At 34.1% G+C, this 56,611-nt stretch carries 64 protein-coding genes, 1 other RNA gene and 1 pseudogene (2 of these 66 cut by a window edge); 50 read left to right on the forward strand and 16 right to left on the reverse strand.

Annotation, left to right across the window (positions count from 1 at the left end):
- The 7 genes from CHHT_RS01855 to CHHT_RS01885 all read left to right on the forward strand — a co-directional run.
- Window positions 1–1,826: the 3' portion of an STT3 domain-containing protein gene (locus CHHT_RS01855; RefSeq protein ID WP_034962296.1), read on the forward strand. 454 nt of this gene lie to the left of the window's left edge; 1,826 of the gene's 2,280 nt are visible here — the last part of the coding sequence; its start codon lies off the left edge, out of view; it ends in the stop codon at window positions 1,824–1,826.
- Between the two features lie 221 nt (window positions 1,827–2,047).
- A complete protein-coding gene (gene pglA, locus CHHT_RS01860) occupies window positions 2,048–3,163 on the forward strand; it encodes a N,N'-diacetylbacillosaminyl-diphospho-undecaprenol alpha-1,3-N-acetylgalactosaminyltransferase (protein ID WP_034962294.1) in 1,116 nt (371 codons plus the stop codon).
- Window positions 3,156–3,761, forward strand: coding sequence for an undecaprenyl phosphate N,N'-diacetylbacillosamine 1-phosphate transferase (gene pglC, locus CHHT_RS01865; RefSeq protein ID WP_034962291.1), 606 nt, complete (start codon window positions 3,156–3,158; stop codon window positions 3,759–3,761). The genes pglA and pglC overlap by 8 nt, the downstream gene beginning before the upstream one ends.
- Window positions 3,761–4,336, forward strand: coding sequence for a UDP-N-acetylbacillosamine N-acetyltransferase (pglD, locus tag CHHT_RS01870; protein ID WP_034962289.1), 576 nt, complete (start codon window positions 3,761–3,763; stop codon window positions 4,334–4,336). Before pglC ends, pglD begins: the two co-directional genes overlap by 1 nt.
- 48 nt (window positions 4,337–4,384) lie before the next feature.
- On the forward strand, window positions 4,385–5,215 hold the full coding sequence (galU, locus tag CHHT_RS01875; protein WP_034962287.1) for a UTP--glucose-1-phosphate uridylyltransferase GalU: 831 nt from the start codon (window positions 4,385–4,387) through the stop codon (window positions 5,213–5,215).
- The gene (locus CHHT_RS01880; protein ID WP_034962285.1) at window positions 5,202–6,404 is read left to right on the forward strand and encodes a glucose-6-phosphate isomerase; all 1,203 of its coding nucleotides are present in this window, start codon (window positions 5,202–5,204) and stop codon (window positions 6,402–6,404) included. Before galU ends, CHHT_RS01880 begins: the two co-directional genes overlap by 14 nt.
- 205 nt (window positions 6,405–6,609) lie before the next feature.
- Complete coding sequence (locus CHHT_RS01885; protein ID WP_034962283.1) at window positions 6,610–7,050, forward strand: Dps family protein; 441 nt, start codon at window positions 6,610–6,612, stop codon at window positions 7,048–7,050.
- 44 nt (window positions 7,051–7,094) lie between these two features.
- Here CHHT_RS01885 and CHHT_RS01890 read toward each other — a convergent pair whose 3' ends face one another.
- The 6 genes from CHHT_RS01890 to CHHT_RS01915 all read right to left on the reverse strand — a co-directional run bounded on the left by CHHT_RS01890 (window position 7,095) and on the right by CHHT_RS01915 (window position 11,090).
- Window positions 7,095–7,661: a YceI family protein gene (locus CHHT_RS01890; RefSeq protein ID WP_034962281.1), complete on the reverse strand. Its 567-nt coding sequence runs from the start codon at window positions 7,659–7,661 to the stop codon at window positions 7,095–7,097.
- Window positions 7,662–7,742: 81 nt separating this feature from the next.
- On the reverse strand, window positions 7,743–8,111 hold the full coding sequence (locus tag CHHT_RS01895; protein WP_034962279.1) for an HIT family protein: 369 nt from the start codon (window positions 8,109–8,111) through the stop codon (window positions 7,743–7,745).
- Window positions 8,108–8,719, reverse strand: coding sequence for an ATP-dependent dethiobiotin synthetase BioD (gene bioD / locus CHHT_RS01900; protein WP_034962276.1), 612 nt, complete (start codon window positions 8,717–8,719; stop codon window positions 8,108–8,110). Before bioD ends, CHHT_RS01895 begins: the two co-directional genes overlap by 4 nt.
- Entirely contained in the window at window positions 8,716–9,405 is a 690-nt protein-coding gene (locus CHHT_RS01905; protein WP_034962275.1) for a methyltransferase domain-containing protein, read from the reverse strand. Before CHHT_RS01905 ends, bioD begins: the two co-directional genes overlap by 4 nt.
- Window positions 9,395–10,009: a pimeloyl-ACP methyl esterase BioG family protein gene (locus tag CHHT_RS01910; RefSeq protein ID WP_034962272.1), complete on the reverse strand. Its 615-nt coding sequence runs from the start codon at window positions 10,007–10,009 to the stop codon at window positions 9,395–9,397. The genes CHHT_RS01905 and CHHT_RS01910 overlap by 11 nt, the downstream gene beginning before the upstream one ends.
- Window positions 9,990–11,090, reverse strand: coding sequence for an aminotransferase class I/II-fold pyridoxal phosphate-dependent enzyme (locus tag CHHT_RS01915; protein ID WP_034962270.1), 1,101 nt, complete (start codon window positions 11,088–11,090; stop codon window positions 9,990–9,992). Before CHHT_RS01915 ends, CHHT_RS01910 begins: the two co-directional genes overlap by 20 nt.
- A 132-nt stretch (window positions 11,091–11,222) precedes the next feature.
- Between CHHT_RS01915 and CHHT_RS01920 the strand changes: the two genes are divergently transcribed.
- The 4 genes from CHHT_RS01920 to rnpB all read left to right on the forward strand — a co-directional run bounded on the left by CHHT_RS01920 (window position 11,223) and on the right by rnpB (window position 13,981).
- Complete coding sequence (locus tag CHHT_RS01920; protein WP_051663732.1) at window positions 11,223–11,702, forward strand: helix-turn-helix domain-containing protein; 480 nt, start codon at window positions 11,223–11,225, stop codon at window positions 11,700–11,702.
- The gene (locus tag CHHT_RS01925; RefSeq protein WP_034962267.1) at window positions 11,695–12,513 is read left to right on the forward strand and encodes a thiamine-phosphate kinase; all 819 of its coding nucleotides are present in this window, start codon (window positions 11,695–11,697) and stop codon (window positions 12,511–12,513) included. The genes CHHT_RS01920 and CHHT_RS01925 overlap by 8 nt, the downstream gene beginning before the upstream one ends.
- On the forward strand, window positions 12,491–13,624 hold the full coding sequence (truD, locus tag CHHT_RS01930) for a tRNA pseudouridine(13) synthase TruD (RefSeq protein ID WP_034962265.1): 1,134 nt from the start codon (window positions 12,491–12,493) through the stop codon (window positions 13,622–13,624). Before CHHT_RS01925 ends, truD begins: the two co-directional genes overlap by 23 nt.
- A gap of 32 nt (window positions 13,625–13,656) precedes the next feature.
- Window positions 13,657–13,981: RNase P RNA component class A (gene rnpB, locus CHHT_RS01935), an RNA gene on the forward strand.
- Here the strand turns inward: rnpB and CHHT_RS01940 are convergent.
- From CHHT_RS01940 to flaG, 4 genes are read right to left on the reverse strand one after another with little or no spacing between them, the layout of a single operon-like run.
- Window positions 13,977–14,192: a hypothetical protein gene (locus tag CHHT_RS01940; RefSeq protein WP_051663740.1), complete on the reverse strand. Its 216-nt coding sequence runs from the start codon at window positions 14,190–14,192 to the stop codon at window positions 13,977–13,979. The genes rnpB and CHHT_RS01940 overlap by 5 nt on opposite strands.
- 2 nt (window positions 14,193–14,194) lie before the next feature.
- A complete protein-coding gene (gene fliS, locus CHHT_RS01945; protein ID WP_034962262.1) occupies window positions 14,195–14,566 on the reverse strand; it encodes a flagellar export chaperone FliS in 372 nt (123 codons plus the stop codon).
- A gap of 8 nt (window positions 14,567–14,574) precedes the next feature.
- Window positions 14,575–16,365, reverse strand: coding sequence for a flagellar filament capping protein FliD (gene fliD / locus CHHT_RS01950; protein WP_034962259.1), 1,791 nt, complete (start codon window positions 16,363–16,365; stop codon window positions 14,575–14,577).
- A 3-nt stretch (window positions 16,366–16,368) separates the two neighbouring features.
- The gene (gene flaG, locus CHHT_RS01955) at window positions 16,369–16,749 is read right to left on the reverse strand and encodes a flagella length regulator FlaG (RefSeq protein WP_034962257.1); all 381 of its coding nucleotides are present in this window, start codon (window positions 16,747–16,749) and stop codon (window positions 16,369–16,371) included.
- A 117-nt stretch (window positions 16,750–16,866) separates the two neighbouring features.
- Between flaG and CHHT_RS01960 the strand changes: the two genes are divergently transcribed.
- From CHHT_RS01960 to CHHT_RS02020, 13 genes are all read left to right on the forward strand, one after another.
- The gene (locus CHHT_RS01960) at window positions 16,867–17,217 is read left to right on the forward strand and encodes a hypothetical protein (RefSeq protein WP_034962255.1); all 351 of its coding nucleotides are present in this window, start codon (window positions 16,867–16,869) and stop codon (window positions 17,215–17,217) included.
- Window positions 17,207–17,779: a 16S rRNA (guanine(966)-N(2))-methyltransferase RsmD gene (gene rsmD, locus CHHT_RS01965; RefSeq protein ID WP_034962252.1), complete on the forward strand. Its 573-nt coding sequence runs from the start codon at window positions 17,207–17,209 to the stop codon at window positions 17,777–17,779. Before CHHT_RS01960 ends, rsmD begins: the two co-directional genes overlap by 11 nt.
- Before the next feature lie 84 nt (window positions 17,780–17,863).
- Window positions 17,864–18,919: a flagellar basal body P-ring protein FlgI gene (locus CHHT_RS01970; RefSeq protein ID WP_034962250.1), complete on the forward strand. Its 1,056-nt coding sequence runs from the start codon at window positions 17,864–17,866 to the stop codon at window positions 18,917–18,919.
- Complete coding sequence (locus CHHT_RS01975) at window positions 18,919–19,215, forward strand: rod-binding protein (RefSeq protein ID WP_034962248.1); 297 nt, start codon at window positions 18,919–18,921, stop codon at window positions 19,213–19,215. The genes CHHT_RS01970 and CHHT_RS01975 overlap by 1 nt, the downstream gene beginning before the upstream one ends.
- Before the next feature lie 51 nt (window positions 19,216–19,266).
- On the forward strand, window positions 19,267–19,470 hold the full coding sequence (locus CHHT_RS01980; protein WP_034962246.1) for a flagellar biosynthesis anti-sigma factor FlgM: 204 nt from the start codon (window positions 19,267–19,269) through the stop codon (window positions 19,468–19,470).
- A 36-nt stretch (window positions 19,471–19,506) separates the two neighbouring features.
- Complete coding sequence (flgN, locus tag CHHT_RS01985; protein WP_034962243.1) at window positions 19,507–19,938, forward strand: flagellar export chaperone FlgN; 432 nt, start codon at window positions 19,507–19,509, stop codon at window positions 19,936–19,938.
- Between the two features lies 1 nt (window position 19,939).
- Window positions 19,940–21,793, forward strand: coding sequence for a flagellar hook-associated protein FlgK (gene flgK, locus CHHT_RS01990; protein WP_074898795.1), 1,854 nt, complete (start codon window positions 19,940–19,942; stop codon window positions 21,791–21,793).
- 3 nt (window positions 21,794–21,796) lie between these two features.
- Window positions 21,797–22,576: a TIGR02757 family protein gene (locus tag CHHT_RS01995; RefSeq protein ID WP_034962241.1), complete on the forward strand. Its 780-nt coding sequence runs from the start codon at window positions 21,797–21,799 to the stop codon at window positions 22,574–22,576.
- A 40-nt stretch (window positions 22,577–22,616) separates the two neighbouring features.
- Window positions 22,617–23,987 carry a phosphomannomutase/phosphoglucomutase gene (locus tag CHHT_RS02000; RefSeq protein ID WP_074898794.1) on the forward strand — a complete coding sequence of 457 codons (1,371 nt, stop codon included), beginning with the start codon at window positions 22,617–22,619 and terminating at the stop codon, window positions 23,985–23,987.
- 13 nt (window positions 23,988–24,000) lie between these two features.
- Window positions 24,001–24,672: a 7-cyano-7-deazaguanine synthase QueC gene (gene queC / locus CHHT_RS02005; RefSeq protein WP_034962239.1), complete on the forward strand. Its 672-nt coding sequence runs from the start codon at window positions 24,001–24,003 to the stop codon at window positions 24,670–24,672.
- Between the two features lie 74 nt (window positions 24,673–24,746).
- A complete protein-coding gene (gene gltX, locus CHHT_RS02010; RefSeq protein ID WP_064019641.1) occupies window positions 24,747–26,033 on the forward strand; it encodes a glutamate--tRNA ligase in 1,287 nt (428 codons plus the stop codon).
- Window positions 26,033–26,329, forward strand: coding sequence for a YggT family protein (locus tag CHHT_RS02015; protein ID WP_034962578.1), 297 nt, complete (start codon window positions 26,033–26,035; stop codon window positions 26,327–26,329). Before gltX ends, CHHT_RS02015 begins: the two co-directional genes overlap by 1 nt.
- A complete protein-coding gene (locus CHHT_RS02020; RefSeq protein ID WP_034962237.1) occupies window positions 26,307–27,968 on the forward strand; it encodes a lytic transglycosylase domain-containing protein in 1,662 nt (553 codons plus the stop codon). The genes CHHT_RS02015 and CHHT_RS02020 overlap by 23 nt, the downstream gene beginning before the upstream one ends.
- Here the strand turns inward: CHHT_RS02020 and CHHT_RS02025 are convergent.
- On the reverse strand, window positions 27,880–28,380 hold the full coding sequence (locus tag CHHT_RS02025) for a hypothetical protein (protein ID WP_034962235.1): 501 nt from the start codon (window positions 28,378–28,380) through the stop codon (window positions 27,880–27,882). The genes CHHT_RS02020 and CHHT_RS02025 overlap by 89 nt on opposite strands.
- A gap of 148 nt (window positions 28,381–28,528) precedes the next feature.
- Here CHHT_RS02025 and CHHT_RS02030 point away from each other — a divergent pair, with 148 nt between their 5' ends.
- The 7 genes from CHHT_RS02030 (at window position 28,529) to CHHT_RS02060 (ending at window position 34,228) form a co-directional block, all read left to right on the forward strand.
- Complete coding sequence (locus CHHT_RS02030; protein ID WP_034962233.1) at window positions 28,529–28,843, forward strand: DUF2325 domain-containing protein; 315 nt, start codon at window positions 28,529–28,531, stop codon at window positions 28,841–28,843.
- A complete protein-coding gene (locus tag CHHT_RS02035) occupies window positions 28,840–29,562 on the forward strand; it encodes a hypothetical protein (RefSeq protein ID WP_034962231.1) in 723 nt (240 codons plus the stop codon). The genes CHHT_RS02030 and CHHT_RS02035 overlap by 4 nt, the downstream gene beginning before the upstream one ends.
- The gene (gene fldA / locus CHHT_RS02040; RefSeq protein ID WP_034962229.1) at window positions 29,559–30,047 is read left to right on the forward strand and encodes a flavodoxin FldA; all 489 of its coding nucleotides are present in this window, start codon (window positions 29,559–29,561) and stop codon (window positions 30,045–30,047) included. Before CHHT_RS02035 ends, fldA begins: the two co-directional genes overlap by 4 nt.
- A gap of 182 nt (window positions 30,048–30,229) precedes the next feature.
- Window positions 30,230–31,426 (forward strand): aromatic amino acid transport family protein, encoded by a 1,197-nt coding sequence (locus CHHT_RS02045; protein ID WP_051663739.1) that lies wholly within the window; start codon window positions 30,230–30,232, stop codon window positions 31,424–31,426.
- Window positions 31,427–31,480: 54 nt separating this feature from the next.
- Entirely contained in the window at window positions 31,481–32,188 is a 708-nt protein-coding gene (locus tag CHHT_RS02050; RefSeq protein ID WP_034962225.1) for a YebC/PmpR family DNA-binding transcriptional regulator, read from the forward strand.
- A 25-nt stretch (window positions 32,189–32,213) separates the two neighbouring features.
- Window positions 32,214–32,705 carry a peptidylprolyl isomerase gene (locus tag CHHT_RS02055; protein WP_034962223.1) on the forward strand — a complete coding sequence of 164 codons (492 nt, stop codon included), beginning with the start codon at window positions 32,214–32,216 and terminating at the stop codon, window positions 32,703–32,705.
- A gap of 167 nt (window positions 32,706–32,872) precedes the next feature.
- A complete protein-coding gene (locus CHHT_RS02060) occupies window positions 32,873–34,228 on the forward strand; it encodes a cation:dicarboxylate symporter family transporter (RefSeq protein ID WP_104064409.1) in 1,356 nt (451 codons plus the stop codon).
- 33 nt (window positions 34,229–34,261) lie between these two features.
- On the opposite strand, the gene CHHT_RS02065 is transcribed toward CHHT_RS02060, so the two are convergent.
- Entirely contained in the window at window positions 34,262–34,867 is a 606-nt protein-coding gene (locus CHHT_RS02065) for a Crp/Fnr family transcriptional regulator (RefSeq protein ID WP_034962218.1), read from the reverse strand.
- A 192-nt stretch (window positions 34,868–35,059) separates the two neighbouring features.
- Here CHHT_RS02065 and CHHT_RS02070 point away from each other — a divergent pair.
- The 10 genes and pseudogenes from CHHT_RS02070 (at window position 35,060) to CHHT_RS02115 (ending at window position 43,566) form a co-directional block, all read left to right on the forward strand.
- Window positions 35,060–37,353, forward strand: a pseudogene (locus CHHT_RS02070) (molybdopterin-dependent oxidoreductase).
- A 2-nt stretch (window positions 37,354–37,355) separates the two neighbouring features.
- Entirely contained in the window at window positions 37,356–37,940 is a 585-nt protein-coding gene (locus tag CHHT_RS02075; protein WP_034962216.1) for a hypothetical protein, read from the forward strand.
- Window positions 37,941–37,996: 56 nt separating this feature from the next.
- Window positions 37,997–38,992 carry a cache domain-containing protein gene (locus CHHT_RS02080; protein WP_167540830.1) on the forward strand — a complete coding sequence of 332 codons (996 nt, stop codon included), beginning with the start codon at window positions 37,997–37,999 and terminating at the stop codon, window positions 38,990–38,992.
- Window positions 38,949–39,209, forward strand: a complete 261-nt coding sequence (locus CHHT_RS02085; protein WP_167540831.1) for an ATP-binding protein — start codon at window positions 38,949–38,951, stop codon at window positions 39,207–39,209. Before CHHT_RS02080 ends, CHHT_RS02085 begins: the two co-directional genes overlap by 44 nt.
- 69 nt (window positions 39,210–39,278) lie before the next feature.
- On the forward strand, window positions 39,279–39,434 hold the full coding sequence (locus CHHT_RS02090) for a hypothetical protein (protein WP_232051100.1): 156 nt from the start codon (window positions 39,279–39,281) through the stop codon (window positions 39,432–39,434).
- A 132-nt stretch (window positions 39,435–39,566) separates the two neighbouring features.
- The gene (locus CHHT_RS02095) at window positions 39,567–40,256 is read left to right on the forward strand and encodes a thiol:disulfide interchange protein DsbA/DsbL (protein ID WP_034962213.1); all 690 of its coding nucleotides are present in this window, start codon (window positions 39,567–39,569) and stop codon (window positions 40,254–40,256) included.
- A 10-nt stretch (window positions 40,257–40,266) separates the two neighbouring features.
- On the forward strand, window positions 40,267–40,914 hold the full coding sequence (gene dsbI / locus CHHT_RS02100) for a protein-disulfide oxidoreductase DsbI (RefSeq protein WP_064019643.1): 648 nt from the start codon (window positions 40,267–40,269) through the stop codon (window positions 40,912–40,914).
- A gap of 154 nt (window positions 40,915–41,068) precedes the next feature.
- The gene (locus CHHT_RS02105; RefSeq protein WP_034962210.1) at window positions 41,069–41,704 is read left to right on the forward strand and encodes a bacteriocin; all 636 of its coding nucleotides are present in this window, start codon (window positions 41,069–41,071) and stop codon (window positions 41,702–41,704) included.
- Entirely contained in the window at window positions 41,692–42,684 is a 993-nt protein-coding gene (locus CHHT_RS02110) for a Cj0814-related protein (protein ID WP_051663731.1), read from the forward strand. Before CHHT_RS02105 ends, CHHT_RS02110 begins: the two co-directional genes overlap by 13 nt.
- A gap of 12 nt (window positions 42,685–42,696) precedes the next feature.
- Window positions 42,697–43,566 (forward strand): hypothetical protein, encoded by an 870-nt coding sequence (locus tag CHHT_RS02115; protein WP_034962208.1) that lies wholly within the window; start codon window positions 42,697–42,699, stop codon window positions 43,564–43,566.
- A gap of 181 nt (window positions 43,567–43,747) precedes the next feature.
- Here CHHT_RS02115 and CHHT_RS02120 read toward each other — a convergent pair whose 3' ends face one another.
- Entirely contained in the window at window positions 43,748–44,203 is a 456-nt protein-coding gene (locus CHHT_RS02120) for a C39 family peptidase (protein ID WP_051663730.1), read from the reverse strand.
- Between the two features lie 187 nt (window positions 44,204–44,390).
- On the opposite strand from CHHT_RS02120, the gene CHHT_RS02125 reads away from it, so the two are divergent.
- The 9 genes from CHHT_RS02125 to CHHT_RS02165 all read left to right on the forward strand — a co-directional run bounded on the left by CHHT_RS02125 (window position 44,391) and on the right by CHHT_RS02165 (window position 54,415).
- Window positions 44,391–44,945 carry a GNAT family N-acetyltransferase gene (locus CHHT_RS02125; RefSeq protein ID WP_034962206.1) on the forward strand — a complete coding sequence of 185 codons (555 nt, stop codon included), beginning with the start codon at window positions 44,391–44,393 and terminating at the stop codon, window positions 44,943–44,945.
- The gene (locus CHHT_RS02130; RefSeq protein ID WP_034962204.1) at window positions 44,942–45,145 is read left to right on the forward strand and encodes a heavy metal transport/detoxification protein; all 204 of its coding nucleotides are present in this window, start codon (window positions 44,942–44,944) and stop codon (window positions 45,143–45,145) included. The genes CHHT_RS02125 and CHHT_RS02130 overlap by 4 nt, the downstream gene beginning before the upstream one ends.
- 9 nt (window positions 45,146–45,154) lie before the next feature.
- Window positions 45,155–47,320, forward strand: coding sequence for a heavy metal translocating P-type ATPase (locus tag CHHT_RS02135; protein ID WP_370510315.1), 2,166 nt, complete (start codon window positions 45,155–45,157; stop codon window positions 47,318–47,320).
- Window positions 47,321–47,398: 78 nt separating this feature from the next.
- The gene (locus CHHT_RS02140; RefSeq protein ID WP_034962202.1) at window positions 47,399–47,950 is read left to right on the forward strand and encodes a hypothetical protein; all 552 of its coding nucleotides are present in this window, start codon (window positions 47,399–47,401) and stop codon (window positions 47,948–47,950) included.
- Complete coding sequence (gene lgt, locus CHHT_RS02145) at window positions 47,943–48,767, forward strand: prolipoprotein diacylglyceryl transferase (RefSeq protein ID WP_034962200.1); 825 nt, start codon at window positions 47,943–47,945, stop codon at window positions 48,765–48,767. The genes CHHT_RS02140 and lgt overlap by 8 nt, the downstream gene beginning before the upstream one ends.
- A 236-nt stretch (window positions 48,768–49,003) precedes the next feature.
- Complete coding sequence (locus CHHT_RS02150; protein WP_034962198.1) at window positions 49,004–49,780, forward strand: fumarate reductase cytochrome b subunit; 777 nt, start codon at window positions 49,004–49,006, stop codon at window positions 49,778–49,780.
- Window positions 49,777–51,765 carry a fumarate reductase flavoprotein subunit gene (locus CHHT_RS02155; RefSeq protein WP_034962196.1) on the forward strand — a complete coding sequence of 663 codons (1,989 nt, stop codon included), beginning with the start codon at window positions 49,777–49,779 and terminating at the stop codon, window positions 51,763–51,765. The genes CHHT_RS02150 and CHHT_RS02155 overlap by 4 nt, the downstream gene beginning before the upstream one ends.
- Window positions 51,758–52,477, forward strand: coding sequence for a fumarate reductase iron-sulfur subunit (locus tag CHHT_RS02160; protein WP_034962575.1), 720 nt, complete (start codon window positions 51,758–51,760; stop codon window positions 52,475–52,477). Before CHHT_RS02155 ends, CHHT_RS02160 begins: the two co-directional genes overlap by 8 nt.
- A gap of 477 nt (window positions 52,478–52,954) precedes the next feature.
- Window positions 52,955–54,415: an autotransporter outer membrane beta-barrel domain-containing protein gene (locus tag CHHT_RS02165; protein ID WP_064019646.1), complete on the forward strand. Its 1,461-nt coding sequence runs from the start codon at window positions 52,955–52,957 to the stop codon at window positions 54,413–54,415.
- A 123-nt stretch (window positions 54,416–54,538) separates the two neighbouring features.
- Here CHHT_RS02165 and luxS read toward each other — a convergent pair whose 3' ends face one another.
- The 3 genes in view from luxS to CHHT_RS02180 are tightly spaced (at most 35 nt apart) and all read right to left on the reverse strand, a layout consistent with a single transcriptional unit that may run on beyond the window.
- A complete protein-coding gene (luxS, locus tag CHHT_RS02170) occupies window positions 54,539–55,042 on the reverse strand; it encodes an S-ribosylhomocysteine lyase (RefSeq protein ID WP_034963420.1) in 504 nt (167 codons plus the stop codon).
- 35 nt (window positions 55,043–55,077) lie between these two features.
- The gene (locus tag CHHT_RS02175; protein WP_034963422.1) at window positions 55,078–56,469 is read right to left on the reverse strand and encodes an NADH-quinone oxidoreductase subunit N; all 1,392 of its coding nucleotides are present in this window, start codon (window positions 56,467–56,469) and stop codon (window positions 55,078–55,080) included.
- A protein-coding gene (locus CHHT_RS02180; protein WP_051663787.1) for a complex I subunit 4 family protein crosses the window boundary here: on the reverse strand, window positions 56,466–56,611 show its 3' portion. Its footprint extends 1,348 nt past the window's final position; 146 of the gene's 1,494 nt are visible here — the last part of the coding sequence; its start codon lies beyond the right edge, outside the window; its stop codon occupies window positions 56,466–56,468. The genes CHHT_RS02175 and CHHT_RS02180 overlap by 4 nt, the downstream gene beginning before the upstream one ends.

The following is a 56,611-nucleotide window of genomic DNA, read 5'->3' on the forward strand; positions in this document are numbered from 1 at the left end:
ATGATACTGATATGCTTATCATCGTAATGCCGGTTTTTATATTTTGGGGGCTTATAAGACTTAGTATTAAAAAAGATAGTTTGTCATTTTTGATCACTTCGTTTTCTATGCTTATTTATAGCTGGTGGTATCCATCAAGCTTCTCTTTAAATGCGGCTATTACGCTATTTTTTGGACTTTATACTTTTATCTTTGATAGAAAAAATATTTTAAACTATCAAGCTATTTTGTTTATGATAGTCGCCATAACAAATATAGAGTATATCTATAGAGGCATTTTCATACTGGTGCTTTTTGCGATTTTTAGATTTAGGTCAAATTTAGTAAATTTAAAATTTATGCTCATTGTAGCTGCAGTCGTATTTGGGGCTTTTGTAGCTTTTGGCGGACTAAATCCTATCTGGTTTCAACTCAAATTTTACGTATTTAGAAGCGTTAGCGATAGCGATGACGTGATGTTTAAGTATTTTAACGTAAATCAGACTATAATGGAGTCAGGCATCGTAGATACCACTCTTTTTGCACAGAGGATAAGTGGAAGCGTGGTTGTATTTTTGCTTTCATTAGCAGGATACATACTGCTTTGCTTTAAAAATAGACTATTTTTGATAACGCTTCCTATGGTTGCTCTTGGATTTTTGGCTTTAAAAGGTGGGCTTAGATTTACTATTTACGCTGTTCCTTTTATGGCTTTTGGATTTGGATTTATACTATCTTACCTTTTAAATTTGATAAAAATAGACAAAAAGCAACGTAAGACTATACTGTATTTAGTTGGAATTTTTAGTTTTTTACCGTTTGTAATTTTAGCATTTTTGCAGGTTATAAATGGTGAGTTTTTAGATGAATTTAAACTTTTAGCGCCTATTTTTGTGATAGTTTATACTCTATATTATTTTAAATTTAGAAAAGACGCTAAAATGATGATACTATTTCTAGCAGTATTTTTTGCGATCATTCCAAGTATGATACACATTTATGAGTATAAACCGCTTACGGTATTTATGAATAGCGAAGTAAAGGTTTTAGACAGGCTAAAAAACATCGCAGATAGAGAGGATTATACTATTGCATGGTGGGATTATGGATATGGGATTAGGTATTACAGCGATACAAAGACTTTGATAGATGGCGGAAAACATTTAGGGCGTGAAAACTTTGCCGTGAGTTTTGCTCTATCTAAGCCACAAGAATCTTCTGCAAATATGGCTAGACTTGAGGTAGAATACACAGAAAAAGCCTTTAGCGATAAAAATAAGAGCTCAAATTTAAATAGAATGCTAAAAGACTTTAGGATACCTAATGTAAATGAATTTCTGCTATCTTTAGGGGATCAAAATTTCACTATTCCTCTAAAAAGTCGCGATATCTACTATTATTTACCAGATCGTATGATCCAAATTTTCCCAGTCGTAACAAAGTTTTCAAGGCTTGATCTTATCAGTGGTAAGGAATTTAGCGATCCGTTTTTTATACCATCAACTTCATTTGCACAAGGCAAAGATGGTATCATTTTGAGTGAGGGCATCATAATCTCAAATGACGGAACTAACATATCATTTAACGGCAAAACGTTTAGAACAAACACATACATACAAACAAAATACGACGAGAACGGAACGCTTAAAAAAGATATTCATCATATAGATGATACTGGAATGTTTTATATCGTATATATGGCTGATTATGGTAGATTTTTGATAATGGATAAAGAGATGTTTGGCTCTACATATATAAAGCTTTTCGTGCTTGAAGATTATGACACAAATATTTTTGAGCCAGTCATTTTGGATCCGAGCGCGAAAGTTTATAAGCTCAAAAAATAGGAGAAGTTTTATTTGCACAGCAGTAAAAGTGTTAGTTTATGTGTGAAGTAAAAATAAAAAAGGTTTTAAACTATGGCAAGAATTGGTTTTTTATCGCACTCTGAAAATAGGGGTACCCCGCTTGCGGGGACTTTAGTGTTGGCGTGGAGTTACGAACTTGTTCGTAACGACAATACGCAATAGACGAATATCAGAGTTAAATTTATAAAAGGTTTTAAACTATGGCAAGAATTGGTTTTTTATCGCACTCTGATATGAGCGTTTATTACTTTAGAAGCCCTATAATGAGAGCTTTAAAAGCACGTGGTCATGATGTTTTTGCGATCATTCCAGATGGAGTTTATACAAGTAAAGTGCAAAGCGAGTTTGAGACGGCTATATATGAGATAGATAAAGCTAGCCTAAATCCTATGCGAGCTTACAAAGATACGAATGACCTTACAAAAGTTTTAAGATCATTAAATTTAGATATGCTTCAAACAGGAGCTCATAAATCAAATGTGTTTGGCTCATGGGCAGCAAAAAAAGCAGGTATAAAAACTGTCATAAATTTAGTTGAAGGACTTGGAAGCTTTTATATCCATAATGATATCAAAACTTTAATTGTTAGAAAAGTTATAGAGTTGCTTTATAAAAGAGCATTTAAGATAAGCGATGCTTGTATTTTTGTAAATGACAGCGATCCTGATTATATGATAAAAAAAGGTCTTATAGATAAATCAAAAGTAAGGCGTATAAAAAGTGTCGGTGTAAATGCTTCTGAATTTGATCCAAATTTAGTAGAGCCTTTTAAGCTTAGTGATAAAAAAGTCGTACTTATGGTAGGCAGAGCACTTTGGGATAAAGGCATAAGGGAGTTTTATGAGGCAGCAGATATATTAAGTCATAGAAAAGACTGCGAGTTTGTCTTCGTGGGTGATGGATATTTAGGAAATCCAAGTAGTGCGGGTGAGCAGTTTTTGAAAAATAAAAACGTAAAATGGCTAAAATGGAGCGACAATGTAAAAGAGATCTTAAAAGGCTCATACGTTTATGTTTTACCTAGCTATAAAGAGGGTTTTCCACGTACTGTTTTAGAAGCTATGAGTATGGGTCTGCCTTCAGTCGTGAGCAACTGTTCTGGAAATATTGAAGCGGTGACTAACGGTATAAATGGGCTTGTTTGTAACACTAGAGATCCGCATTCTCTTGCTAAAAATATAGAAATTTTACTAAATGATGAAGAGCTTGCTAGTAATATGGGTAAAAGTGCGCGCGAGTTAGTTTTAAGGCAATACGACGAACCTATAATAGTAGAAAAATATTTGGAAGTTTATAAGGAATTTATAGATGTATAAGCTATTTTTTAAACGTTTTTTTGATTTTCTAGGTGCTTTGGTGCTTATCGTTTTAACAAGTCCTGTGATGATCATAGCTTTTTTTGCTATAAAAAGACGTTTGGGAAGCCCTGTTATTTTTACGCAAAGTCGCCCTGGACTAAATGAGAAGATATTTAAGATATATAAATTTAGAACTATGAGCGATGAAAGAGATGCTAATGGTGAGCTTTTGAGTGACGAGATAAGGCTAGGTGAGTTCGGAGCTAGGCTTAGAAGCCTTAGTATCGACGAACTTCCTCAGCTTTTTAACGTGCTAAAAGGAGATATGAGCTTCATAGGACCGCGTCCGCTTTTAGTAGAATATCTACCTTTATATAACGATGCTCAGCGTCTTCGTCACAGTGTGCGTCCTGGTATCACAGGGCTTGCACAAGTAAATGGTAGAAATGCTATAAGTTGGAGTAAAAAATTCGAATATGATAGCTTCTATGCTAGCAATCTAAGCTTTATGCTTGATCTTAAAATAGCGCTTTTAACTATAAAAAAAGTTATAAAAAAAGAAGGTGTTAGTCGTGAAGGTATGGCAACTACGCAAAAATTCAATGGACACAACTGATGAAACAAATTTATATTTATGGATTTAGCGGACATGGAAGGGTTTCTTCGGACGTGGCTAAGGCAAATGGCTATGATGATGTGATATTTTTAGATGACGCTAGTGAGTTTAAATTTAGCCCTGATCTTCCAAAATATGATATTTTTATAGCTATAGGTAACTGTGCTATAAGGCAAAAGCTTCAAAAAAGAGTTTTGGAGTGTGGTTTTAACGTAGTAAATTTGATCCATCCAAGTGCGATTATCAGCCCAAGCGCTAAATTTGGTAAAGGTGTTTTGGTTATGCCTGGCGCTGTTATCAATGCAAATGCACTTATATATGATGGGGCTATCATAAACTCAGGAGCAGTGATCGAGCATGATTGTGTCATAGGAGAGTTTGCACATATCTGCCCTAGAGTTGCGTTAGCAGGAAACGTAAAAGTTGGAAAAAGAACGTGGATAGGAATAGGTAGCGTTGCTATCCAAAATGTGAGTATAAAAGACGATATTTTTATAGGCGCTGCAAGCGTGATACTAAAAGACATCTTAAATGGACAGCTTGCTTATGGATCGCCTTGTAGGGTTGTTTCTTAGGTCAAATTTAAAGAAGTTAGATAAAATTTATAAAAAACGGAGATGAAAATGATACAAACTTGCCTTTTTCCAGCAGCTGGTTATGGCACGAGGTTCTTACCCGCAACTAAAAGCTTACCAAAAGAGATGCTTCCTATCCTTACGAAACCTCTCATTCATTATGGTGTTGATGAAGCTAGAGAGGCTGGTATGAGCAATATGGCATTTGTCACTGGACGTGGAAAAAGGGCTTTGGAGGATTATTTTGATATAAGCTATGAGCTTGAACATCAAATCGCAGGAACGAGTAAAGAATATATGCTAAGCGAGATCAGAGAGCTTATGAGCTCATGTACATTTAGTTTTACGCGCCAACAACAGATGAGAGGATTAGGGGACGCGATATACTCGGGAAAAACGCTAGTCGGAGACGAAGCTTTCGGGGTTATTTTGGCTGATGATTTATGTATAAATGAAGATGGGGTTAATGTCTTAGCTCAAATGAGTGAAATCTATGAGAAATACCGTTGTAGTATAGTCGCAGTCATGGAAGTACCAAAGCAAAGTGTGAGCAGCTATGGTATAATTAATGGTAAATTTATCGAAGATGATCTGATAATGGTAAATGATATGATAGAAAAACCAGATACTAGCGAAGCTCCTACAAATTTAGCTATAATCGGTAGATATATTTTAACTCCGGATATTTTTGAGATCATAGAAACTACAAAACCTGGTAAAAACGGCGAAATTCAGATCACTGATGCACTTTTAAAACAAGCTAAAAACGGTATGGTTTTGGCTTATAAATTCAAAGGACGTCGCTTTGACTGCGGAAGTGTGGCTGGATTTGTCGAAGCTACAAATTTCTTTTATGAGAGCGAAAATGGTAATAAATGAGCTTAAATTTTCAAGATCAGATATACAAAATATCAGTTCATACGAAAGGCGTATGAATGATGAGCTAAAAGAGGGCGAGATAGGTTACTATCATCTTCCTGATTTTGGATATGAGATCTTAAATGAAATTTCTGAGTTTAAAAACAGAACCGAATTTAAAAAAGTAGTTTTGATAGGAGTAGGAGGAAGCTCTCTTGGGGTTAAGGCTGTTTACGAGATGCTGGGTCCTAAAATTCCTTTGGTTTTTTTAGACAACATAGATCCGTTTGATATAGAAAATAAGCTAAAAGATATCAAATTTAACGAAACTCTTTTTATCCTCTCTAGTAAATCTGGAACGACTATAGAGCCTATAAGCATTTACAAATATATTTTGGGCTTATATAAACCTAAAACTTTTGAAAATTTCATAGTTATTACGGATATTGATAGCAAACTCGAAGCTTATGCCAAACAAAATATCGCAGTTTTTAATATACCAAAAAACGTCGGAGGTCGCTTTAGCGTACTTTCGGCTATCGGACTTGTACCGCTTGGGCTTTGTGGTGTAGATACCAAAAAAATGCTTGATGGTGCATTGTCTTGTAAAAAGCAGTTTTTAGAAGAGGGCGATGATACGATATTGCAAAAAGCGTATCATTATGCAACGCATAAAAATGCAAAAATAAATGTTTTGTTTAGTTATAGCACAAGACTAAAAAGTTTTAACGACTGGTATGTGCAACTTTGGGCTGAGAGTTTAGGAAAAAAACGTGGATATAAAAGAGTGGGACTTACTCCAGTCGGACTCATAGGAAGCAAGGACCAGCACTCTTTTTTACAGCTTATAATGGAGGGTGTAAAAGACAAAACGGTTACTTTTATAACTTTAAAAGATCATTCCAGCACTATTTTGGTACCAAATTTAAGTCTAAAGAATTTAGAAAGTTGTGATTTTGCAAATTCGCTTTATATGGGCGATATCATTAATGCCCAAGCAAGATCTACTATGCAAGCATTACTTGGGGAAAATATCAGCATTGATACTATAAGCCTAGATGTTTTAGATGAGTGGCATGTCGGATTTTTAGTGTATTATTATGAGCTACTTACAAGCGCAGTTGGGCTTATGCTAGGTATAAATACGTATGATCAGCCAGGAGTTGAAGTAGGCAAAAGAATACTTAAAAATTTACTATCAAATAAGTAGTATTATTTGGATAAATTTTGATAATGAATTATCAAAAAAACTGCCATAAAATGGCTATAAATTACTTTTTATTTACCATTTAATAGATATAATCTAACTTTGAAGGAAGGTTATATCTAAATAATAAAAATTCTTAATTAGGATTTATTTTCTTTTAAGAGTATTCGGGTATAATTCCACAAATTAAAAAGATAAAGGATACAAAATGACAAATGTAGTTAAACAACTAAACCAAATTCAAGCTGACGCACATGCGTTTTTTATAGCTTTCCACGACTATCACTGGAACGTAAAAGGTCTTCAATTTTACGCTATTCATGAGTATACTGAAAAAGCATATGAAGAGATGGCAGAGCTTTATGATGATACAGCTGAACGTGCTATACAAATCGGTGGAAAAGCTATACTAAAAGCTGATGAGCTAGTAAAACTAGGCGCAAAAGCTCCTGTATTACAAAAAGATAGCTATACTCCAACTGAGGTTTTAGAAGAGATAAGAAAAGCTTATAAATATCTTGTTGAAGAGTTTAAAAAACTAGAAGAAGTAGCTGAAAAAGCAGGAGATACAACAACTTCAAATATAGCTCAAGATCATTACGGTGATTATGAGAAAAAAATATGGATGCTTAACTCAACTTTAGCATAATTCATTTTATAAAAGGCGGCAAAACCGCCTTTTTAACTTCTAGTTTATTTTGCTATCGCTTCTATTTCTACGTTTATTTTTATTTTATCGCCAAGAACTGCGTTTGATGTTCCTTTGGCAAACTCAAAATCGCTTCTTTTTATATCGCCTTCTAGACTAAATCCTATATGTTCTTTGCCTTTTTGATCTACTGTTTTACCGCCAAATTCATAACTTAACGTTACTGGTCTAGTTACGTCTTTGATGGTTAAATTTCCGATTACTTTTCCTTCATTTGCATCTTCTTTTTCAAATTTAGTCATTGTAAATTTCATATCTGGATATTTTACTGAGTCAAAAAAGTCAGCTTGTTGTAAATGAGAATCTCTCGCAGTATTATTAGTAAAGACTGAATTTGTTTTGATCACGGCGTCTAGTTTATTTGGTATTCCGTTTTCAACGTCGATGTCGGCTTTTACGTCTTTAAAAGCTCCATTTACATTACTAATGCTTAGGTGTTTTACTTTAAAATTCGTACTTGAGTGGGCAGTGTCTAGCTCGTAAGTAGCGCCAAATGCAGCTCCTGCTAAAAACATTGCGCAGATAGCGGAACTAAATAATTTTTTTGTCATTTTTTATCCTTTATTTAAAATATAGTTATTTTATAATTTAAATAAAAATTTATATTAAATTAAAAATAATAGAAATTATAGTTAATACGATTTATTTAGCGCTGAAGCAAGCAAGACTTTAAACTCTTCTAGCCTTAGATCTCTTTGTAAGCCCTCTCTTTGTTTTACTCCCCACATGGATTCTGGAAAAAAGCTATCGTTTTCAAACCTAGCTTGCACGTGTATATGTACCTTTGGAACGTAATTTGCAAAACTCGCCCAGTTGATTTTAGTAGGTCTATAAAACTCAAGCATAGTTTTTTCGACTATAAAAGCAGCTTCAAATAATCTTTTTTTAGTAGTCTCATCGCAGTCGCTAAGCTCTTTAAAAACTTGCTTCGTAAAGATTTTTACCCATGGAATTTCACTTGTTTCAAACTCGAGATATATAAAATCATCACTATAAATCATAACCTTACTCCTGCTTTTAGAATTTGCTTTCCCAGGTCGTCTGCGGCATTTTCAAAGCTGAATTTATCAAAGTTTTTGAGATTAAAAAAGTTTAAATTTGGATATTGTCTTTTTAGATATTCTTCGCTTAATTCGTCTTTTTCATCGCTAAAGATAACTCCTAAAATTTCTATATTTTTACTCTTTAAAGCTTCTAGGCTAAGAACAGTGTGATTTATGCTCCCAAGATAGTTTCTAGAGACTAAAAATGTAGGCAATTTTTTAGCTTCTATATAATCTATCATATATTTTTTAGAATCCATCGGGCAATAAAGTCCGCCAGCAAGCTCTACTAATACGCCGTTTTGCTTTGGAATATTTATCTTAAGACCTTCAAAAGTAACGTTTTCTTTTATCATTCCTATGTGTGGGCTAGCAGCTGTTTTTAGGCTAATGCCTGGAGCGTGAGATACTAAATTTGCTACTTTTGCTTCTACAAAACTTTTATCAGTGCTACTGCCTGCTTGAATGAGTTTAAAATACTCAAATCCAAAAGCATAACAAAGTGCAGCGCTAACACAGCTTTTTCCAGCGTCTGTGTGGATTCCGCTTATACAGATATTTCTCAAATTTCTATCCTTTTACATATCACTATCATAAAACTATACGTGAGTTTAAACTCACCTTCAAAGTAAGATTCTAAAGCTTTGTATGTTGATTTTGTAAGTTTAAAGCTTCCATTTAGGTTATTTACGCCAGTTTGTTTTAGGTGCGTTAGTAGCTCTTTTAAACTTGCAAATTTAAGCTCGAAATCGCCTGTTTTGGTTTCTAAAATATCAAATTTATCTCCGAAAATTTGCAGTATTTCTTCTTTTGTTTTGTAGTTTAAGCTTTGTTTTGTATATGATGAAAGCTCATTTAAAGTACCTTTTATAAAAGTACAAAATCCAAGGAAACCCTCATTTTTTAGACTTAAGCTTATTTTATCTCTTAAAAGCTCTAAGTTTTCTATCCATTGAAAAACCGAACTAGATACGATAAGGCTTTGATCTTTTGGTATTTGTATCTCTAAAATATCGCCTATTTGTGTGTTAAACTCGCTCATATAGTCACTTTTATATATGTCGTTTAGAGTGATATTTTTAAATTTAAATGAACCTAAAATTTCTTTAGTCAAGACCCCACTTCCAGCACCTATCTCATAGATATCTTCAAAATCTTGCTTGTATTTTTTTATAGTTCTTGCTAGTTTTTGTGCAGCATAAATTTGTGGAAGTGCAAACTCGTCGTAAAATGCTGCTTTTTCAAATTTCAAAGATCTCTCCAAAACTTTTGAATTTAAAAAATACAAAATGCGGAGCGTTTATACAAACGGCTTTTTGCTTGAAGTAGTCCAGACATACTTTACTTGGAAATATCAGGTCTTTTTTGCTGATTATCGCTTTGTTCCAGTTGATATGATCTTCATTTTTTTGTGAGGCATTTTTATATAAATTTATTAATTCGAATTTTGCATTTTGGTTGAATTGAAAACCCTTTATTTCATTCTCTGAAATACCTAAAAAACATAGTTTTTTAAAACCTTCAAAATCGTAATCGCTTATGCTTTTGTAAAAAATATCTTTTTTTATCCCAAACTCGTCATCTATCCCAAAAGGTGTTCCATTTATCGCTACGGCGGTTTTAAGCTTGATGTCTTTAAGCACTAAATTTGCCGCCCAAACGCCCATAGACCAAGCGATCAGATAGATTTCTTTCTCTTTTAAAATTTCATAGTCAAATTTTAAATCGCTATAGTCATAAACTACGCAAAGTCCGTAGTCATCAATATTTAAGTGTTTAACTGAGCTAGGAGTAAAAGAATATCCTAAAAATAGCAGTATTAGCTTTTTCTTGTCTTTAATTAGATCTATTTTCATCTAAAATCTCTTTTAAATTTAATAAATCTTCACTTAAAATATCGCCCCTTAAGCTTATGCGAAGTCTTGATTTTCCAAGTGGAACAGTCGGCGGACGAATCGCCGGTACGAAATATCCTGCTTCAAAAAGCTTTTGTGAAAGTGCAAGTGCCTTTTTGTTTTCACCGACTATAAAAGGGCTGATATGACTATCACTTATCCCTAAAAATGTGATAATTTCTTTTAAATTCGCTCTTTGGACGCTGTGATCTTTACTCAAAATAAAATTCGTCCAAGCTACATTTATCGCCGGAATCGCTGTTGAAAAGATGAGGCTTCTAGCGCTATTTACAAAAATATCTTTAAACTCACTTATCATCACTGCGCCGCTACTTCCGACGCCTTTTCCAAGAGTTACTAACAAAAAATCGATTTGCCTATCAAGTCCTAGTTCTGCGCTAAGTCCAAGCTGGGATTTGACGAAAAACGAGTGCGCTTCATCGACGTAAATCAAAACATTTTGGTAAGTCTTTTTTAAATTTACCATAAACTCTATATCAGCACTGTCTCCGTCCATACTAAATACTGCTTCAGTTAGTATGATGATGTGATCAAATTTATCGCTGTTTTGTTTGAGTAAATCTTCTAGCGCTTCATTATCATTGTGAGCAAATCTTTTAAAATTTGCATTTGCAAGTTTTAGAGCATCTATCATACTAGCGTGGATTAGTTTATCTGCTAAAAATAGCGTTTTATCACCATTTAGAGCTGAGATGCAGCTGAGATTTGCACAATATCCAGAGTTGAAAATCACCGCTTTTTTGGAATTAAATTTAGTCTCAAACCAGCTCTCTAGCTTGTCAAATTCTTCATTTGCGCTATAAACTAGCCTACTTGCTCCTGAACCAAAAAACCAATCTTTATCTTTGCAAATTTCTAGAAATTCGTTTTTTAAATTTGCGTTTGTGGCTATACCTAGATAATCGTTACTTCCTAAATTTAGAAGTGTTTTGCCATTAATTTCGATAAATTTAGAATGTGTCCTTGTCTTTTTGATCTCTCTGAAATTTTCTTGTTCTTTTGCTTTTTTTATATCAAACATTTATCACCTAGTTGGTTGATTAGCTTTATAGTTATTTTATTTAAAAGAGGGTGATTATAGCAAAATGTTGCTAAATTTATAACTATTTTATAGAGTATTTGCTAATATTATACAAATTTATAAGGTTTAAAAATGAAGAGTTGTATTGTTTTGTACGATAGAGTAAATTTGCTTAGTTTTGCCAAAATTTATGACTTTTTTACCAAAAATAAGCTTGATTTTGAAGTGGTATCTTTAAGTGAAGTTGTGCTTGATGAAAGAGGCTTTGAGCTAAGAGCAGAAAGACACTCAGAGTCTTTATACGCGTATGATATAGTAGCTATCCCAAGTGGCGTTGGCGCTCTAAATTTAAGATATGACGATATATTTTTGAGTTGGATAAAAAGTGGCTTAGAGGCCAACTTAAAAATAGGCTTAGATCTTGGTATTTTGCTTTTTGCGGGCGCTGGATTTTTAGATGGAGGCAAGGCTACCATAAGAGGCGGATACAAAAATGCTTTAAGCGAGTTTTGCCAATACTCAAGCGAAGATTTTTGCGAATATGGCAGAGTCTTAAGTATGACTGATACAAAAACTTCTTGGGCGTATTTAGAGTCGAAAATAAATGGATAAAGAACAAAATATCATAGATATTTTTACAAATAAATTTATCGGCGATGATGGCGCTGTAGTCGGTAAAATGGTGCTTAGCAAAGATATGTTTGTGGAAAATACGCATTTTAAGCGTAGCTGGCTTAGTGCATTTGAGATCGGTCAAAAAGCGATGCTAGTAAATTTAAGCGACGCTGTTGCTATGAACGCGGTGCCGTGTTTTGCTCTTCTAGGACTTGGTGTGCCTTCAAATTTAAAAAATAGCTATATCTTAGAGCTTTGTAAAGGCATAAAGCATACTGCTGAGAAATACGGCGTTAAGATCATCGGTGGCGATACCGTAAAATCTAGCGAGATAACTATCAGCTTAAGCATCATCTCGTATCTTCAAAATACAAAAGAAGTGAGTAGAAACGGCGCAGCACTAGGGGATCTAGTCTGCTATACAGGAAGCCTTGGTGGCTCTTTAAAAGGGCTTAAAACTCTGCTAAATGGCGGACATATCTCTAGCAAGTCTAAATTTAAAACTCCGATTTTAAGAGATAAATTTATGAAGCATTCGGCTAAATTTATGAAATGTGCTATGGATATCAGCGATGGGTTAGCTAGTGATCTACCAAAGATCTGTTCTAAATTTAGGGTTAAATTTTACAAAAATATATCTAAATTGCAGTGGCTTAGTGGCGAGGAGTATGAACTGCTTTTTTGCATCTCTCCTCGCAATCTAAAAAGAGTGCAAAATGAGGCAAAAAGATGCCGTGTGAAGCTAAATATTTTAGGAAAAATCATAAAAGGAAAACAAAAAACACATGGAAAATTCACCCATTTTTGAGCCACTTCTTTCGACTACTCATTCGCCTATAAATGCACATTTTAGTAAAAATGCCAGCGATTTTGTCGTGCGTGAAAACCCTCTTTATGAGTTTAGTGGAAGTGGCGAGCATCTGATCGTCGAAATTCAAAAAAAAGATCTTACTACCGCTCAAGCTCTTAGCATATTGAGTGGTGAAAGTGGTGCGAAGATGCGTGATTTTGGCTATGCTGGTCTAAAAGATAAAGAGGGAATGACGACTCAATTCATAAGTTTACCATCAAAATTTGAGCAAAATTTAAATAATTTTAGCCACGAAAAACTAAAAATTCTAAACACAACAAGGCATAATAACAAAATAAAAATCGGTCATTTAAAATCAAATAATTTTTTTATCAGACTTAAAAAAGTACTCCCTAGTGAGGCTACTAGGCTTAGAGAAGTTTTAAATTTAATCGATAAAAACGGTTATCCGAACTATTTTGGATATCAAAGATTTGGTAAGTTTGGTGATAATTCAAAAAGTGGACTGGAAATTTTAGAAGCACTAAATTGCGGCGATAAAAAAGTATTTGGAAAGTATAACCCAAAACTTAGGGATTTTCTCATATCTGCTTATCAAAGCGACTTGTTCAATAAATGGCTTAGCAAAAGAGTGGAAATTAGCCGTTTTAGTGAGTGTTTTAATGCAAACGAGTTAAAAGAGATATATAAATTTGACAAACAGACTATTGCTAATCTAAAATCCCAAAAACAGTTTTTCAAACTTTTACAAGGTGAAGTTTTAGGGCATTATCCATACGGCAAAGTCTTTTTATGTGAGGATTTAGACGCAGAAGTTGAAAAATTTGTCGCTAGAGATAGGACTAGCTCAGGGCTTATAGTAGGTGCTAAGGCTTATGAGAGCAAGGACGTAGCTAAAGAAATCGAAGATATGTTTTTTGAAGAGGCGAATAATTTTAAGCATTTGATGAACGGTTCAAGAAGATACGCTTGGGTTTGGATAGAAAATTTAGAATACAAATACAACGAGCAGCAAGCTCAGTTTAGTATGAGTTTTACGCTTCAAAAAGGCTCTTATGCGACCGTTGTTTTGAAAGAAATTTTGGGTAGAGATATATTTGAGATTTAACTTGCTTTAAAATGTTTTTAGATACAATCAGTTCAGTGCGACTGGTAGTTACAAGACGCAAGTCTTGAGGAAAGTCCGAGCTGCTATAAGACAGAGTTCCACCTAACGGGTGGCTAGGGAAACCTAAGGGATAGTGCAACAGAAAGAAAACTGCCGCTTTTGCGGTGATGGTGAAACGGTGAGGTAAGAGCTCACCAGCATTTGTAGCAATACATTCGGCTATGTAAACCCAACTCGCAGCAAGAAGGGATGGTTTGGAGTCTTATATTCAACCCTTCGCTCAAATTTGATTGTGAAATCAAAATTTAGATAAATGACTACCGTAAACAGAACTCGGCTTATGGTCGCACTTTTATATGTTATATTGTCTTGCTTTTTTTATCTTTTGAAACTCGATATCGAGTTTTTTTTGTTTTTCTTTAAACATTTTTGCAGCTTCATTTATAAGAGCTAAAGTGCTTCTCATCTCATCTAAGCTCATCTCATTTGGATAATTATTTGTAAGATAGTCTATTTTGTCAAGATCCTCATTTACAAGAGCTATTTTAAACTCGTCTATCCAGCTCATCATTACTCTTCTTTTGTAGCATCACGCCACGCATCAAGTAGCTCTCTTGTTACATGAATTACTTCATCTAGTGGAGCTTTGTCGTTTTTTAAATTTGCCTCTGCTATGAGCTGAATTTGTCTAGCATAGAGTCCGTTTAGATACTGAGAAACTGCTCCTTGATTCATATCTAGCGAGTTTATAAGCTCAAAAAATATGGCACTTGTTTTGTTTAAAAATAGAACTTTATTTTCTATATCCTCATCATCTATAGCTTTTTTTGCTCTATATATAAAACGAAGAATCCCCTCATAAAGCATTGTGATGAGCTTCTTAGGAGATTCTATGCCTATATTATTTTGATTATACGCTTGATAGGCTAAATTTGTTTGCATTTTTTGTCCTAGTTATCTTTTGTTGCCATTTGTATCATGGTCGAAAGAGTATTCATTTGATTATTAAGTTTGTTTAAAATAACTTCATATTGAGAAAATTGAGTTTGCATACGCTCATACTTTTCGTTTATACTATTTTGTGTTTTTTCTTTTTCGTCGTCTAATTTTTTCTTTTCATTTATCAAATTTTCTGAATATTTTGTCAAAGTTCCGTTTGTTCCTGTTAAGCTATTTAACGTATCTTTTAATTTTTCAAAAAATCCAGTCGTAGTAGACGTGCTACCTTTTAGATCTACTTTTTTAAAGCCTAGATTTTCAAGCAAACTATCATCGCCTTCTAACTTTAAATTTGCTCCACCTACACCTTTTAGTACCAAATTTCCATCTGTATTTAAACTAGCTGTGATATCGGTAATTCCTGCATTTGTTATAGCTTTTAGAAGCTCTTTAGTTTTTTGAGTTTTATCATTACCAGTTAAATTTATATCTATCTCTTTATCGTTGATCTTAAGTTTTCCAGTTATCGGATTTACGTTATCTTGTATCCCAGTTGAACTTGTGCTTACATTCGTATATTTTGTAGCTGTGCTAAAGAAACTTTGGAAATTATCAAAGTCATTTTCTAGCTTATCTTTTAGCTTAGCGCTATCAAGTGTTAGAAGTCCATCATTACTTAAGCTAAGCCCAAAATCTTGCAATGATTTTCCATTGCTATCTACACCGTTTATGATCTTATTTAAGCTGGTTTTGATATTTACTATCTCTGAAACTCCTTGAAAAGTTCCGCTAGCTTTTGTTTCAGGATTATACGATGTTGCAACTTGTAAGTTGTTTACAAGCGAGTTATACGATGTTATCATATCTTGAATGCTTTTAGTAACAGTTTCGGTATCTTGAGTGATATTAAAATTTGTATATTCGTCGTTTTTATCTACTTTATTTAAATTTATTGTTACTCCAAGTTGAAGATCTTTGACAGTATTTGTACTTCTAGTGATTTGTATGCTGTTAAATTCAAATTGTGCATCACTAGCTGAGCTTAGCCTTACTCCGCCATCTTGAAATGTAACTTCTTTGTTGTTTGTTTCTACAATGTTATTAAAAAGTGCTTCAAGCAATTTTTTTGAATTTTCTTTTTCATTATTTGATGAACTAGCTTGAGCTGTGTTATTTCCTTCGTAAAGGCTAAATTTAATCGCATTTTCCTTGCCAGTTTCGCTTGAGCTAAGCACTAGTCTATAAGGTTCGTTGCCACCTACATTTAGGACTTTTGCATTTATTTTGCCGTCTGTTTTTTCATTTATCTGTTTTGCTATATCATCTAATGATGTTGAGCTATCTGCTTCTATAGCGTAATTTTTACCATTTATAGATATATTAAATGAAGCTGAACTTACCCCTGAGAGTATTGGCTCGTTGCTCATAGAAAAAGTCTTGCTTTGGTATGAATCTTTTGTGGCTAGTTGATTTACTTTTATACTCATATTTCCAGCATTTACGCCGTTATTTATGGAAATAGTAGCGTTATTGCTTCCGGTACTACTAACTTTTTTTGTCATATAGCTTGAGCTATCAGTTAGCGATGAAACACTTGTTTTAAAACTGCTAAGAAGCGTTGTTATGGCAGTTAGATCAGTTTGTTTTGTTTGATTTGTTGTTATTTTTTCTGTTAGCGGATTTATTGACTGTTTTTCGTCGACTTTTTTAAGACTATCTATTAGTTCTTGAGTTAAGACGCTATTTGATCCACCGTTTGCCTTGCCAAATACACCAAGTGCAGTTATGCTACCTACTGCCATTTTTTACTCCTTTTTATCAAAAAGCATACCGACTATTTCTCTAAAATGTTCTGTTAAATTCATCACTTCTTCAGACGGTATTTTTCTTATGACTTTGCCACTTCCGACTTCGGTTACATTCACGTACATTGCGCTGATTTTGTCATTATAAGCAAATCTGACGTTTGTTTGGAGTTTTTCCATATTTTCGTTTAATTTGCTTATAGCTTCATTTAATTTTTGAGTTGTACTTTCCTGATTTTGTTCGTTTTGATTGGCATTGTCTCTAACTAAATTTTCGTTGATCTTTGTTTGTTCTACACTCCTTGTATGAACAGAGCCTTGTCTATTATTTAAGGCTATTGAATTATCAATCTGTTGCGAAGCTGCTTTGAAAATTTCCATTTCATATCCTTTGAAATTATAGTCTAATCCAAATATCGGTTAAGAAAGATAAATTTTTATAGTTATATTGAAATATTGAGATAAAATATGTTAAAATACAAACCTTTAGGAGATTTTATGAAGATATTTACGCAGTGCGAATGTTTATTACTTAGTGAGAGTTTAAGACTATTTTTAGACAGTTTTTACACTTCAAAAAAGGATTGTGATTTTATAATAAGTGATAAAAAAATAGACTCTGATAAACCTGTTTTTGTAATAGATGAAAAATCTCCATATCTAAAGATCCCATTTACGAAAGAGTCTCTCATAAGCACGCTTGAAGAGTTTTACTCTGCTATCCAGATACAAAATAACTCTGCTTTATTTAAGGCGAGCAATAGCTCTTTTGAGCAAAATTTATCGAATTTAGTAGATAAATTTAAAGCAGATCTTTTAAATTTGATAAAAAACGAATATGAAAAATAACCTATTTACAACCATAACTAGTGGAAAATACAAAGGCAAAAAAGTAATGCTTCCTAGTTCTTTGACTACTAGAAGTACAAAATCTATCGTAAAAGGTTCATTTTTTAACACTATCCAAAACGAACTTTATGAAAAGACGTTTATAGAAGTCTTTGGTGGATCTGCTCTTATGGCTATGGAAGCTCTTAGCAACGGAGCAAAAAATGCTTACGCTATAGAGATAGATAAAAATGCTTTTAAGCTTACTCTTGCTAATACCTTAAGTTTGAAAGATGAAAATATAAAAGCTTTTAACGGAGATACTTTTAAGATCACGCCTGAACTTGTTAGTAAAAACAGTGACGTGATCTTGTATATAGATCCACCTTTTGATATAAGAGACGGTTTTGAAGATATCTATAAAAAAGTCTGGGATATGCTGACTTTTATAGATAGATCAAAGATATGTTTAGTAGTTATCGAACATATATCTAGCTATGACGCGCCAAATAGTTGCGGCGAATTTATAAAGTTTAAATCACGAAAATTTGGTAAAACCACACTAAGCTACTACCAAATTTAATAAACAAATCTAGATCATAAATTTATCATAAAGCAAAATTTGGAATAACTTTTGCTTTTACTCCTTAAAATTCTAAGGATTGATATGAAATTTATAGTTAAGCTTTGCATTTTAATATCTTTTTGCGCGACTTTAAATGCTACTCAGATCAAAGACATAGCAAGCATAATCGGCGTTCGTGAAAACCAACTTATAGGATATGGTCTTGTTGTGGGACTTAATGGTACTGGAGATGGCAGTAGTAGTGAATTTACTATTCAATCTTTATCAAATATGCTACAAACGGTAAATGTAAAAATAGATCCAAACGATATAAAATCAAAAAACACAGCAGCTGTGATGGTCACAGCCAAGCTTCCGCCTTTTGCAAGACAAGGCGATAAGATAGACGTGACTATAAGCTCTATCGGCGATGCTAAAAATCTTCAAGGTGGCACCTTGCTTTTGACTGCTCTTAAAGGCGTTGATGGTGATATATACGCTCTTGCCCAAGGAGCCTTGACTATAGGTGGCGGAACAAGCAAAGGCGGAAATCATCCCACTGTTGGAACTATACTTGCTGGTGGTTTGGTTGAAAAAGAGGTTGTATTTGATATCTACACTCAACAATTTGCAAATCTAAGCCTTAAAAACTCAAGTTTTCAAACAGCAGTAGATATGCAAAGAGCTATAAATGCGAAATTTGGTACAAAGTCTGCCACCGCCATAGATCCAAGAACAGTAAGGCTAGCAAAACCTGCAAATTTAAATATGGTAGAGTTTCTAGCTAGAGTTTTAGACGTAGATATGAACTACAAAGCAGATGAAAAAGTCATCATAGATGAAAGAACTGGAACCGTAGTGAGCGGTGTAAATATCACAGTCGATCCAGTCGTCATATCTCATGGAGCCATAACTATAAAGATAGATCCAAATACTTATGCCGCCACTGGGGCACAAAATGCAACGGACGTGGATATAGGCGGGAACACGTCTATAGATACGGCAAACAATATGCTAAAAATCGGTGCAAACCAAACTACGGTTGCAAACATAACAAGGGCTTTAAACAAGCTAGGAGCTAGTCCAAAAGACATCATAGCTATCATAGAAAATCTTAAACGAGCAGGAGCCATACATGCGCCAGTGGAGATCATATAATGCAAGTAGATAACTCTTTAGCACTTGATGCTTACAACAAATTAAACACTTCAAATTTGAAAGATAAAAGTCTTTCTAAAGATGACGCTCTTTTAAAAGAGCAAACAGACGCTTTTGAAGCATTTTTAGTAAAAGAGGTTTTGGATATCTCTATGAAAAACGACAACTCTTTGTTCCCAAAAGATGCAGGAGATAAGATCTACTCATCAATGTATAATGATACGATGAGTAAGGCACTTAGTGGTGGATTAGGATTTAGCGAGATGTTGTTTAATTTTTTAAAAGAGAGAGGCTAAATAAAAAATTATTTTATCCGATTTAGCTTTCAAAGTTAAAAAGGATTTAATATGATAAATTCTGTAGGTTCTGTGCAATACCTTGCACAAAATGAGTCAGTACAAAAAAACGGAACAAAAAAAACACAATCAACACAAAATACTCAAAGTAGTACGGAGAGTAGGGTTGATGCTATAGCTAAACAGATAAATGAAGGCACTTACAAGATAGATCTTAAAGGGCTAGCAAGCAAAATAGCAGATTCCCTTATGTAAAGCGTTGCTCCTTTGAGTTAGATAAAGGAGCAACTTATGATAAATAAATACTTAGATGAGAGCATAACTCTCTTAAACGAACTCATAGAAATCACACAAAACGATATAGAAAATATCAAAAACGCAGACCATACTCAGCTTGATGAACATACAAAACAAAAAGCTATCATCATCAAAAAATTTGAAAATGCAAAAAATCTTTTAGATAAAGAGCTTATAAAAATTTCTAGTGAACATAACGGAACAGATCTTGCTAGTCTTCTCTCAGATGAGATCAAAGATAAACTAGGTGTTTTAAGAGAATCTTTGGTTTTGTTGCAAAATAAAAATAAAGAGTACGCTAAATTTGTCGTGGTTGTCAAAGAGTTTTATGATTCTTTAGTAAAAAAGATGTTTGGCAAAGAGAGCGACTCATCGTACGTCGATAAAAATATGAGTATGGAGCAACTTTTTAAATTAAGGATTTGAGATGGGAATTTTTGATTCATTATATACTGGAGTTTCTGGGCTAGGTGCGGCTCAAATTCAAATTCAAGTTACGGGTCAAAACATAACAAACGTAAATAGCGACTACTACACAAGACAAAGAGCCGTGCAGTCTGCTGCTTATCCACTACATACCACTCCTGGGGATGTTGGTATGGGTACTAAGATAGATACGATAGTTAGAATTCACGATGAATTTACATTTGATAGATTAAAAACAGCGACTAACAACCTAGAAAATACAACATATAAACAACAAGTTTTGCAAGAGATAGCTCAAAGATTTCCTGATCTTAAAGATACTGGACTTATAAAAGATATGGAAAATTATTTTGGTGCGTGGAATGATTTTGCTTCTCATCCTTACGAGAGCTCACAAAAGACAAATTTGCTAAATTTAACTCAAATTCTAACTTCACGTATAAACGATACTGCAAATCAACTAGAAAAAGTACATACTACCGTAAATGATCAAGTAAAAACTACGGTTGATGAGATAAACCGTTTAGGAGAACAAATAGCTAAGCTAAATGCTCAAATTCAAACCGTAGAATCAAATGGAACAAGCAATGCAAATGATCTACGAGATAAAAGAGATCAGTTAGAACTAACTATGGCAAAGCTAGTAAATATCTCTACTTTTAAAAATGAGCTTTATAGCGATAGTACTGTGAGCGGAACATTAACAGATCAAGGTAAAAACTATAACTTAAACGTAGGAGGCATTACGTTAGTTGATGGCGTAACATTTCACCCGCTAAAACTCGAATCTAGCAAAAACAAAGACGGCTTTAGCGATATATTTTATGAACTAAATGACGAAACAAGAGTTGATATGAGCTCAAAGATAACAGGCGGAAAGCTAGGAGCCATTTTAGATCTTAGAGGTAGAACTACGGATGAAAATGGCAATATGCAAGACGGTATGATAACCGAATTTAGAAACAACCTAGACGCATTTGCAAAAACCCTTATTGAACAGACGAATAATATCTATGCAAGCTCGGCTCAAGATAAGATGAGTACTTCTGATATCCCTGGTATGAGAGATAATGCAACGCTTCAAAATATAGATAAAGATATAAAAAGCGGAAGTTTTGACGTGCTTATCTATAACGCTTCTGGCGAGGTTGTAGCTAAAAAAACCATAAATATCAACCAATCAACCACTATGAACGATACCAAACAAGGCAACTCTATAATCGGCGATTTTAACGCAAATACCGATGATAACGGTGATAATAACTTAAATAACGACGTAAATGATTATTTCGTAGCAAATTTCAGCTATGACGAAAAATCAAAAACAGGCAGCTTTAGCTTTACGCCAAAATATTCATCAGGAGAGTATAAGATCGCCATAGAAGACAACGGAACTAACTTTGCCGGTGTTTTTGGTCTTAGTAAATTTTTTGACGGAAATGACGCCTCTAGTATCAAAGTCGAGACTTCTTTGGCTAAAGATAGCTCAAAGATACAAGGCAACAAAGCTCCTATCGACGGAGATAACAGTATGGCGAACGCTATGGTAAATTTACAAAATATAAAATTAGATTTCACTTCAAAAAATGGCGTTACTAAAACTGAAACGATATCTGGGTACTACAGATATCTCACTACTGATATAGCAGCGAAAACAGAATCCGTAAATAGCATAAACAGCACAAATACATCTTTGTATAAGAGCGTGTATTCTGAGTTTCAATCAGTAAGTGGCGTAAATATGGACGAAGAACTTTCAAATTTGATCAAATTTCAGTCTCAATACGGCGCAGCGGCTAAAATCGTAACAACTGTAGAAAAAATGCTCGAAACATTGATAGGATTAAAGCAATAAATTATGAATAATAGTTATTTAAAAGATATCTTAGATGCACAGCTTGCAAGCAAAAATACGATAGCAAATTTATACTCTCAAGCCGATCCGCTTCAAATAGCATCCAAATTTAAAGATCCGTTTATAGCTTTGATCTGTGCGTTATTTGCGTATGGAAACGCAAAAATGATAGTTAAATTTCTAAATTCGCTAGATTTTGATATGCTAAATCTTAGCGATGATGAGATAAGAAGGATCGTAAAATCAAAAAACTTTTTGTATCGTTTTCAAAATAGCTCTGACGTAAGCGAGATCTTTATAACGATAAAACGCTTAAAAGAGTATGATTTACAAGGTATTTTGCTAGATAGTTTTAATAAACGATCTTTAATGGTAGATGCTATAAATGAGCTTATAGCTCAAATTTATAAATTGAATTCATATAAGAGCGACGGTTATGAATTCTTCTTTGGACGCGGGTTTGATAAAGAGCCTAAAAGTCCGTATAAACGCTACAATATGTGGCTTAGATGGATGGTAAGAGATAGCGACATAGATCTAGGACTGTTTAAAAGTCTACCAAAAAGCGAGCTTATACTTCCGCTTGATACACATACTCATAAAGTTAGTTTAGAGCTTGGTCTTTGCGATCGTAAGAGTTATGATTATAAGGCGGCTTTGTGTATTACTTCAAATTTAAAGATCTTCGATAGCAGTGATCCGGTAAAATATGATTTTGCGCTTTATAGGATAGGGCAGAGCAAAGAGCTTGAAAGAGTAAAATCTGGACTAAATAAAATTTAACTTTATTTTTGTTAGTATAACACTTATTAAAGGATGAAAAGTGTTTGAAACAATATTTAGAGAGTATGATATACGCGGGATCTATGAAAATGATTTGAATGAGCTCAGCGTAAAAGCTATCGGCTATTGCCTTGGAATCACTATGAAAAATCGCGGCGTTAAAAGTGTTAGCGTCGGATTTGATGCAAGACTTAGTGCTAGAGCTCTTTTTGGCTTTTTGGTCAGTGGTCTAAACAGAGCTGGACTTGAAGTTTTTGATATAGGTATGCTACCGACTCCAGTGGGATATTTTAGTGTTTTTACAGGTGTTTTTGATGCAAATATAATGATCACCGGAAGTCATAATCCAAAAGAATATAACGGTTTTAAGATTACTATTGGCGTTGAAAGTTTTTTCGGAGCCGATCTACAAAAATTAAAAGATAGCGTAAATGAATTTTTATCTAGTGGTGAAGTCGTAAAAGATGATTTTCGTGCAACCAAATTTGATGTTTTGAGTCGCTACGTTCAGTTTTATGAAAAAGAGTTTTCTCATTTAAAAGGACTAAAAACTAAGATTATTTGTGACTGCGCTAACGGAGTTGCTGGGATAGCCTTAGAAAGAGTCGTAAAAGCTCTTTGTCTAAATGCGACTTTGCTTTACAAAGAGCCAGATGGAAATTTCCCAAACCATCATCCAGATCCTAGTGAAGAAAGAAATTTAAAAGATCTTAAAACTGCACTAAAGGGTGAATTTGAGATCGGTTTTGGGTTTGATGGCGACGCAGATCGCATAGCTGTTTTAACCAAAAAAAGAGTTATAAAAGGTGATGATCTAGCCTATCTTTATGCTAAAAATATGAAAAACCCTAGAGTTTTAGGCGAGGTTAAATGCTCGCAAAATATGTATGATGAAATCGATAAGATCGGTAAATCTTTTATGGGAAAAACGGGTCACAGTAACATAAAAAAAGCGATGCGCGAATTAAATATAGATATGGCTGCTGAGGTTAGCGGACATATATTTTTCAAAGAGAGATTTTTTGGCTTTGATGACGCTATTTATGCGATGATAAGAGTTTTGGAGCTGGTTCAAAAAGGCTTTGAGCTTGACGCTGAGCTAGATAAACTTCCGGTGCTTTACTCAACAGATGAGATAAAAGTATCTACTAAAGACGAAACTAAATTTAAAATCATAGATGAGTTAAAAAAAGAACTAAATAAAAAAGATAATGGACTTCCAAATATCCTTGATATCATCGATATAGACGGCGTTCGGATTAAATTTAGCGATGGCTGGGCGCTTGTTAGGGCTTCAAATACGACGCCGGTTTTAGTCACTAGATTTGAAGCTAGTAGCCCAGAGTTTGTTAAACTTTTGGAAGAAAAAGTTTTAAATTTAGTAGAGGGTATAAAGTCAGAACTTAATTAAGGAGGGGGAGATCATGGAAAATAAAAAAGCAGTTTGCGTGATAAGCGGTGGAATGGACAGCGCTTTATGCGCATATATGGCTAAAAATGAAGGCTATGATATAATCGCACTTCACTTTGACTATAAACAAAAAACTATGAATAAAGAAAAAGATTGTTTTCACAAAATTTGTGAGTGTTTAGGTGTAAGCAAAAGAGTGATCTTAGACACTTCTTTTATAGCAAATATCGGTGGAAATGCTTTAACCGATCCAGATGTTAAAGTACCAAAAGACGGTGTAAAAAACGATCTTCCGATAACCTACGTCTTTTTTAGAAACGGAATATTCCTTAGTATCGCAGCCGCACTTGCGCAAAAAGAAAATTGCGAAGCTATATTTATAGGAGTCGTAGAAGAAGATGGTAGTGGCTATCCAGATTGCAGTGAAGAGTTTATATGTATGATGAATAGTGCTATAAATTTGGGTACCGGAGATAATAATATTAAAATCAGAATGCCTTTAGTACATTGCACTAAAGAAAATATCGTTAAAAAAGCGTTAGAGCTAAAAGTTCCTCTTGAGTTTACTTGGAGTTGTTATGATAGCGAAGATGAGGCTTGCGGTAAATGTGATAGTTGCAGACTCAGACTAAAAGGTTTTGAATTAGCAAATTTAGAAGATAAAATACCTTATAAAAAAGCTTGATAAAGGCTTTTTGCAAAGATAATATTTAACCTATATGTGATATAATCAATCCTAAAATTTTTTAAGGAAGATAGATGTATCGTTTCGCACCATCGCCTACAGGAGATATGCATATAGGCAACTTAAGAGCCGCTTTATTTAACTATATATGTTCGCTTCAAGATAAAAGTGGATTTATTTTACGTATAGAAGACACTGATAATGCTAGAAATATCGACGGAAAAGACAAAGAAATTTTTGATATTTTGACTAAATTTGGCGTGAAATGGGACACGCTGTATTATCAAAGTAAAAATCTCAAATTTCATCAAGAATTTGCGGCTAAACTTTTGAGCGAAAAAAAAGCGTTTTTATGTTTTTGCGATGAAAAAAGCTTAGAAGCTAAAAAAGAAGCTGCAAAGGCAGCTGGAGAACCGTATAGATATGATGGTGCTTGTGAGCATTTAAGTGACGATGAGGTGCTCCATAATCCTCATCCAGCAGCAGTTCGCCTAAAAATCAAAAATGAGCCACAAAGTTTTTATGACGCTATAAAAGGTGAGGTTAAATTTGAACCGCAAAACATCGATAGTTTTGTGCTTTTAAGAGCGGATAAAACTCCTACTTATAACTTCGCTTGTGCGATAGATGATATGCTTGAGGGCGTTACTTTTGTTATAAGGGGTGAAGATCACGTGAGTAATACCCCAAAACAAAATCTCATTCGTGAGGCACTCGGTTATACCGGTAAGATCGACTATGCGCACCTTCCTATCATTTTAAATAAAGAAGGTAAAAAGATGAGCAAAAGAGAAAATAGCTCATCTGTAAAATGGCTATTAGAAAAAGGTTATATGCCTGAAGCTATTGCAAATTATCTTATTTTACTTGGCAACAAAACGCCTTGTGAGATATTTAGTTTGAATGACGCCATAAAGTGGTTTGATATCAAAAATATATCCAAATCCCCAGCCAAATTCGATGAAGATAAACTAGCTCAGATAAATCGCGAACATATAAAAATGGCTAGCGATGAGAGATTAAAAGAGCTTGGATTTGATAAGCCTAGTTTGGCTAGATTTTATACTCAAGAAAGCAGTCTTATCCCAGAAATCAAGGCTAAAATAGATCAAATTTATACTCATAAAAATATCGATGGCGAGTGGAGCGATAATGCAAATTTGATAAAAGACGCTATACTAAATTTAGATATTCCTAGTAGTTTTGATGAATTTAAAAACGCTATCATTCAAAAGACGAATTTAAAAGGTAAAGCACTTTTTATGCCGCTTCGTCTTTTGCTAACAAAAAGTGAGCACGGACCTGAGCTAAAAGAGCTTTATGATTTTATAAAAGATGATATAAAGGAGATAGTATTATGATGGTTTTGAGTGTGTTTTTAGTAGCTGTGGCAAATTTACTTCATATCGTTATAACGGCTTATACTTGGGTGATTATAGCTGCAGCTCTTATTAGCTGGGTAAATCCAGATCCGTATAATAAGGTAGTTCAAATACTTTATCGCATCACGACTCCGGCTTACGAGTTGGTTCGTAAAACACGCATTCCAACTGTATTTGGCGGTATAGATATAGCTCCTATCATTGTGCTTTTAGTACTTCAGTTTTTAGATATGTTTGCTGTAGGATTACTCTTTGAAATCGCTAATAAACTTTAGTCTAATAACTATATTTTTCAGTTCTTTTTTAAATTCACAAGTTTTAAACATAGAAGAACTAAAAGAAGCCCCACGCGGTTTGGCAAGAGATTATTACATATACCGATATATTGATGAGAAAAAACCGAGTAAAAAAGACATAGCCCAGCTAAAACCTTATGTTTATAGATACGCCGGAAAGATAAAAAGCAAGATAGAAGATAAAGTAGGCGCCCCAAAGCAGGTTGCTTTGGATTGCAGTAGCATAAATGCAAACAATCTTTTAGAAGCGAATGCGACTTGTAAAAATGCGATCGTTACTACCAAATACTTGCAAACTCTTCCTAAAGAAAAGAGAAAGGAGTTGGCGGATAAATTTAAAACTGTATCGCCGTCTTTGGCAAATTTTATCATCGGTTTTGATATGCCAGATCCTGTTTTATACTATATAAATACTAACGATACTGCTAGCTATCTAAAATACTATAATGCAAGTAGAGATAAAGAGAAGTTTTTAAACGAACATAATCTTACTAGTGAATTTGTAGCGAAAATAAGCTCAAATCGGCAGTTTAAAGCTTTGATAAATGATATAGTGATAAATCGAAAATACAATGAGTTTAGGCATAATCTCATAAGAATTAGTAGTAGTGATCTTATCGATAGTGATGTCGCATTTTTACTTGGGCTAAATGCTATTTTATTTCATAGAGATGAAGATGCTTTGAGATTTTTTAGTAGTGCGGCAAAAAACGCAACTGCAGCTAGTAAAAGAGATAATGCAAATTTTTGGGCATATCTGATAACAAAAGATAAAAAGCTATTAAAAACCATAGCAAAAAGTAGCGATATAAATATCTATAGTCTTTATGCAAGAGAATTTAGCGGTGGCGGAAAGATAAAGATTATAGTTCCAAATCCAAAAATAGATACGCTATTAAATTATGACTACACCGATCCTTTAGCTTGGCAAAGAGTGAAAAATAACATATCTAAAATGGATAGTGCTGAGCTTTTAAAGTATGGAGCTAGATTTTTTACTAAAAGCACTATTGGCGAGTATAGTTATATAATGGAAAAAGCTCATAACTATAAACTTCACTTTTATCCGACTCCATTTATGGAAGATATCGGCTCAGATGATACAAAAAGAAAAGCTCTAATACTTGCTTTGGCTAGACAAGAAAGTAGGTTTGTACCGAGTGCGGTTTCGACTTCTTACGCACTTGGAATGATGCAATTTATGCCATTTTTAGCAAATCATATAGGAAAAAAAGAGCTAAAGATCAAAGGATTTGATCAAGATGATATGTTTAAACCAAGCGTTGCATATAAATTTGCAAATCACCATTTAGATTACTTAGAAAAGTATCTGAGCAATCCGGTATTTATAGCGTACGCTTACAACGGCGGTATAGGTTTTACAAAAAGAATGCTCCAAAAAGGCGATCTTTTTAACAAAAACAGCGTATATAAGAAGTACGAGCCGTTTTTATCTATGGAGCTAGTGCCTTATGCAGAGAGTAGAAACTACGCAAAAAAGGTACTTTCAAATTATATTATATATCTTGCTATTTTGAATTCCAGTACAAAGATTTCGCAATTTTTCGAAAATTTAATGATACCTGGAGCGAGCGAGAAGTTCCGTTTAGATCTATAATCCTATCAAAAGTAAGATTTAGCGTATCGCTATCGATTTGCGGTGCGCTAACTTTTAGATATTTACCCCACGGCATTTTAAATGTTGTTAGTTTTAAAAGAGGATCATCATCTGCTAAAACTTTTATCTTTGTAGCATTTGAGTCATTATTTACTTTAAATGATCTATAGTCTATAACGCTTTCTTTTGGGTAAATAGAAAGTATAAAATACTCATTTTGTTTATCTTCTAAAATATCTTGATGTATCGGATTTAAGTAAGTCGCTATAACTAGAAATTTATCATTTACGTCTTCAAATTTTTGTGTATATGCTAAAAGTTCATTTTTTAAAGGATCATGCACATATACTTTTTTAGGAGTGCAGCCTATTATAAACAATGGTAAAATAGCAAAAATTATAATTTTTTTCATCTAAATCCTTTTGGGCGATTATAACATATTTTTTAAATTTTTAAAATTTGGATTATATTTAATTTTGATAAGTATATTCAAAATAAGTTTAAATTTAGTATTGCTATATTATAATAATCGATATCAAAAAACTATCGAAGGATTAACAATGTCAGTACTAGTCATAGGTGCAGATGAAATAACCCCGATCAAAGCAGTTTTAAAAAATTTAGGTGCGGATAACATAGAGCATTGGGATGCAAGAAATGAAAATAGGGTAAATAGAAAACCTATACCGCAAGATACCCAGTGTGTTGTTATGCTAACTAGTTTTTTAAATCACAATACGATGAAAAAAATCAAATGTGAAGCTAAAAAACGCAATATTCCGATCGTTTGTGCAAAAAGAAGCGTAAGTTGTGTTTTTTGTGAATACTGCAAAGTTTTTGGATTGGATAAAGAGTTTGGGTGTGTAGATAAATGAGCTTTGGGTTTGATAAAACGAGCGATATATTTCCAAATTTTTATAGTAAACTTTGTTTGGAAGATAGACTAAAAATATTTCTATCTCTTTACAATTGTTTTGTTGGTGATGAGCTAAAAATTCCTAATAAATATGCAAAATATTCAAAATCCATAAGTGATATTTTTACAAAAAGAATAGACGATCTGTTGTATAAAAATAAATTTAGCGTTAAAAAATGTATTAGTTTTTGTTTTACATCAAACGCTATAATAAACGCGTATCTAAATGGTAAAAAACTTCCGGTTTTTGCAAATGAGCCAAAAATGAAAGTAGCCAAACTCATAAAAAGTGTCTATAAAAATGGTGATTTTTATCTAAATTTAGATGCTCAAATTTTGTTTTTTAACTATGTATTTGACAAGATAAAAAGAAGACATCCAGATAAACAAATCGATATAAAAGACAATCTGCTGATCTTAAAATCAGATGGCAAGGGCATTCTTGGAGTGCTTCCTATCTTTAAAGAGATAAGCTTTGAGCGAAAAGATGAACTCACAGAAGAGATCGATATAGCAAAAAGTATGGAATCTATGAGCTTGGATCTATATATAGTTTTTCCTAGACATTCTAAATTTACAAAACATATAGAAGTAAAAGGATGTTTTAGGAGTGGTGCTAGACTTAAACTAGTTCCTTATAGTGTTTGTAATAAAATTTATAATAAAGGAAAAAGATGACAGGTATAATTTTTGGTAGTAGTATGGGAAATACTGAAGAAGCGGCAAATTTGATAGCTTCTAATTTAGGTATCGATAACGTACTAAATGTAGCTGACACTGACGCTAAAACTATAAACAGTTTTGACAAACTTATCATCGGTAGCTCTACTTGGGGAAGTGGAGATTTGCAAGATGATTGGGATAGTTTTGACTTTGATAGTTTAGATGTGAGTGGTAAAACTGTGGCTTTATTTGGTTTGGGAGATAGCTCAAGCTACGGCGATACGTACTGTGACGCTATGGGGATCATCTATGATAAGCTAACCAAAAAAGGAGCAAATATCATAGGTCAAGTTTCTACTGACGGATATAGTTTTGATGAGAGTAGATCGGTAAAGGACGGTAAATTCGTAGGACTTGCGCTTGACGCTGACAATGAGAGCGACCAGACTGAAGAACGCATCAAAAAATGGACTGAGTCTATAAAATCTCAAATTCTATAATAAATTCGCCTTTTTAGGCGAATCATTCTACAAATTTCCCATAAAATAAGACAAACATCGGATATATTTCATATTTTTTAATTTTAAAAGTTTTGTTTTGATACAATAGCGCAATTTTTAATCAAAAAAGGTAAATTTTGCGTAAATTTGATAAATTCAATAAATACGATCTTAGATGGACTATGTCACTTTTTGGTACAGCAGTCGGAGCTGGAATTTTGTTTTTGCCTATAAAAGCTGGAGCAGGTGGGATATGGCCTGTTTTTGTTATGGCTATTTTGGCTTTTCCTATGACTTTTTTAAGTCATAGAGCTTTGGCTAGATTTTGCAACGCTTCTGCTAAAGAGCAGAGCGATATAACAGATGTTTGCGAAGAGTATTTTGGTTTTAAGTGGGGTTATATTATCACTTTTTTGTACTTTTTTGCATTTTTTCCAGCTTGTATAATGTATGGTGTAGGCATAACAAATACTGTTATAAGTTTTATGACTTATCAGCTTGGATTTGATGAGCTTAACCGTTTTTTGGTCTGTTTTATAGTCATAACTTTGATGATGTTTGTTATGATTTTTAATGAAGATTTGGTTATAAAAGTCTGTGAATGGCTGGTTTATCCGCTTTGTGCTTTACTTCTTATATTTTCTTTATATCTTGTTCCACACTGGAAATTTGACGTTTTTTCATATGTGCCAAGTATAGAAAGCTTTGGTATAACTATATGGCTTGCACTTCCAGTTTTAGCTTTTGCTTTTGAGCATACGCCGGCTATCTCGACGTTTGCGCTTAGTATGCAAAGACATTATGGAGATAAGCATAAAGATTATAAATGCAATCAAATTTTATTTTACAATGCCGGACTTTTGCTATTTTTCGTAATGTTTTTCGTGATTTCTTGCGTCCTAAGCCTAGATAGAAATGATTTCTTACTAGCTGCTGAGCAAAATATACCTATAGTAAGCTATTTTGCAAACAAGCTAAATGAGCCACTTATTAGCTATTTTGGTCCTATTATCGCTATTTTAGCGATCTCTACGAGTTTTTTCGGGCATTATTTTGGTGCTAAAGAGGGATTAAACGGGCTTGTACATAAGACTTGCGTTAAATTTGGTAAAAAAGAGCCGAACAAGAAAAAGATCGCTAAGATAACTGCTATATCTTTTTATATAGTTATGTTTGTTTTATCGTATTTAAATCCTAGCATATTAGGTATTATCGACACTTTAGCAGGTCCAGTGATCGCGGCGATCTTGTTTTTACTACCGATGATCGGTATATATAACGTGCCTGCTCTTAAAAAATATAGAAGTAAATTTGCAGATCTGTTTGTAGTGCTTTTTGGAAGTGCGACGATACTGACTGTTTTGTTCAAGATATTTTAAATTTAAATTTTATCTGATATAATTGCAAGCTTAAAAAATAGATTAAGGATCACAATGGGACGAGCATTTGAATATAGACGTGCTTCAAAAGAGGCTCGTTGGGATAAAATGAGTAAGCTTTTTCCAAAATTAGGAAAAGCTATAACAGTGGCTGCTAAAGAAGGCGGAATAAATCCTGAGATGAATCCAAAACTTCGTACCGCAATAGCAACGGCAAAAGCTCAAAATATGCCAAAAGATAACATAGACGCGGCTATAAAAAGAGCAAATGGAAAAGATAGTAGCGATATAAAAACTATATTTTATGACGGAAAAGCGGCACACGGCGTACAGATAGTAGTAGAAGCCGCGACCGATAATCCAACTCGCACCGTAGCAAACGTTAAAGCGATATTTAGCAAAAACGGTGGAGAGATGCTGCCTAGTGGAAGTTTAAATTTTATGTTTTCTAGAAAAGCAGTCTTTGAAGTAGTAAAACCAAGCGGAGATATAGAGGAGTTGGAGCTTGAGCTCATCGACGCTGGACTTACTGATATAGAACAAAATGGTGAAACTATAATCATATACGGAGATTATACTAGTTTTGGTACGCTTAGCGAAGGTATAGATAAAATGGGGCTTGAAGTAAAAAAAGGTAGTTTGCAATTTATCCCAAACTCAACTGTAAATTTAGATGAATCTGCTTTGGGTGAGCTTGAGCGACTACTAGATAAACTTGAAGACGATGATGACGTGCAAGCCGTTTATACAAATATAGAATAAGTTAAATTTAAAAAAAGGAATATAAATGAGAGAAGAGCTAAAAGTTTATGAGATAAACAAAGACGAGCTTGCAAAGCTAAAATACGCCGTGATAAAAACAGATAAGGGCGATATGATTGCGGAGCTTTTTGCAGACGAAGCGCCTCAAGCCGTAACAAATTTTGCTACTTTGGCAACAAGCGGATTTTATGATGGACTAAATTTCCATAGAGTTATACCAAATTTCGTTATCCAAGGCGGTTGCCCATTAGGTACTGGTACTGGAGGACCAGGCTGGAGGATAAAATGTGAATGCGTAAATCAAAAACATAGACATCTAAGAGGAAGTCTATCTATGGCGCATGCCGGACGTGACACCGGTGGAAGCCAGTTTTTCGTATGTCATAGCGCTCAGCCTCATTTAGATGGCGTTCATACTGTTTTTGGTATTCTTATAGATGAAGATAGCAAAAAAATCTTAGACTCTATAAGACAAAATGACAAGATACAAACAATTGAAATAAAAGAAAAACTGTAATAAATATATTATCTTATTTGTTACTTTTACAAAATGCCGATAACAGTTTATATTGATATCGGCAAACATGTTTATTAAACAAAATTCCAGGCAATGTTACCATTTTTAACACTAAATTTAGTATATAAAGTTATTTTATGGTGTTTAATAAAAAATAATATTAATTTATGCTATGCTTTTTGGCTGAAAAATCAAAAGGAGATATTTTGAATACTGCTGCTGTTAAAAATAAACAGCCCCTCTTCGTAAGAACAGTTACAAATCTTGCTTTTTGGGTTGTGCTTGGTATAGCTTTGGGTATCATTGTTGGTTTTGCATGGCCAGATCTTGGCGTAGCTAGTAAGCCAGGAATCGACTGGTTCATCAAAATTCTAAAATGGATGATCGGTCCTATCATATTTTTGACTATAGTATCTGGAATCATAGGGCTTGAAAGCCTGAAAGAAGTCGGTAGTATAGGCTTTAAAGGTTTTATATATTTTGAAGTAGTAAGCACAGTAGCTCTTGCTGTTGGTATCGGCGCGGCTATATTTTTTGCACCAGGATCTGGAATGAACCTTGATGTTAATGCTCTTGATCCAGCAAGCGTCGCGAAATACATCAAAGATCCAAAAGAGGTAGGCTCGACTCTTGCCATACTAAAGAGTGCTATCCCAAGTGATCCTATAACTCCTTTTATCAAAGCAAATACGCTTCAAGTGTTATTTATGGCGATCGTAACTGCTATAATATTGTCATTTTTGCCATTAAAATACAAAAAAACTTGTATGAAACCACTTGAGTTTGCTCAACACTATGTGTTAAAAATATTAGCATGGTTTATGTGGTTTAGCCCTATTGCGGCGTATTCTGCTATGGCGTATTTGATAGGCAAATTCGGTTTATCTTCGCTTCTTGGAATGATCCAACTGCTTGCTGTTATGGCTGTAGCGTGTCTTATATTTATATTTGTAGTTTTGGGCATTATATGCTATTTTGCAAAGGTAAATATATTTAAATTTATGCGATTTATAGCAAAAGAAGTTTTGGTCGTATTTGCTACAAGTTCTAGTGAAACTGCTCTTGGGCCACTAATGAAAAAGCTTGAGGCTGCTGGTATATCAAGAGGTTGTGTGGGGCTTATCATACCGACTGGATATTCGTTTAACTTAGACTGTACGAACATATATTTATCTATGAGCGTTATATTCTTAGCTCAAGCTTTCAATATAGATCTTAGCTTTACACATCTTCTTAGCATACTTATCATTTTGATGATAACTTCTAAAGGTGCAGTTGGCGTAACTGGATCTGGATTTATCGTGCTTGCAGGAACGCTAGGGGCATTACATGATGTTATACCAGTAGTAACTGTCGCAGTACTGCTCGGCGTGGACAAATTTATGAGTGAAATGAGGGCTGTAGGAAACCTTTGTGGAAACTCTGTGGCTTGTCTCATAGTCGCTATCTGGGATAAAAAGATAGATATGGAAAAATTCCGTTATGCTCTAGATCATCCAGATGAGTTTAGCTTTCACGCGTAATTAGACTATCTATGTAGGCTGGATAATCCTAGCCTACATAAGTTCTATCTTTTTTCTTGACAATTTTACGATCCCGTTATTTTCAAAGCTTTTTAAAATCCTGTTAATGACTTCTCTTGAAGTACCGATGATATTTGCTAGTTCTTCGTGAGATAAATTTATTATCCTGCTTTTTTGAGATTGTAAATAATGTAAAAGTCTTGTATCTAGTCCTAAAAATCTAATATCTTCTATAAGAGCCGCTAGATGTTCCATACGTTTTGCGTATTGATCAAAAACGTATCTTTGAAATGCCCCATCATCTACAAACATTTTTGCTATTATTTTAGTTGGTATTATGTATCCTTCAAGATCTGTTTCGGCTATAGCCGTGCCTATGGCAGGAACTGAGTTTAGTGTACTTGTGAAGTTTACATTACACTGTTCGCCTTGAGAAAAATAATATAAAAGTATACTTTGTCCGCTTTCATGCGTTCTTACGACTCTTACTCTTCCTTTTGTAAGAAACATAAGTTTTGGGCATTCGTCTCCTTGTCTGTAGAGTTCTGAACCGACCTTGATTTTTACGAAAATCGAGTTTTTATCTAAAATTTGTCGGTTTTGCGGAGATAATAACGAGTAAAATTTAAAACTTTTCATAGCTACTCCTTTGCCAAAATGCTAAATTTAGCTCATCTTACATAAATTTAGTTAATGATTCGAATTCGTCAGTCAAACTATCAACAATAAGATTATATTAAAAAATCAAATTACATTTTGTGACAAAGGTTACATACTCAAAAAACAAATTTCAATAAACCTATAAAATCATATCTCAATCAAGGAGAGAAAATGTCATATTTAAGACGAAATTTCTTAAAAGGCTTAGCACTAAGTAGTGCCGCTTGCGCGTCGCTCAAAGCAGACGAGCTTCTAAGTCCGGTGCAAAAAGTCGCTCATGCAAGTAACTTTGAACCGTTTTACGCTCTAACTCAAGATGGGAAGATCATAGATATACTTCCTCACCCTATGGACAAACGTCCTACTGCGATGACAAAAATGTGGCTAGATAGAGTTTATTCACCTACAAGGATCAAATACCCTTGCGTTAGAAAGTCGTATTTAGAAAGCAAAGAAGGACACGAAAGACTAAGAGGCAAAGAGGAATTTGTACGCGTTAACTGGGATAAAGCTTTAGAACTTGTAGCAAACAAGATCAAAGAAACCCCAAAAGAAAATATCTATAACGCTACTTATATAGGCTGGAGTCATCCAGGTGGAATTCACTCATGTCCGTCGCTTTGCGGTAGATTTTTCAATGTCGCAAAACGTGGAGCTATCGGTACAGCTGGAGAGTATAGCAACGGCGCTGCAGGAGCTGTAAATGTCGATATAATAGGCGACGTTGAGGCGTATTCGCTTCAAACTACTCACGAGCAAATTTTAGAAAATACTAAAACTTACGTGATGTGGGGAGCTGATCTTTTTAAATGCAATAAAATAGACACGAAAGTACCAAGCCGTGAAAACGATCTTTACTATCCAAAATACGCAAAAAGTGGTATAAATTTCATATCAATAGATCCTATCTATACTGAAACCGCTCAAATGCTAAAAGCAAGATGGATAAAAATAAGACCAAATACCGATATAGCTTTGATGTTAGGTATGATGCACCATCTTTATACAAGTAGTAAATACGATAAAGAATTTATAGCAAAATACACAGATGGATTTGATCAGTTTTTACCATATCTTTTAGGCAAAACAGATAAAACTCCAAAAACTCCAAAGTGGGCTAGTAGTATTACTGAGATAGATGAAAAGACTATCATCGAGCTTGCAAATTTATTTGTCAAAGATAGAACGTTTTTAGCTGGAAATTGGGCTATGCAAAGAGCTCAGCATGGAGAGATGGCTGACTGGTGTTTGATAGTTTTAGCTAGTATGATAGGTCAGATAGGGCTTGCAGGTGGTGGAGTTGGATTTTCCATGCATTTTGGCGGTGGCGGACAAGCTAGAGCCATAGTAGGAACTCCAGCAGGAATATCTCAAGGTAGAAACATAGTAGAAGATAGAATTCCCGCTTCAAGGATAGCTGATGCTATTTTAAATCCTGGTAAAAAATACTCATATAAAGGTAAAGAAAAAGTCTATCCAACCGTCAAAGTTGCTTACGTAGCAGGCTGTAGCATAGTAGGACATCATCCAGATACGAATAATATCATCAAAGCTCTTCGCACTCTAGATACTTTCGTAGTTCAAGAGCCGTGGTGGACTCCGACTGCTAAGATGGCAGATATAGTTCTTCCAGCTTGCAGCACTTTAGAGAGAAACGATATAGCTATGGGCGGGGTTCATGGTAAAAACGGCGTTTATGCGATGAAAAAAGCTATCGAGCCACTTTATGAGTCAAAGAGTGATTTAGAGATATTTTCATTGCAAGCAATGCGTTTTGGCAAGAAAGTTTATGACAAATTTACCGATGAAAAACCAAACGAGATGGATAAGATAAAATATGAGTATGATATATCTCCAACTGCGCAGCTTATGAGCTTTGAGAAGTTTTGGGAGCAAGGATATATCGAACTTCCTAGAAACGAAGAGTCGTATAAATTTGTACGTCACGCTAAATTTAGAAATGATCCAGTAGCAAATAAATTAGCTACTATAAGTGGCAAAATTCAAATCACCGTTCCTAAATTTAGCGAATTAAAATATAAAGATTTTAGCAGATATCCGACTTGGATAGAACCTGATGAGTGGCTAGGTGATAAAAATCGCAAATATCCGCTTCACTTGCTAAGCCCACATCCAAGCTATAGAGTGCATTCGCAAGGCGACAATACTTATCTTAGAAGCTTTTATAAGATAAACAATAGAGAGCCTGTGATGATAAATCCAGATGATGCTAAAAAATACGGTATATCTCATGGCGATAAGGTGCGTGGTATGCTCCAGAAAACACGACCGATGAAAAGCCAAGATGTGTAAGCGGTCATATAAATGTACTTACAAGCAACCGCCCGACTTCAAGTATGGCACAAGCGACTAGCGTAAATACGAATTTAGTCGGTATCAAAAAAGCTGCGGGTGTAATTCCGCCAAATCCAGCTTATAATCCACCAAAAATAATAGAGGCATAATTATGAAAAAAATATTTTTAATCCTAAGTTTAGCGGCCTATGTTTTTGCCGGTACTGTTTTTGTAAAAAGTGATGAAAATACTCTTAAGCTAAAAGATGCAAAAGTGTATTTTGGCAGTCCTGCGATGGTTCTTAAAGAGAATTCTCAAAGCAAAATAGTTAAATTTGAGGGCTACTTTGATAGTACAAATCCAAACGTGTTGTATGCTACAAAGAGTTTTAAGCTTCCGCTTGTCGAGAGTAAAAATCTCACCAAAAACGGTGAAAAAGCAAGTATTGAGCTTGAACTTCCAAATACGAATTTAACTAGCGATCAAGCATTAGCGTGGGAAGATAGCGGCGATATATTTTACGATAAATGTACAAAATGCCACGGAACGCACGCCCCAAAAGAGTTTGATATGCTTAGCTGGGAGGGGCTTTATGTCAGTATGAAAGATAGAGCTCAGCCAACCGATAATCAAGAAATGCAAATTTTAAGATATCTTTATGCTCATGAAAACGACGGTATTTTAGAAGAAAAATATATTTTTACCGTTTTATTAAAGCTTAGGATGAAATATCCTAAGCTAAATTTATATTTTTAGCTTTTTGTTAGAATTTTGTCGTAATTTTCTGTTAGAATTATAACAAGGAGTTTATCTTGAAGCTTATAGATATTTATAACAGAATTTATACTCGTATAGAAGAATTTAAGATCTATATACTTATAATGGCTTTTACGGCTATATTTTTGGGTATATCGATATTTAGTTTAAACCGCGTTAAAGACGAGTTTGTATCTTTAGCAAAAAACTATAGAACTACTATCGTCGCAGAACTATCAAACTATGTAACAGAGTGGATGAACTCGAGAATTTCTAGCGTAAATTCCTATTCCACCATACTCTCAAGCTTGATTTTAGATGATAATATCACCACTGATAGAATGTATGATTCCATAGATATTTTGAGCAAAACAAATCCTATGTTCGATACGTTTCAACTCTACATTGAAAACGACAGACTTCTTATACATGCTAGAAAATATCTAGTGATAGATCAAAAAGATCTAGATAGGATAGCTAAATACGAATGGTATAAAGATACGAAAGATCGCGATATAACTACTATCAGAGTTATGCCAAACCATAAAGTATTAAACGAAAAAACGATAAATATATGTTCTCCCCTTAAAGCTAATGGTAAATTTAAAGGAGTGCTATGCGGAATAATAAAAACAGATAATATCCTAAAACAGATAAAAGGCGTGGATAAAAATATCGTTTCTCATCTATTTTTGATGGATAAAAATCATGATATCATCACTTCGTATTATCAACCAAATCCATTTGTAAATGAGTTAAAAAATATAGATAGAAATTTCACTTCTAAAGAATTTATAAGTCAGGGTATAAAAGTAAATGTACTAAAAACATCTACACAAGACTGGGCGGTCGGAGTTGGGATAAATGAAAACGCCATCATTCAAAAAAATCTAATCGTAGTCGCAAAGACGTCTATGGCGATATTTGGTTTTTTTATAATTCTGATCATAGTAGCAAATTTACTTCATAATTACTTATATACTAAGATAAATAAACGCAAACAAGAGTATGAGTTTATACTCACTCATTTATATAAAAGTAAAAAGCGATGAAAATTATATTTATATCGAAGTAAGCGACTTTGCAGGTGGTATAAGTGATGAGCAAGCGCCTAAACTCTTTTCAAATTTAAAAATCAGTAAAAAGAAAGGCGGTAGCGGTATCGGACTGTATTTCGCTAAAAAAATAGCAAATACGAAGCTAAGCGGCGATCTAACTCTTGTTAGTAAAAAAGATCCGACTGTATTTGAACTAAGGATAAAAAAATGAGACTGAAACTTTTAAATGAGATAAATATTTTGGTTGCAGAAGATGATGATATGGCAAGAGCTGCTATTTTTGACAAATATCGAAAATAAAATTCTTTGGCTATTTTGTTATAATATAAATATGGTAGTAACTTACGATATGATAGAAGATTACGCTCATGAGGGATATGAAGTCAAAAAAAGGCTCTATCCATACGGCGGTTTTAAGGCTCAAAAAGCATCTTGAGGGCATAAATGTAGAAAACGTATCTGGCAAGGGTTATATCCTTAAAAAATTTAGTGAAAATTAAATTTGATGTAAGATTTTGGTTAGATGCTCTTTGTATAATTTCATTAAATTTAAAACAAAGGATCAAAGATGAAGCTTAGAACACTAGTAAAAAAATGTTTAGCTGCAAGCGTTGCTTTCGTGGCTATAAATGCAAGCGCGTTTAGCGAGGGAGTGGATTTTGTAAAGTTAGAAACACCTATCCCAAACTCTGATGGCTTGGTCACAAAAGTATATAGTTACGACTGTCCGTTTTGCTATAAATATGACAAAGCAGTCACAAAAGCGGTTATGCAAAAACTACCCGAGATGAAATTCGATCCTATGCACCTTGCTACAAAAGGTAAATTCGGCAAACAAGCTAGTGAGCTTTTTGCGGTTTTGATAGCTAAGGATAACACTTCAGGTACGAGTTTATTAGATGATAAATCACTGTTTAAAAAGGCTAAATTCGCATACTACAAAGCCTATCACGACAAAAAAGAGAGATGGGGTGGAGATGCTAACACTCAAGAAAACGTAAATGCATTTTTAAGCACTGGACTTGAAGCTTCTGGTATAAATAAAGACGATTTAGAAGCTGGATTGAAAGATGAAAAAGTAAAAGCTATGCTTGAGAGATGGGGAATGGACGCAAATAGCGGATATGCGTATGGTGTGGCAAAGATCCAAGGCGTTCCTGCGTTTGTAGTAGATGGAAAATACCTTATCTATACAAAAGCTATCAAAGGTATAGATGCTATGGCTGAACTTATAAAATACCTACATACATTAAAATAAGGTCGTTAAAATGGAGTTTTTCAAGGACTTAAAAAGTGATCCGATAGGCAAAATAGCCTCTTTACAAGATGAAAGAGCTATCTGGATAATTATGGTCGCGGCTATGGGCGGGCTAGTTATAGTCGCTCATAGCTTGTTTCAAAACTATGTTTATATGGCACCTTGCGAACAGTGCGTTTATATAAGGTTTTCTATGCTCGTTATGGCTCTTGGCGGCGTTATTGCTGCTATAAATCCTAAAAATATTATCCTAAAAATTATCGGATATATTTTGGGATTTTATGGAGCTATCATAGGAATGATGTATTGTATAAAACTAAACTCTATACATCACGCAGTTCATAGTGAAGATCCTTTTGGAGTACAAGGCTGCTCAGCTGAGCCTAGTTTTCCTTTTGGGCTTCCGCTTGATATATGGGCGCCTGATTGGTTTAAGCCGACTGGGGATTGTGGATATGATAATCCTATAGTTCCTGATGGCGTGAGTCTTTCATGGCTTAGGCAATGGTTTGTAGATTTTTATAGTGAGGGTTGGTATCTTATCCCTTCGCTTAAGTTTATGAATATGGCGCAAGCTTGCTTTATAGCTTACGCAGTTGCTTTTGTGTTGCTTTGTGCTATGCTTATTTGCTGGATAGTAAAATCAAAAAAAGCATAATAACGCATTTTTATCCCATGCGTTCTTATAATTCCTTAAGCTTTTAAGATAAGTTAAAAGACGAAACTTGATTAAATTTATCTTAAAATCTGATAAGTTAGTTTTTATATCTAATCTGCTACAATATAAAATGTTTTATATTAAGGAGAGTACTATGAAAAAATTACTTTTTTTAGTTGCCTTATTTAGCTATAGTTTTTTAAGTGCTTATGCAAATGATTTGCTAAAAATTGCTACAAATGGGATGTTTAATAGCAATAGTTTTGGTGCTAAAACATTGAATACCAAAGAAATGCAAGAGATTAAAGGCGGGTATCAATTATATACTATTGATGACTCTTCTAATGGTTTAATGATAGCTATTGCAATTCCTAATGATACGACGGAATTAAGTTCAATTATGGCAAGTAATGGAAATTTAATTTCTTTTTTGCCAGATACAAATACAGTTGGAATATGCGGTTTGGGTGTTACAGAATGTTATCAAAATAAGACAACTAAATCACATTGGGAAAATAATATAGCAAGATTTTATCAATACACTAGTGCACTTGGACCATATACGCTTGCTCAAGGATATTATTTATCATTTATAGTTAGTAGAAATATTGGGATCAATGCACAAGGACAAAGATATTCATATTTTACATATACGCCTACAGCCATCAATTTATATAACGGCAGTGTTGGTTATCCAAACACCAGTTTAGATAATCCTATTATCCGTGAAATAAAAGCAAATGTAGAAAAGAATTTTACCGATAGGTTAGGTGGATTATGGATAAGATAGGAAATTTAGCTACCATAAGCAGTAATTTATATGATTACAACAACTGGATGGATAAGATAAAAAATTTTGTTGGTAATAATGCAAATTTAGATAATAGCCAAGATGGTATAAAACCATATAAGATAAGCTCAAAAGATGTGAAATTGGATTTAAAATTAAATTTAAATGAAGTAGAAAAAGAGAAGGTCATTAAAGCATTTGGTTATCAAAAAAATAGCGATGGCACATATGGATATGCACAAAAATTTGATATCATCAATGGCGATTTATCCTTACTAAGCTATCAAGAGCGAGTAAAATTAACTGGATTAAATGAGTATAGACCGCTAAGTGGATTTACTAGATATAGCGCTGATAAAGTAAGCATTTGGGGCAAGATAACTGGGCTTGATCCAAATTTTAGTAAAGAAGAGATTAAGGATTTGGTAGATTTTATAGATTTAAGTGGTGGTATAGCAATAGAGCAAATAGAAGCACTTCAGTATAATCCAAATCCAAAAAGCCGCACACTTAGAACCACGCCATACACAGTAGAAGAGTTAGCCCTACAAAATGCCAACTCCATAATAAGCCCTTGGCAAATTTATGAGCTTAATGGAGAGCTACCACACACCATATCCTTACTAGACTCAGACCTTAGCGTAGAAGACTTCAAAGCCAAGTGGGCAAAGCATGTCATAAAGATACAATATGGGTTAGATATAAGCGATGAAGATGCTAAAAATGCAGTGAATATTTTCAAAGAGCTAAAAGCTGGTGAATATAAAAATGATAAGTCAAATTTAAATGAAGCTAACAAAGAAGATACAAAAAAGCCCTTTACACCAATCCAAGGCTTTTCATTAAATAATAAAACTTATCAAGATGAAGCCATAGAGAGACTAAAAAAGCTTTACGAGATGATTAAAAGCGAATTTGATAATGGCAAAACGGAGCTTGAGATATTAAAGCAACTAGCAAAATTAAATTTAAAGGTATAAAAAGGCTATTAAATGGATATTAAAAATGCAGCTACTCCCATATATGACCCTTCTATTAGAGCAGATAGAGCTTTGTATGATAAGAGAGAATTAACCTTGTTAAATCCGCCAAATGACTTTGGATTGCTAACGCAGATGAAGCAATACCATAGTGATGGGGCTACAAAAGGAGCATATAGAAGTAGCTTAGATAGTAATTTTTTAATTTCAGGCTTAATCCAAAACACCACTGGCATATTTAAAGGATCAGTTACTGATTTTAATGCTAAAATCAACTGGAAAAACACGGCTAATAATGCTTTAACAGACTTTAATCTAGCTTTGGGTAAAGATTTTAAAAACTCAACTTTTAGCAAATCGGAATTAGAAAATATCGGTTTGAATTTAGAAAATATGCCAAATTTAGGCGATAATATAGATAAAAAGGACGCTTTTAATATATTTCTATACCAAAATATAGATAAATATATAGATGTTGATTACGCTATAAAAGATACACTTAATCCTGGGAATTATAAAAAAGGAGATGAAGCGCAAGAAAAACAGATAAAAGATTTTGTCAAATTTCAGCTTATGTCGCATTGGAAAGATAGCCCTGATAGTATGGAATTTATCAAAAATTTAACCAAAGATATGGATTTAAATGGGGTAAAATTAGAAGAAAATAAGACAGATAATCCCCAAACCAAAGCACAAAATGAGCCACAAGCTGATGAAAAAAGAACGCCGATAAAAGGCAAAAGCAGTAATAGCTCAACTTATAGTAGCAAAAGGCAAATTTACTCTGACGCTTTTAAGAGATTTGCTAATTTACAAAATTTAGATAACACTTCTATAACAACCCTTTTAAACAGCATAAATAAAAGCAATATTAAAGTGTAAATCTAAGTTTAATTTAATAATTATTTTAATATTATTTAGAGAATAAATCTATTTTAAATAATCATTAAATATACTTAATAAAGCAAGTGAGTTTTTTATAGATAGATCATTGTATGAAGTACCCAGCCGCCAAAGAGCTGGGCTTCTTACGCTGAGACTGCCCATAGTGTTGCTTTGGTTTTTAGCAAATCCCATTATGGATTTTACAGAAGTTTAAAAAATCACTTTTAATGCTTATGTATTCTCCGAAGCTGAGGTCATAAATCTTTACAAAATCTCCTTTATGATTTAAAACAACTACAAAGTGTGGAAATCTTGGGTCATCTTCTATTTTTACGATTATGGGAATATTTATCTTATTAAATATATTTCTACTAATTTGATATCCAGTTGCAAGGTAACCTATCTCATTTAAAACATCTTGTAGCTGAGCAAAGCTAACCATATCTGTATTTTGCTTGTTATTTCCATCATTTTTAAATTTATTTAGAATGTCGTCTTCTTTATATTGCTTTATATCTATCATATTTAAAAGAGTGGCGATACTAGCGGCACCGCATGATTCTTTGTATTGTTGCCTAATAACGTTTCGATTTCTTATCTCATAATATGATTTTACAATAAATTCAGCATTTATTAAACTTCAAATTTAGTCTCTATTTTGCTTAGTGATGAGCTATTTTAAATTTAATTTATTTTTTGATGTAAGAAATATGTGACAATGCATACTTTATTATACAAAACACTTTTAGCTACTGCTTCTTATTTTTATATTTATTATGAGTTTAATCAAAATAATTATAATACTAAAAAAAGGAGTTTTTATGATATGCAAAGCAGATAAAAACGATGCTAAAAAGGTCATAGAACTTTTAAATTTAGCTATGGAAGATATCGCTTTTAGTTTGAGCGGTACGTCAAATTTAGAACAAAGCAACCAAATTTTACAAGAGTTTTTTACAGGCGAAAATAATCGCTTAAGCTACAAAAATATCTTAGTTTTTAAAGATGCTCAAAAAGTAGTAGGCGCTATTTGCTCTTATAATGGCTTAGATTCTAAAAGGCTAGATATTCCTTTTATAAAAAGACTTGAGGACTTAGGCGAAGAGCCAAACATCAAACAAGAATGTACTAAAAACGAACTTTACATAGATAGCTTAGCAGTAGATATAAACTATAGAGGACAAAAGATCGCTACAAAGCTTATAAGCGCTGTTTTTGAGAGAGCAAAAAAGCTAGGTCTTAGCAGAGTATCTCTTATAGTAGATGCTAAAAAACCAAAAGTAAAGAGATATTATGAAAGTTTGGGCTTTTGTGGTAGTAATGAGCTTGAGATCTTAGGACACAAATATACATATATGACAAAGGATTTGATATGAAAAAATTTGAAGTAGAAAATGTAAATTGCGAACGTTGCGCAAATACCATAAAAAGCTCGCTAGAAGATGATTTTGGATATATAGACGTAGATATGAGCGTAAAACCTAGAGTGCTTAGCTGCGATCTACTTGATAAAGACGTGGAAAAATTTAAAAACGAATTAAATAACTTAGGATTTACCGTTATAAAAGAACTTTAGGAGACTATCTTGGCGACTATTAAAATACAAATTACTGGCATGACTTGCGTAAATTGTGCAAATGCTATTGAGAAAAATGTTGCAAAAATAAAGGGCGTTATTAGCTCAAAAGTTAGTTTTGCTGACTGTTCTGGCGTGTTTGAAGTGCAAAATGATGATGATATAAGCAAAATAAAAGACAAAATAAAAAAGCTAGGTTTTGGCGTGGTAAATAACTATGACGAGCTAGAAGCCGCTCAAAACAAAAATGCTATAAATTTAAAAAACAGACTTATCATCTCTGCCATTTTAAGTGTCATCATAATGGTTTTTGAGATGAATTCTTACGAGACTTTATATAAATCCTTAGCACTTTTTATCTTAACTAGCATAGTTATATTTTACTGCGGATTTGACTTTTTCAAGCATGCTATGAAGTCTATAAAAAATTCAAATTATGATATGAACGTTTTGATCACGCTTGGCGTAAGTGCTGCTTATATCTACTCTATTTTTGCGTTTTGCTTTTCAAATTTAATGCCTGAAGCGATGAAATATCTGTATTTTAGTAGCTGTTCTATGATAATCACGTTTGTACTTTTGGGTAAATTTTTAGAAGAAAGATCAAAAAAAAGTGCAAGAAACTATATAAAAGCGCTTATGGATTTAAGCCCAAAATCTGCTTTGGTACTTCAAAAAGACGGCACTACCGCTCCTATTTTAGTTAATGATTTAAAATTAGGCGATATCGTAGTGGTAAAAAGCGGTTATGCATTGCCGTGTGATGGAGTGATCATAAGCGGTGGAGCGGAGATAGACGCGTCTATGCTAAGTGGTGAAAGTATGCCGGTGTTTAAAAGCGTCGGTGATAGCGTAAATGCTGGCACCTTAAATACAAATGGCTACATAAATATCAAAGTTACAAAGCTTAGCGGGGATTCACTCATCTCTGTTATTTTAGAGCTTCTTTTAGAAGCTAGCACTAAAAAAATGCCTATAGCAAGGTTAGCCGATAAAGTAGCAAATATTTTCGTGCCTTTAGTAGTTTTCATAGCTCTTGGCACTTTTGCCTTATGGAGTTTGTGCGGTGAGCCTTTTAATGGTATTTTAGCTGCAGTTAGTGTTTTGATCATCTCTTGCCCTTGCGCTTTAGGGCTTGCTACGCCTATAGCTATCGTAGTTGGAATTTCTCAAAGTGCAAAAAATGGTATCATTATCAAAAATCCGCAAATTTTAGAGATCTTAGGAGATGCAAAATACGCTGTTTTTGACAAAACGGGCACTCTTACTAAAGGTCAAATTTCAGTCGTAAGCTCGAATTTAGATGATGAAAGCCTAAAAATAGTCGCAAACGCTGCAAATTTAAGTGAACATCCAGTATCAAAGGCTATCAGCGAATTTGCCAAAGAGTATATAGATAAAAATGTTATTTACGCTTATGAAAATATCCCTGGAATGGGTATCAGCGCAGAACATTCAGAGATTCTTATAGGCAATGAAAAACTACTAAATTCATTTAATGTATTTTTAGATAGTGAGCAAAAAGAGAGTATTCAAAAAGTTTTAGATAGCGGACTTGGAGTTGTGCTTGTTGCTCTTGGCTTTAAATACACAGGTTTTATCGCTATAAGCGATACTTTAAAAGATGACGCTTTACAGGCGATCAGTGCGGTTAAGAGTTTTGGTGTAACTCCTATCATGCTTACAGGAGACAATGAAAAGATCGCGAAGATAGTCGCAAAAGAGCTGGGTATTGATGAGGTTATAGCAGGCGTTTTACCGAGCAAAAAATTTGAAGTTATAGAGAATTTAAAAAAAGAAGGCATTGTCATCTTTGTAGGTGATGGTATAAATGACGCTCTTGCTTTAAAATCAGCCGATATAGGCATAGCAATGAGTAGTGGTAGTGATATAGCAAAAGACGCAGGCGACATCGTTCTTATTAAAAACGATCTTTCGAGCGTTGCTTATAGCCTTTATTTGGCAAAACGCAATATGAAAACTATCAAACAAAATTTAGTCTGGGCGTTTGTATATAACATTGTCTGTATACCAGTTGCTGCTGGAGTTTTATATCCCGTTTTTGGACTTCTTTTAAATCCGATGTACGCGGCTTTAGCGATGAGTATAAGCTCGTTTAGCGTAGTTTTAAACTCTTTAAGGCTAAAATTTGTTAAAAATGTTTTTGAGCATTGAAGCTAAAGATGGCTTAAGTACGCAATTTAAGCTATATTGTGTATAATTTTAGTTTTAAAATTTAAAAAAAGGTTGTTTATGAAAGTTGCACAAGCGTATTCTATAATGGCTCTCATTTTTGCAAATAATTTTAGAGTTGCGATCAGTGATGAAAATTTAAAAAAATTAAATATCAACTGGCTTATAAAAACTGAAAATGAAGAAAACAAAAAAGGACATACGTTTTTAGCTAACGCCTTGCAAACTTGCGATAGTGTTAGCATAGCAAACGATCTTGCCAACTTTAAAGGCGCTTGTGATCTTAAATTTTTTAAGCGTATCACAGAAGAAAAAGTAGAAAATTTTTATAAATCCATAAATTTCAACAAGCCTTTTAGCGACCTAAAAGCTTCACATATCTCAAATATGCTAGCTCTGCTCTGTGTGATATTTAAAAGTGACGTAAATGATAAAACACACGCTATTTTAGGGCTTTACTTGAGCGAGTATCTACTTCCTAGTCTTATGCTTTTTGGTAAATTTATAAGATACAATGCTAAAACCGACTATTATAGAGCGTTTGGGGAGTTTTTGATAGACTACTGTAAAATCATAAAAAAATCTCTTGGACTAAAGGCTACACTTGACTGATCTAAATTCTTGGAATCTAATCTATAGTAAAATAGATCCAGTAGCTTTTAAGCTTTTTGGTCTTAGTGTGCATTGGTACGGTATAATGTATGTTTTGGCTCTTGTGGTCGCTCTTTTAATGGCGAAGTATTTTGCTAAAAAAGATAGTCTTGGTATCTCAAACTCACTTCTTGATAATTACTTTTTTTGGGTGGAGATTGGCGTGATCTTAGGTGCAAGACTTGGTTATATACTTATATACGATTCAAATACTAGCTATTATCTTCTTCATCCTTGGCAAATTTTCAACCCTTTCGCAAATGGTGAGTTTGTTGGGATTCGCGGTATGAGTTATCATGGAGCTGTTGTAGGATTTATACTTGCTACTTTAATGTTTTGTAAAAGATACAAGCAAAATTTATGGATGCTTTTAGACCTTGTGGCGCTATCTGTTCCTCTTGGCTACTTTTTTGGACGTATCGGAAACTTTTTAAATCAAGAGTTGTTTGGTAGGGTTACTAATGAGCCTTGGGCTATTATGGTAGCAGGCAGTCTTCGTCATCCTAGTCAGCTTTATGAAGCTGTTTTGGAAGGATTGGTGCTTTTTGTTATACTATTTATCTATAGAAAATATAAGAAATTTGATGGCGAACTGATAGCTATGTATGCTATGCTCTATACTTTAGCTAGATTTTTATGTGAGTTTTTTAGAGAGCCGGATTTTGGTATAGGATTTGTAGCTTTTGGTATGAGTATGGGACAAATTTTATCGATTTGTATGTTTGCTTTTGGCTTTATAGTTTATATAAATTTAAAGAAAAAGAGACTAAAAAAATAGCCAAAACTTATCAACATATTAATAAATTTAAATAATAAAACTAAATAAATTTAAAAGACTATATTTTGTATTAGTTTGATATTTAAAGCTTAGTTTAAAATAACCGCCTAGCAAAATACGCTAAGAGCGTGTTTTAGTTATCTTTAGATATTTAAACTAAATATAGTTTTAATCTTAAAAAAAGATTTTGTAGAGTATAATTTTAGCCGGTTCAAAATTTTCCAAAAGGGGAGCTTATGAATAAGCAAATCGAAGGGTTTCTTGGTATAGGCGAGGGCGGTAGAAAAAGCAGAATACCTGCTAGACTCGACCTTATTCAAAGTGGAACGGGACTAATTCTCGGACTATTTATGTGGCTACATATGCTTTTTGTCGCTACTATATTGATTAGTCAAAGTGCATTTGATTCTATTGTGCATTTATTAGAGCTAAGATTTATTTCTGATTCACCATTTATGAGTTATATCACTAGTTTTCTAGCAGCCTGTGTGTTAATAATATTTTTTGTTCATGCTGCTTTAGGTATGAGAAAAATGCCTATAAACTTTAGACAATGGCAAATTTATCGTGCTCATACTGCAAGAATGAAACACGAAGATACAACGCTTTGGTGGGTACAAGCTTGCACAGGTTTTATTATGTTTTTCCTTGGTTCTGCGCACCTTATCATCATCGTAACAAATGCCGATAAGATAAGTGCTGATTTAAGCGCTCAAAGAGTATTTAGTCACTTTATGTGGTTATTTTATCTTGTTTTACTTTTTGCGGTTGAGCTTCACGGAAGTATCGGATTGTACAGACTTTGCGTAAAATGGGGCTGGTTTGAGGGAAAAGATGCAAAAGAATCTCGCAAAAAGCTTAAAAAAGCAAAATGGTTTTTGAGCATATTCTTCTTAGTTCTCGGGTTGCTTAGCTTAGCTGCTTTCTTAAAAATAGGTTATAACAATTACGCGACTGGAGACTGGAAAACAGCTCAAGTTTTGCAGATAAATAGCGACGGAGTAAGAGTATGAATGTAAAATATTATGATGCATTAGTAATAGGCGGTGGTTTAGCTGGTCTTAGAGCGGCAGTTGCTGCTGGAGAAAAAGGACTTAGTACGGTAGTTTTAAGTCTTTGTCCTGTAAAAAGAAGTCACTCAGCAGCAGCGCAAGGCGGTATGCAAGCAAGTCTTGGTAACTCAAAAATGAGTGAGGGCGATAATGAAGACGTTCACTTTGCAGATACTGTAAAAGGTAGCGACTGGGGTTGCGATCAAGAAGTAGCTAGAATGTTTGTTCAAACTGCTCCAAAAGCTATACGTGAGCTAGCAAGCTGGGGCGTGCCTTGGACTCGTATAACAAAAGGTAAAAGAAGCGCTATCATAAACGCACAAAAAACAACTATAGATGAAAAAGAAGAAGTCCACGGACTTATCCATAGTCGTGACTTTGGTGGTACGAAAAAATGGAGAACATGCTTTACTGCTGATGCTACTGGACATACAATGTTATTTGGCGTTGCAAATGAAGCTTTAAAACACAATGTTGAAGTTCATGATAGAAAAGAAGCTATAGCTCTTATCCACGAAAATAACCGTTGTTATGGCGCTATAGTTCGTGATCTTGTGACAGGAGAGATAACTGCTTATGTCGCAAAAGGAACTCTTATAGCAACAGGCGGTTATGGTAGAATTTATAAACATACTACAAACGCAGTCATCTGCGAGGGTATCGGCGCTGCTATCGCTCTTGAAACAGGTGTAGCAAAACTAGGAAATATGGAAGCAGTTCAGTTCCACCCAACTCCTATCGTACCATCTGGTATCCTTTTAACTGAAGGTTGTAGAGGCGATGGCGGACTACTAAGAGATGTCGATGGATATCGCTTTATGCCTGATTATGAGCCTGAGAAAAAAGAACTTGCTAGCCGTGATGTTGTTAGCCGTCGTATAATGGAACACATCAGAAACGGTAAAGGCGTAAAAAGCCCTTATGGTGAACACGTATGGTTGGATATCAGTATACTTGGACGTGAACATATCGAGAAAAACTTACGTGACGTTCAAGAAATTTGCCAAATTTTCAACGGTATAGATCCTGCTGATGAAGGTCCAAAAGGCTGGGCTCCGATCCTTCCTATGCAACACTACTCTATGGGCGGTATCCGCGTAAAACCAACTGGTGAGAGCCAAACTCTAAAAGGTCTATTTAGTTGTGGCGAAGCAGCTTGCTGGGATATGCACGGATTTAACAGACTTGGTGGAAACAGCGTTGCAGAGACTGTAGTTAGCGGTATGATAGTTGGTGATTATTTTGCTGATTATTGTCAAAATAACGAAGTCGATATCAAAACCCAAACTTTGGAAAAATTTGTAAATAAAACAGAAAGCTATCTAAAAGAGCTTTTAAATAAAGACGGAAAATATAACGTATTTGAGATAAAAAACAAAATGAAAGATATAATGTGGGAACACGTTGCTATCTTTAGAACAGGCGATGGACTTGCAAAAGCTGTAAAAGAGCTTGAAGAGCTTTACAAAGAATCAACAAACGTAAAACTAAGCAACAAAGAGCTATTTGGCAATCCTGAGCTTGAAGAAGCTTACCGTGTTCCTATGATGCTTAAACTTGCGCTTTGTGTTGCTTATGGAGCGCTTCTTAGAACTGAGAGTCGTGGTGCACACTATAGAGAAGACTATCCAAAACGTGATGATCTTAACTGGTGTAAAAGAACTCTTACAAGCTGGAAAGAGGGCGACACTATGCCAACAGTCGAGTATGAAGAGCTTGATATCATGAAAATGGAGATGCCACCAGCATTCCGTGGATACGGCGCAAAAGGCAATATCATAGAAAATCCATTATCGGCAAAACGTCAAGAAGAAGTAGATAGCCTAAGAGCAAAACTAGAAGCCGAGGGAAAATCAAGACATGAGATCCAAGAGGCTCTTATGCATTATGAGCTTCAACCAAAATATAAAGCATTAAATGAAAGAGCAGGAATTGGCTATGAGTAGGAAAATAAAAATAAGAGCATTTAAGTACAATCCGCTAAGCAAAGTCAGCAAACCGCACTTTGCTGAGTATGAGCTAGAAGAAACAGATGGTATGACGCTTTTCATCGCGCTTAACCAAATCAGAGAAAAATTTGATCCGGGTCTTAGCTTTGACTTTGTATGTCGTGCAGGTATCTGCGGAAGCTGCGGTATGGTCGTAAACGGTCGCCCTCAGTTAGCTTGTAGAACTCTTACTAAAGACTATCCGAGCGGCGTTATAGAGCTTATGCCTTTACCTGCGTTTAAGTTACTAAAAGATCTTAGTGTCGATACTGGTAACTGGATGAACGATATGAGTAAAAGAGTAGAGAGCTGGATACATACAAACAAAGAAACCGATATCAGCAAAATGGAAGAAAAAGTAGATCCTGAAGCTGCTCAAGAGACATTCGAGCTTGATCGTTGTATCGAGTGTGGTATCTGCGTAGCGAGCTGTGGAACTGCACTTATGAGACCGGATTTTATCGGTGCAGTGGGACTTAACCGCGTAGCTAGATTTAAAGTAGATCCGCTAGATAACAGAAGCGATGAAGACTTCTATGAGCTAGTAGGCGATGACAACGGCGTATTTGGTTGTATGAGCTTACTAGGTTGTGAAGACAACTGTCCTAAACACCTTCCGTTACAAAGCAAGATAGCGTATATGAGACGCAAACTAGCAACCGTAAAATAGTTTTATCACAAGGTCGGAGCTTTTCCGACCTTATACTTTGCCTTGCAGATATCAAATTCATTACCAAACTACTCACTATATCTTATAAAATAGTATAAATTTAGTTATTTTGTATATTTAAATAGTCATTTCTTAAAAATTATCCTATACTAAAACATATCTACATCAAGGATCTACTATGAATACTCCTAAATATATCTGGGGGGGGGTACTACTATTTACGCTTAAAACCTTTTGCATTTCTTTTAAGTCTAACAGCTATAAATGCTATAGCAGGAGAAACTATCACGTATCCAGGAGCTACTCTTACCAATGTTCTTGGCAAGGCTAATTCACTAGCTCCTAGTGCTACTAGCTTCTCAGAAAACAGTGTAACTGTAAATAGTGGCGATATAAGCGGATATGTCTTAGGTGGCTACTCAGCTACAAGTGACAACGTAGAAAACAACAAGATATATATATATCACAGGCGGAACTATGAATGGTTTGATTTACGGCGGTATTAGTCAATCAGGTAACGCAAATTCAAACACCATAAACATCTCAGGAAATCCTACTTTTGGAGTAACTACTATACTTTATGGTGGAAGTTCAGATGTCGATAACTTTACAGGCAATACTCTAAACATTCGCATTAAAGATATAAAAGTAAAGAATATAAAAAACTTTGAGTTTATAAATTTATATCTACCAAATGATATCAAAGCAAACGATACGATTTTAAAAGTAAATGATACTATAACCTTTGGTGGTTCTAACACCAAACTGAACGTATCTGCACCTAATAGCATAAACTCAAATTTCAATATAGGAGATAGTATAACTCTTATATCTAGTGCGACCTCTATAGATACTTCAAAACTAACTATATCTAATACCAGTTTTCAAGCAAGTTCTTTAGCTCATATCTATAACTTTGATATAACTAGTGAAGCTCAAGCTATCAATGCTACACTAAACACTAAAGCAGACAATCCTGCTCAAAAAGCATTATCCGAGCCTAGCATAGGAAGCTTAGCTTTTATAAATCAAGCAAGTGATTTAACTGCTGGATTTGGTATGGATGCTATGGTAAATTCTCAAGCAAATTTAAATAGCAGTATGAATTCAAATAACTCAAACGATAACAATACAAACTCAAACAACCTAGCTTCTTTTTCCGCTCTTAACATAAGTGATATAAGAAGCAACTTAGGAAGCCATGTAGATACTAAAGGAGTTAGTATCTTAGTAGGTATCAGTAAGAGTATAGATGAAGAGTTTATCTATGGTATGTTTGTAGAGCTTGGTAAAGGTAACTATGATAGTTATAATAGCTTTAATACAAGTAGTGTTCACGGTAGTGGAGATAGCAAATACTATGGATTTGGTCTTATGTCAAAGCTGGACTTCAAAGATAGCTATTACTTTGAAAATAGCTTTAGAGTAGGGCAGATAAAGAGTGATTACGAAAGTGAGGGATTTGATCTAAACTCAAATCCAAGCTTTGATTCTAAAAAGATGTATTATGGTGCTCACTTAGGAGTAGGTAATATAATAAAACTAAACACTATATCAAATTTAGATATCTATACAAAGATACTCTATACTAGAACAAGTAGTGAAAATATAAATATAGATAGTAATGATTTTAAATTTGCAAGTGTGAATTCTATCAGATCAAAAACAAGAGCAAGATATAACTATGAGTTAAACCAAAACTCAAATTTATATGCTGGGATCGCTTATGAGTATGAGTTCGACTCTAAAGTAAAAGCTAAAAACTTAAGTACTAACTATGATATAGATGCTCCAACTCTTAAGGGAAGTACTGGCATACTAGAAGTAGGATACAAAGTACTAAATACTAAAGGATTTAATATAGACTTAAATCTTCAAGGCTTAAGCGGTAAAAAAGAAGGAGTCAGTGGAGGTATAGGTGTAGAGTGGAGGTTGTGAAAGACCAAATAAATTTAAAAGATAAAAAGAAGAGATAAATTTAAAAAGGGTTTTAACCCTTTTTAAATGGTCGATTTTGAGCTTTAAATTTATCTATTATGGCTCAAAAAGTTTAACAACAAATCATTTTATCTTATCTATATCAAGCTTTATGGATTCATTATCTATCTGTTTTATACCTTTATCCAAAACATTTTTTGCTATGACTTTTGCTTCATCTAAAGAGTGCATAGAGCATGTTCCGCACTGATAAATGTTTAGTTCTGGTATATCGCTTTGAGAGGCTACACCTAAAATGTCTTTCATAGACTCTTCCCAAGCAACGGCTACTTTTTGCCAGCTAGGCACACCGATAACACTCATATAAAATCCTGTTCTACAGCCCATAGGAGATATATCTATGATCTCTGTTTTATCATCGTTTAGATGCTCTCTCATAAATCCTGCAAACAGATGCTCAAGCGTATGAGTACCGCGCTCACTCATTATCTCTATATTAGGCTTGCAAAATCTCAAGTCAAACACACTTATCTCATCGCCTTTTGGTGTTTTCATCGTCTTTGCTAAACGAACACCAGGAGCGTCCATAATCGTATGATCTACTTTAAAACTATCTAAAAGTGGCATTTTCTATCCTTTTTTAAAATATTATAGCAAATTTACTAAAATAAATTTAAAAAAGATACAACGCTCATAAATCCGCTACCTTCTAAAACTATAAACGCTATGGCAAAAACGGCTAGTATCTTAGCGCCAAGTGAGCTATAAGTCGTTTTTTGCGTAGAGTTTTTGAAATATATTGAAGTAATTATTTTTAGATAATAATACACAGAAATTATCGTATTTGCGATACCTAGTATTGCTAGATAAGTAGCAGAGCTCGTCACTGCGCTACCAAATATAAAAACTTTACCTAAAAATCCGACGGTATAAGGAAAACCTATAAAAGATAAAGACGCTACAACAAGAGCAAAACTCTCTAATGGATGAGTCTTGTAAAGACCGCCCAAGTCGCAAATTTTAACGTTTTGATCTTTAAATACAGCGTTTAAGATAGCAAAAGCAAACGCTACTACGATAGCGTAAGTACCTAGATAAAAAAATGCTGGATATAGTGAAATTTCAAAATTTACAGAGGCTAAATTTATAAATATATATCCGCTATGTACGATACTTGCCGTTATAAGTATCTTTTTAACGTTTTGTTCTTTTAAGGTTAAAAAGTTACCTACAAACATACTTAAAATCGCCAAGATTGCAAAAAGATTTTGTAAAAATGCTATATTTTGAGTTTGATATAAAAAGCAAAATTTGATCAAAATAGCAAATGAAGCCAGTTTAAAAGCAGACGCTAGATATCCGCTTAAATTTGTTCTCGCTCCAAAATACACGTCGATGCTCCAACGATAAAATCCAAATATCGCTATCTTAAAAAACATCATAGACAAGACTAAGATAGTACCGATAAGCGCTAAATAACTAGAGTCTAAACGAGCGGCTATCTTTTCGTACTGAGTTGAGCCTACCGTGCCAAATATAAAAGCCGTCCCAAGTAGATAAAAAGCCCCCATAAATGATGAAAGTACGAAGTATTTAAAAGCCGATTCTACGCTTTTTTGACTCGAATCCATCGCTATGAGTGCGTATAAGGCTATGGAAGCGACTTCTAAAAATATCAAAGTAAGTATGAGCTCTGTGCTAAGACTCATCGCCATTAATCCAAAAGTAGCTAAATTTGATAGTACCATAAACTCTTGTTTGTAATACCTTTCATCGTCGCTAAATTTGCTTGAAAAGAGAAATATTAGAGTAAGAACGCAGAGTATTACGCACAAGCCAAAGCTAAATTTATCTAAAGAGATGAAGCCTACTAGTAAATTTGGTAGTCCGGTATCATCGAAACTATCTCTAACTATAAAAAAAGAAGCTAGAGTAATGATCCAAAAAAAGATATTTAAATTTATAGAAGCCTTTTTAGATATGTTTGTTACACATAAAAATATATTTATCAAGATTATTATCAAAGATAGGATAAAAGGTGCTAGCTGGATCATTTTTGCTCCTTTAAGTATGGTTTTACAAACTGTTCATAGTGCGCTTGCATAGTAGGTTCTATCTTTGAGATAAACGGTTTTGAGTAAAGTCCTAAAACAAAGATCATAACTATAGGCGCTAAAAATGCGATGATCTGCTTTT

The organism is Campylobacter hyointestinalis subsp. hyointestinalis (genome assembly GCF_013372145.1).
Taxonomy (GTDB): domain Bacteria; phylum Campylobacterota; class Campylobacteria; order Campylobacterales; family Campylobacteraceae; genus Campylobacter; species Campylobacter hyointestinalis.

Excerpts from the sequence above, each read along its gene's own strand:
- CHHT_RS01885 (WP_034962283.1), top strand. The coding sequence starts at position 6,610 with ATGACAAATGTAGTTAAACAACTAAACCAAATTCAAGCTGACGCACAT.
- CHHT_RS02075 (WP_034962216.1), top strand. The coding sequence starts at position 37,356 with ATGAAAAAAATATTTTTAATCCTAAGTTTAGCGGCCTATGTTTTTGCC.
- CHHT_RS01960 (WP_034962255.1), top strand. The coding sequence starts at position 16,867 with ATGAAGATATTTACGCAGTGCGAATGTTTATTACTTAGTGAGAGTTTA.
- CHHT_RS01880 (WP_034962285.1), top strand. The coding sequence starts at position 5,202 with ATGGTAATAAATGAGCTTAAATTTTCAAGATCAGATATACAAAATATC.
- CHHT_RS01975 (WP_034962248.1), top strand. The coding sequence starts at position 18,919 with ATGCAAGTAGATAACTCTTTAGCACTTGATGCTTACAACAAATTAAAC.
- fliD (WP_034962259.1), bottom strand. The coding sequence starts at position 16,365 with ATGGCAGTAGGTAGCATAACTGCACTTGGTGTATTTGGCAAGGCAAAC.
- CHHT_RS02060 (WP_104064409.1), top strand. The coding sequence starts at position 32,873 with ATGCTATGCTTTTTGGCTGAAAAATCAAAAGGAGATATTTTGAATACT.
- CHHT_RS02025 (WP_034962235.1), bottom strand. The coding sequence starts at position 28,380 with ATGAAAAAAATTATAATTTTTGCTATTTTACCATTGTTTATAATAGGC.
- rsmD (WP_034962252.1), top strand. The coding sequence starts at position 17,207 with ATGAAAAATAACCTATTTACAACCATAACTAGTGGAAAATACAAAGGC.
- pglA (WP_034962294.1), top strand. The coding sequence starts at position 2,048 with ATGGCAAGAATTGGTTTTTTATCGCACTCTGATATGAGCGTTTATTAC.
- fldA (WP_034962229.1), top strand. The coding sequence starts at position 29,559 with ATGACAGGTATAATTTTTGGTAGTAGTATGGGAAATACTGAAGAAGCG.
- fliS (WP_034962262.1), bottom strand. The coding sequence starts at position 14,566 with ATGCAAACAAATTTAGCCTATCAAGCGTATAATCAAAATAATATAGGC.
- CHHT_RS02045 (WP_051663739.1), top strand. The coding sequence starts at position 30,230 with ATGTCACTTTTTGGTACAGCAGTCGGAGCTGGAATTTTGTTTTTGCCT.
- CHHT_RS02085 (WP_167540831.1), top strand. The coding sequence starts at position 38,949 with ATGAGTTTATACTCACTCATTTATATAAAAGTAAAAAGCGATGAAAAT.
- CHHT_RS02050 (WP_034962225.1), top strand. The coding sequence starts at position 31,481 with ATGGGACGAGCATTTGAATATAGACGTGCTTCAAAAGAGGCTCGTTGG.
- CHHT_RS02095 (WP_034962213.1), top strand. The coding sequence starts at position 39,567 with ATGAAGCTTAGAACACTAGTAAAAAAATGTTTAGCTGCAAGCGTTGCT.
- CHHT_RS02150 (WP_034962198.1), top strand. The coding sequence starts at position 49,004 with ATGAATAAGCAAATCGAAGGGTTTCTTGGTATAGGCGAGGGCGGTAGA.
- CHHT_RS02165 (WP_064019646.1), top strand. The coding sequence starts at position 52,955 with ATGAATGGTTTGATTTACGGCGGTATTAGTCAATCAGGTAACGCAAAT.
- flaG (WP_034962257.1), bottom strand. The coding sequence starts at position 16,749 with ATGGAAATTTTCAAAGCAGCTTCGCAACAGATTGATAATTCAATAGCC.
- CHHT_RS02015 (WP_034962578.1), top strand. The coding sequence starts at position 26,033 with ATGGTTTTGAGTGTGTTTTTAGTAGCTGTGGCAAATTTACTTCATATC.
- truD (WP_034962265.1), top strand. The coding sequence starts at position 12,491 with ATGGAAAATTCACCCATTTTTGAGCCACTTCTTTCGACTACTCATTCG.
- CHHT_RS02105 (WP_034962210.1), top strand. The coding sequence starts at position 41,069 with ATGAAAAAATTACTTTTTTTAGTTGCCTTATTTAGCTATAGTTTTTTA.
- CHHT_RS02035 (WP_034962231.1), top strand. The coding sequence starts at position 28,840 with ATGAGCTTTGGGTTTGATAAAACGAGCGATATATTTCCAAATTTTTAT.
- queC (WP_034962239.1), top strand. The coding sequence starts at position 24,001 with ATGGAAAATAAAAAAGCAGTTTGCGTGATAAGCGGTGGAATGGACAGC.
- CHHT_RS02160 (WP_034962575.1), top strand. The coding sequence starts at position 51,758 with ATGAGTAGGAAAATAAAAATAAGAGCATTTAAGTACAATCCGCTAAGC.
- CHHT_RS01895 (WP_034962279.1), bottom strand. The coding sequence starts at position 8,111 with ATGATTTATAGTGATGATTTTATATATCTCGAGTTTGAAACAAGTGAA.
- CHHT_RS01970 (WP_034962250.1), top strand. The coding sequence starts at position 17,864 with ATGAAATTTATAGTTAAGCTTTGCATTTTAATATCTTTTTGCGCGACT.
- CHHT_RS02175 (WP_034963422.1), bottom strand. The coding sequence starts at position 56,469 with ATGATCCAGCTAGCACCTTTTATCCTATCTTTGATAATAATCTTGATA.
- CHHT_RS02030 (WP_034962233.1), top strand. The coding sequence starts at position 28,529 with ATGTCAGTACTAGTCATAGGTGCAGATGAAATAACCCCGATCAAAGCA.
- dsbI (WP_064019643.1), top strand. The coding sequence starts at position 40,267 with ATGGAGTTTTTCAAGGACTTAAAAAGTGATCCGATAGGCAAAATAGCC.
- CHHT_RS02110 (WP_051663731.1), top strand. The coding sequence starts at position 41,692 with ATGGATAAGATAGGAAATTTAGCTACCATAAGCAGTAATTTATATGAT.
- CHHT_RS01995 (WP_034962241.1), top strand. The coding sequence starts at position 21,797 with ATGAATAATAGTTATTTAAAAGATATCTTAGATGCACAGCTTGCAAGC.
- pglC (WP_034962291.1), top strand. The coding sequence starts at position 3,156 with ATGTATAAGCTATTTTTTAAACGTTTTTTTGATTTTCTAGGTGCTTTG.
- CHHT_RS02115 (WP_034962208.1), top strand. The coding sequence starts at position 42,697 with ATGGATATTAAAAATGCAGCTACTCCCATATATGACCCTTCTATTAGA.
- CHHT_RS02140 (WP_034962202.1), top strand. The coding sequence starts at position 47,399 with ATGAAAGTTGCACAAGCGTATTCTATAATGGCTCTCATTTTTGCAAAT.
- pglD (WP_034962289.1), top strand. The coding sequence starts at position 3,761 with ATGAAACAAATTTATATTTATGGATTTAGCGGACATGGAAGGGTTTCT.
- galU (WP_034962287.1), top strand. The coding sequence starts at position 4,385 with ATGATACAAACTTGCCTTTTTCCAGCAGCTGGTTATGGCACGAGGTTC.
- flgK (WP_074898795.1), top strand. The coding sequence starts at position 19,940 with ATGGGAATTTTTGATTCATTATATACTGGAGTTTCTGGGCTAGGTGCG.
- CHHT_RS01915 (WP_034962270.1), bottom strand. The coding sequence starts at position 11,090 with ATGTTTGATATAAAAAAAGCAAAAGAACAAGAAAATTTCAGAGAGATC.
- CHHT_RS01890 (WP_034962281.1), bottom strand. The coding sequence starts at position 7,661 with ATGACAAAAAAATTATTTAGTTCCGCTATCTGCGCAATGTTTTTAGCA.
- CHHT_RS02155 (WP_034962196.1), top strand. The coding sequence starts at position 49,777 with ATGAATGTAAAATATTATGATGCATTAGTAATAGGCGGTGGTTTAGCT.
- CHHT_RS02055 (WP_034962223.1), top strand. The coding sequence starts at position 32,214 with ATGAGAGAAGAGCTAAAAGTTTATGAGATAAACAAAGACGAGCTTGCA.
- CHHT_RS01980 (WP_034962246.1), top strand. The coding sequence starts at position 19,267 with ATGATAAATTCTGTAGGTTCTGTGCAATACCTTGCACAAAATGAGTCA.
- CHHT_RS02065 (WP_034962218.1), bottom strand. The coding sequence starts at position 34,867 with ATGAAAAGTTTTAAATTTTACTCGTTATTATCTCCGCAAAACCGACAA.
- CHHT_RS01925 (WP_034962267.1), top strand. The coding sequence starts at position 11,695 with ATGGATAAAGAACAAAATATCATAGATATTTTTACAAATAAATTTATC.
- CHHT_RS02125 (WP_034962206.1), top strand. The coding sequence starts at position 44,391 with ATGATATGCAAAGCAGATAAAAACGATGCTAAAAAGGTCATAGAACTT.
- CHHT_RS02130 (WP_034962204.1), top strand. The coding sequence starts at position 44,942 with ATGAAAAAATTTGAAGTAGAAAATGTAAATTGCGAACGTTGCGCAAAT.
- CHHT_RS01920 (WP_051663732.1), top strand. The coding sequence starts at position 11,223 with ATGAAGAGTTGTATTGTTTTGTACGATAGAGTAAATTTGCTTAGTTTT.
- CHHT_RS01910 (WP_034962272.1), bottom strand. The coding sequence starts at position 10,009 with ATGAAAATAGATCTAATTAAAGACAAGAAAAAGCTAATACTGCTATTT.
- gltX (WP_064019641.1), top strand. The coding sequence starts at position 24,747 with ATGTATCGTTTCGCACCATCGCCTACAGGAGATATGCATATAGGCAAC.
- CHHT_RS01940 (WP_051663740.1), bottom strand. The coding sequence starts at position 14,192 with ATGAGCTGGATAGACGAGTTTAAAATAGCTCTTGTAAATGAGGATCTT.
- flgN (WP_034962243.1), top strand. The coding sequence starts at position 19,507 with ATGATAAATAAATACTTAGATGAGAGCATAACTCTCTTAAACGAACTC.
- luxS (WP_034963420.1), bottom strand. The coding sequence starts at position 55,042 with ATGCCACTTTTAGATAGTTTTAAAGTAGATCATACGATTATGGACGCT.